The sequence below is a fragment of the Candidatus Methylospira mobilis genome (genome assembly GCF_009498235.1).
In the GTDB taxonomy this organism is placed as follows: domain Bacteria; phylum Pseudomonadota; class Gammaproteobacteria; order Methylococcales; family Methylococcaceae; genus Methylospira; species Methylospira mobilis.
In genome coordinates, this window is sequence record NZ_CP044205.1 from 346,028 (window position 1) to 403,698 (window position 57,671).

Here is a 57,671-nt window from a genome sequence, read left to right on the forward strand (position 1 = left end):
CCTTGAATGCGAAGGTGACCATAACTGAACCCGTTCTTCCCTATCTTTATAAGTATCAGAATGTAAGGTATTACCCGTATGATTTTGAAAATGCGGATTTTCTTATTATTACATACGAAAGAGAAGCAGGCCGGATTCATTATAGAGGATACTCCGGTTACTGGGGCGCTGAGCATAGCCGTACAGTTAACGACTGCCTGGAGCCCAGGATTAAAAAGGCGGGTTACAATGTAGATTCACCCATTATACTGAGCCCTACGCTTGCGCTTTTGAAAAGAAATTAAACGGCAGATATGGATGAAAATAACACGGGAAACAGGGGGGCTGGAATTGCTGTTGTGATACCTTGTTACAAGGTGCGCAAACACATTCTAGGCGTGATCGGAGAGATCGGCCCCGAAGTCAGCAGGATTTATGTTGTAGACGATTGCTGTCCTGAAGAATCGGGTACTTTTGTTGAAGTAAACTGCAAAGACGAACGCGTCCATGTTATCAGAATGCCGAAAAATCAAGGTGTAGGCGGCGCAGTGATGACGGGCTATAGCAGGGCAGTTGACGAAGGAGCGGATATTATCGTCAAACTGGATGGCGATGGTCAGATGGATCCTTCGCTCATTCCTGGTTTTGTTGCCCCCATTACGTCAGGTGAAGCCGATTACACGAAGGGCAACAGATTTTTTAATCTTGAAAAGATTCGCGCTATGCCTAAGGTGCGATTATTTGGGAATGCAGTATTGTCCTTTATGACAAAGTTTTCGTCAGGGTATTGGGATTTGTTCGATCCAACTAACGGCTATACGGCTATTCATGCCGATGTTGCTCGTTATCTTCCATATGATAAGATCAGCAGAAGGTATTTCTTCGAAACCGATATGTTGTTCAGACTTAATACACTGCGCGCAGTGGTGGTAGATATACCGATGGATGCACGATATGGAGATGAAATCAGCAGTCTGAAAATATCAAAGGTAGTCGGAGAATTTTTCGTTAAGCACGTCCGTAATTTTATTAAAAGGATTTTCTACAATTACTACCTGCGCGACATGTCGCTGGCATCCATAGAATTGCCATTGGGATTGTTGCTTTTTGCTTTTGGAATCGGTTTCGGAGGGTGGCATTGGATGTATGCTGCGCGCGAAGGTATTACTACGCCGGCTGGTACTGTCATGCTTTCCGCATTTCCCGCATTGATAGGGCTACAGTTGATTCTCGCGTTTTTGGCGTATGATATTTCCTCGCTTCCACGTAGACCGATACATCAGAAACTTCATAAGCGTAACGCTGTTCGACGTTAAGCTCCCCTCTTACGAACGCTGTCCCGGATTTTATGACTGTTGAAGGGAATACAGACGTCGGCAGTTTTCGCAACAACTGGTTTTATGCAATGCCAAATGTCGTTTGCGCGGGGTTGCCAAGGATAGGTATGTCAAGGCTGCAGAAATAGTTGTTATGCCCTGCCGATGATCCTGTCGGTATATCGGGATTACAGGGTCGTATAAATTGAACGTGATTCAGTTAAGAAACAAGCAGAATACTAATGATTGAGTTTACATCGAGAAAATCGGCATCGTCAATGCTTGTTTGTTTGTTTCTTTTGCTGAGCGGACTTTACTGTAGCTTGATGGTGGTTATCGGCTCTTTTGGTATGGATGCCGATAGCAGTCATTCCCTTATGCTCTGGTACGGAATAAATGAACATGGGATATCCTGGCTTCGAGATTGGAGATTTACTCAGGATAACTGGCTGCTTTCACTGTTTCCCTTCCATTTTATCGGATTCTGGATATTCGGGCCTGATGTTTCAGTTGTTGTAATTCTCGGCTGGCTTATATTTGTATTTAACGCGCTTATTTCCGGCGCTATTGCCTGGAGGCTGGGTTTAAACAAAGCTGCAATATTCATATTTCTATTGTTGCTGCATTTTGGTCCATATGCGCATATATACGGTTCTCTGGCGTACTCAACGACGCATAATATCACCAATCTCTATGGCCTTTCCTCCTTGCTGATATTTATTAGCTGGTGCATTAAGCCTGTAAATTATTTGCTTGTTTTATTGTCGTTCGTGCTTTTTGCCGGAGCAGTTTCGGATCCATGGATGATTCCAGCTTTTAATTTGCCGCTTCTACTGGTAAGCATATTGCTTTTTTTTCTTCCAGGATTCCAAAGAGATTGGAACCGCATAAAACCGTTCCTGGCGGCATCTCTTTCTCTTCTGTTGGTCAAAACAAAACTATTTGGAATTCTGGGTTTTCTGCCAAGTGTGGATTTTAGCCCAGGTGATAGGCATACCATAAACAACAATGTTCTATACCTGGTGAAGGACCTGGGAGGGTTGTTAAATCTTTTTCCCTTTTCCTATGGCAATGCTTTCCTGCCTGCCTTTCTTTCTCTGGCAATAGTCACGGGTTTTTTTGCGGCTTTTTTACATGGAAAAATGCGGCATCGGTTGCGTGTTGAGAAAAGCGTTATTGTATTTTTTTCATTTACGCTTGTTTCAATTTCAGGGATCTTATCCGCATTTATGGTTACTCGCGTTGAAGCAGGAGATTATTCAGCCAGATTTCTTATTAATTGTGCATATCTGCTTATTATCAGTGTTGGAATGCTGGCTGAGTACGGTTCGCGGCACTCCGGTGTTATCGCGAAATATGCGCTTGTTTTGATTGCCGGTTTGTTTGTTATATCCGGTTTGACCGGTAATGTAGCCTATTTGATAAAAACCGGTTTTAAACCCAGGGATGTCGGTGTTGCGGATACGCTGGCGCTATTAAAGAAACACGGTCTGTCCTATGGCTACGGCTCATATTGGGATTCTCATGCAAACGCAGTAACAGCCGCCGGTTTTTCGCAGATTCGCGTACGTCCGGTTACATTCGATATTACCAATGGAACGATTTCCGGAGGCAGGTCTCAGACTTCCAGACGGTGGTTCACAGACGAGGATATTCCTGAAAATCAGGAAAGGTTTTTTGTAATTGTAAATACCGGTGGCCAGGAATGTCCCGATGTCGACGTTTGTCTGCTTGGGTTAAGCAAACAATTTGGTAACCCAATGGAGATTATAAAACATGGACTTACTACCGTTCTGGTTTGGAACCACAGACTGTTTGATTATGTTCCCCCCAGCATGGAATTTAACAGGAAATACATTACCGGTAATGCGGGCTTGCATATGGGAAATTCCGGATGGTCCTCCCCGGAGACGCAGGGTACATGGTCTGATGGCGATAGAGCTCTGATGGTTTTGGCTCCGTTAAACCCGTCTAAAAATGATATTGAGTTATTGATTGAGGCGGGCGCATACCTGGAGGACAGACATCCATGCCAGGATGTTGATATTCTGGTGAACAGCGCTTATGCTGCCACCCTGAAATACGATCAAGGCAATAACAACGGGGTACGTTCGGTGGTCATACCCAGTACTTTGGCATTGAAGAGAGGGGGGGCGTTATGGGTTGAATTCTTATTCAAAAACCCTGTATCGCCGGCAGAGTTGGGGGTGTCTGCGGATAGCCGCCGCCTTGGCTTGCGTATAGTGTCCGTTGAATTAAGGGATGCGCCGCATTAATATGGCGTTGATGCAAAAATATATATTGCAATCGAACTTTCATCGTTCTGCTGCTTTATTGGATAATTGGGTAGTTTAAAGCCGAGTACATAACTCCATACATGAAACGCCAGTCTATTTCAGCGTGGTATAGGCGAGGAGCTTGCGCGGTAAGCGTGTTTTGCAGGCTATGTTCAGGCTAACAGGCCGGGCGCCATTCGCTTTGATGCGGAACAAACGATAAATTGTCAATTATTCAGGCATTGCCATAGGGTATTATGATCGGGTTGCCTGGTGGATGTCTTGTTATCGATCTGCGCGCTGTCGTTTTTTATATCGAGGGGTAAGCGGCTATCCACAACATTTTACAGCCAACGGCCAGCAACATCAGTGCGAATAGTTTTTTGAGACAGGCCACTGGTAAAATATGCGCAAGTTTTGCCCCCACCGGCGCGAAAAAAACACTGGTGATGACTATGCCGATAAATGCCGGTGCGAATATATAGCCCCAGCTTCCTGGCGGTAAATCGTGTTTCTGCATTCCAAGCGCGATATAAGACGCGGTGCCGGCAATTGCAATCGGAAAACCGCAGGCGCTGGAAATTGCGACCGCATTTCGAAGCGGATAATTGCATTTGTTGAGTAAGGGTACGCTCAAAGACCCGCCGCCGATGCCGACCAAGCTGGAAATTGAGCCTATCAAGGCGCCGGACAGAAACAGCAGCCATCGGGAAGGATTCCAGTGTCCGCGATCCTGTTCCGCGCCGGTTGAGAACATGCGCAATGCAATTATAATCAGAAACAGCGCAAAAAATGATTTGAACCAGACGGCGGGCAGGTGGTCGGCAATGAGTGAGCCGAGTACCGATCCCAGCAGCATGCCGGGAGCAAGCAATCCGACGATGCGCCAGCGTATCGCCCCGTGGCGATGGTGGGCATATACAGATGACAGCGATGTGATAATGATGGTGGCAAGAGAAGTGGCTACCGCCATGATCATGATTTGATCCGGCGGAAATCCACGCCGGCTGAAATCCCAGACCATCACCGGCACCAGCCAGGCGCCTCCTCCGATGCCGAACAGACCTGCGAATAGTCCTGCCAATGCGCCGTAGGCAGGATACATGACATAAGGAGCCAGCGGCTCGGCGAGTGAATGCAGGATTGCCCGGTAAGGCTCCAGTTGGGCGTAAAGCGCCGCCCAAAGCGTCGCCAGCGCGGAGTCCATGGCCGCCCAGTAGGTTTCCAGTGCAGAGTTGATTGCCGTCCGGTATGCTTCCAGCATGGAGTTGTCCGCTGATTTTGATTTATAGTTTATAACTTTAGCAGAGTTGGCAACAATAGCGTGAACAATGCGGGTGAATTATTGCAGGTGAAAAAATGAATGCCCAGACTTCTTTTCTAACCTATCTGGTGGGCGGAGCGGTTCGCGATGCTGTTTTGGGGCTGGCGGTTTCGGAGCGTGATTGGGTTGTTGTCGGAGCGACGCCTGATGACTTGCTGGCGCAGGGATACAGGCCGGTAGGGAGGGATTTCCCGGTGTTTCTTCATCCGGTTAGCGGCGATGAGTATGCGCTGGCGCGCACCGAGCGCAAAACAGCGCCCGGTTATCGCGGATTTACCGTGCACGCCGAACCCGAGGTCACGCTGGAACAGGATTTATTGCGCCGCGATTTAACCATTAATGCGATGGCGCAGGACGCCGATGGGAACATTATCGATCCCTATGGCGGCCGGCGCGATCTCGCTGATCGCGTATTGAGACATGTCTCTCCCGCGTTTAGCGAAGATCCGGTCAGAGTGTTGCGCGTTGCGCGTTTTGCGGCGCGTTTTGCGCATTTGGGCTTTGCAGTCGCCGAAGATACGCGCGATTTGATAAAGGAGATGGCTGCATCCGGTGAACTGAGCGCGCTGGTTGCCGAGCGCGTATGGGCCGAACTGGTAAAAGCCCTGAGCGAGAAAACCCCGTCTGTGTTTTTCAGCGTGCTGCGCGATTGCGGCGCGCTGGTCCATTTGTTCCCGGAGCTCGACCGCTTGTTCGGCATACCGCAGCCCGAAATTTATCATCCGGAAGTCGATACCGGTATCCATACGCTGATGGTGTTGCAGCAAGCTGCCAATCTGACGCCCGATACGCGCGTGCGTTTCGCTGCGCTCACGCATGATCTGGGCAAAGGTCTGACGCCCGAAGCTCAGTGGCCGGGTCACCGCGGACATGAACAGCGCGGCCTGGATGTTCTGGACTCATTATGCGAACGGCTCAAGGCGCCCGCCGAATATCGGAGTCTGGCGCGCCGCGTCATGATCGATCACGGCAACTGTCACCGCGCTCGCGAATTGCGCTCCGCCACGCTGGTTGATTTACTGCAGCGCCTGGATGTTTTCCGGCAGCCGGAAAATCTGGATAGGGTGTTGCTGGCATGCGAGGCCGACGCCAAGGGACGGGCCGGACATGAAGATACGCATTATCCTCAGGCCGACTGGTTGCGCATGGTCTATCGCTCGATATTGAGCGTATCGGCAAAAGATCTGGCCGAATGCGGGTATGCAGGCGAGAAACTGGGGCAGGAGTTGCGGCGTTTGCGTATACAGGCCGTAGATGAATTAAAACACCGATCCGGGGTGCCGATGGATAGCGCGTAGCGAGTTCATTGTCCGCTATCGGTGCGATTTGACGGCATCGCAATACTAGCGCTTCTTCCCATGTAAGGCCTTTTTTTCAATAGGAGAATAACCATGTCTGTTACCTGTACGCTTATTGCCATCGTCACCGGAGCTACATCAGGAATCGGCGAGGCGACGGCCCGCAAATTCGCAGCAGCCGGATTTGCTGTTGTTGGCAATGGCCGCAACGCGGCGAAACTTGCCGAACTGGAAAGGGAAATCGGTCCGGCATTTTGCGGCGTGGCGGGCGATGCGGCCGATCATGGCGTGCTGGACCGGCTTTTCGCTTCTGCTCGCGAGCGTTTCGGCAAAGAGGCCGATATAGTTGTCGCCAATGCCGGCCGGGGATTGGGCGGCTCGGTAAAGGACGCCGATTTGTCGCAATTCGATGATGTTCTCAGAATTAATGTGAGCGGCGCTCTCGCGCTGCTGCAAAAGGCGGCGCAACAGATGTCCGGTGCACAGAAAGACCGTTTTCCCGCCGCTGCTGCGGATATTGTTATAGTCGGATCGGTAGTCGGCCGGCACATATCGCCGTTCAGTGCGGTGTACGGGGCTACCAAATTTGCCGTCCATGCCCTGGCGGAAGGGTTGCGGCGCGAAGTCGGGCCGATGGGCGTTCGGGTTTCGCTGGTGGAGCCGGGTATCGTGGAGAGCGGATTCCAGGAGGCGGCGGGGTATAGCGAGGAACTGGTGCAGAAATTCGAGAAGCAATTCGGCCCGCTGTTGATAGGCGGCGATATAGCCAACGCCATTCATTATATCGTTTCCCAACCGCCTCACGTACATGTCAGCGACCTGGTCGTGCGCCCGACACGTCAGGATTATCCGTGATCCGGGATTCAATACCGGCGTTTTGGGAGGATGTGGCTATTCGGCTATCGGGACTGGTACTGGGGTTATCTCCGTCGCCCATTCCAGGCCGCGGAACACCGAGCAGCGCTTGAATACATCCAGGCTGGGCGCCAGCTGCTTCTGCTGGCAAAACTTGGCGACCAGTTTGGTCAGGCCCTTGATATCACGGCCGGTGGCGGTGGGGAATAGCCCTGCAAGCTGTTCGATCAGTTCCGCTTCCAGCGGCAATGCAAACTGTTCGGTCATGACTTGCCAGATTTTTCGGCGATCGGCCAGATTGGGCGCGTGATATTTGATCATCGCGATGCAGCGCGAAATAATCGCTTCGTCGATATCGTCGACGCGGTTGGTGGTTAAAAACAGCAGGCCGTTGAAATATTCCAGCACGCGCAAAAACACGCCGACCACGGCGTTGGCGGCCAGATTGTCGTTGCGGCGCTTGATGTATACATCGGCTTCGTCGATCAGCATTACCGCGCCCCAGCGCTGGGCGCGAATCAGCGTTTCCTTCAGCACTTTTTCCATTTCCGCGACGTTCAGGCCCAGTTGCCCGGAATGCACACGGTACAGCGGGCGCTTGATGATTTCGGAATAGACTTCGGCGGTCAGGGTTTTGCCGACGCCGGCCGGACCCGCGCACAGTACCGTGGTGCCGCCGGATTTGCCGGCGACGATGTCGTCCATCAGCATGTCCATTTCGGCGGTGAGTATGTCGATCAGATCGGTCTGCTCCGGCGGCAGAATCAGCTTTTGTTTTAATTCCGGCAGGTATTGGTAGGGCTGCATGTCGTCGACATGCGCCCAGACATGATGATGCAGTTCGAGATGGAACATCAGTATGTAGCCGTGTACCGGCAATTCGGTGAACGCCCCCTTGGGTATCTCCGCTTTCGAGGCTTCCATTGCGTTTTCAGCCTTGCTGTCGTAGCGCATGCTCTTGCCTGCCTTGCGCAGGTATTTGCCGAGGATGTCTCCGGACGCATCCAGCGCCAGCGCGCGCTCGCTGAGGATGTTCTCGTCATTGACCAGGCGGCAGGCTCCGCCCGCCGACGACAACACCACGGTGTTCTTGCGCGTCCAGTCGTTGCTGCGGTGGCTGGCGGTCGGGTCTTCGGCATATATCGCGGTGCCCCAGCCGGAAAACTGTTCGCCGTAGCGTCCGCGCCAGTCGAAATAGCGTCCGGCGGTTTCGTCGTAAGCGGCGATCAGCTCCGGCGTCTCTTTCAGATAGCCTTTCGCGGCAAAAATTTCGGCGATGGTTTTTCCTGCGATGTCCCTGGCGCGGATCATCAGCGTTTCATTCGCGATTTTGCCTCTGGAGTTGGCTTTCAGCTCGATGAGGATGCGTCCGGCCTCTTCCTCGCCCGGCGGGGTGTAATCCAGCCGGGTAATCAGGTAGGCGCTGGTGCGGCCTTTGGCGTCGGCATGAAACAGCCAGCCGCGCTGCACGCCGTCGATCAGATAGCGCGCGATGTCCGGCAGCAGCATCTCCAGCTGATCGGCCTCGTAGCGCTCGCCGCCGTCGTGCAGCGCGCTGTGCAGCGTCGCCAGCAGCGCGGCCTGACCGTGCATCGCGCCGTCGGCGCTCAAATAAAGATCGTGCAGATACCGCCACTCGTTCGCGGCCAGTTGCGGGTATAACACTTCAGCCTTGTTGCCGAAGCGCAGTTGTTCCTTCAGGAAAACCAGGTTCGGGAAGGCATCGATAAGCGGTTCGGCGTAGCGTCGTTCGATTTGCAGTTTCATACCGGTTTCATCGTGCTGAATAAAGCGGCAAAGACCCGGCCCGCGCCGGCGTTTTGACAATAGGGTTTATCGATCAGGAGTTTCATCGCCTTCTGCCGTCATAAATAACAACAAACAAGCAAAAAAAGCGCCATGCGCAGATCGTTGTGTTGCCGGGAAACGGCGCGGTCAACCCTGCCGTAAAAGCGACAATTTCCCTTGGTAATGCCGATTTGCGACAAAAGCGGCGTGTGCGGCGGCTTTGCCGCGCAGTCAGCGTTTTTCCTGTAGCGATAAGGCCGTTTTGTAGGCTATTTCCTTGCGCGCGCCGGTGATTTTGCAGCACAGCGCTACGGCGGATTTGAGCGAGCATTCTTCCAGCAGCAGCTCGAGCGTGTTCATCTGTTCATCGCTGAGAGTTTCTGTTGCGCGTATTTCTTCCGCGCCCTGTATCAACACCACGAACTCCCCGCGCTGCATGTAGGGGTCGGCTGCTATGACCGCGGCGGCATGCGCAACGCTGGTATTGACGATGGTTTCGTGCATTTTTGTCAGTTCGCGCGCGATGACCAGCGGCCGTTCCGGCGGGAAAATCCGGCCGATGTCCTCGATGAACTCCAGTATGCGGTGGCTGGATTCGTAGAAGCCCAGCGTTCTTTGCTCGCCGGTCAGGCTTTTCAGCATGCTCAGCCGCGCCTGACTGTTGCGTGGCGGGAAACCTTCGAAGCTGAAGCGATCGACCGGCAGGCCGGATGCGGACAGCGTGGCTATCAGCGCGCAGGGGCCGGGTATCGGACTGACGCGGATACCGTGGGTTCTGGCCAGCCTGACCAGCGGAAATCCGGGGTCGTTAATCAGCGGCGTGCCGGCATCGGAAATCAGGGCTGCCGATTGCGCCTGCAGCAGACGTTCCACCACGCGCTGCGCCGTTTGTTTCTCATTATGTTCATGCAGCGCGAGCAGCGGTTTGTCGATATTGTGATAATCGAGCAGCGGGCGGCTATGGCGCGTATCCTCCGCCGCGATGAAGTCGACCGTGCGCAGCACCTCTATCGCCCGCAGACTTAAATCACGCAGATTGCCGATAGGGGTGGCCACTATGTATAGTATGCCCTTCGGGGTGGAAGTATTGTTGCTATCCATCGAATAAAATCAGAACTATTTAAAAAGCGGTTGCGGCGGCCTGTTTAACCGGTATGTAGGAATCCGAATGCGCTCCATGTACACTCCGGTCCCTAAGGGCGGATATCTGGAGCGAATCGCGCCGGCTTCCTTGCCGCTATGCTTTTAACATACGTTCTTAGATAGAGTCCACGAAAATGCCAAACTTCAAGTATCTTACCGTAGCGCTTTTTGCGATTATCATCGCCGGTTGCGCCGGGCAGGCCGCCAGACAGTCGGATAATGCGCAGATCGCCGATGCCGAGGCGCGGCTGCGCGCCGGCGATTACCTGGGTGCCAGTCAGATTTACCAGAATCTGGAGGTGAATTCGGACGCGCCCGAGTACTATCGCATGATGGTCGCCTATGTGTCGTTGCGTTCTGGCAATACGCGTGAGGCTCAGGCATTGCTTGCGCAGGTGCTTCCCGACAAACTGGGTAGCGATGAACAGGCTTTCTATCAGGTATTGAGAAGCTGGGCGGATCTGAATCAGGGCAAAGCGAAGGATGCGATGGCGCGGCTCAACACTTTCAACGCCGATCAGCTGGCGCCGTCCAACCGGCGTATTTACTACAAGCTGCGCGCGTCGGCCTATAACCAGCTGGGCAATATGCTTGACAGCGCGCGCGAGCGTCTGAACTATGCCGCTCTGATACGAAATCCGGATGAGGCGCGCAAGAATAACGAGGCAATTTTCGAAACGCTGGATCGGGTGCCGGTCGCCACCTTGAAAGACCTGGTTCTTCAGGAAAAAACCGGAGATCTGGTCGGCTGGATGGATTTGGTGCTGTTGACGCATGCGCCGGAAAACCAGCGTTATAATTACTTGCAGACCTGGTTGCAGCGTTATCCGGGGCATCCGGCCACGGGGGAATTTATCGATAGTTTGAAAATCAAGCCCGGTTCCGGGGGAAAAACCCAGCCTGCTCAGCAGCCTCCGGCTGCGACGGGGGCCGTATCGCCGGCGCCCAACGGCAATGTAATCGGTGTGCTGCTGCCTTTGAGCGGTCCCTATGCTTCGCTGGCGCAAGCGGTAAAGGATGGAATAGAAGCCGCCCACAATGCGGATACCAGTTCTCCCAAGCCCCGATTGGAGTATGTCGACACGCAGAATGCCGATGTCGCCGCGCTCTACCGCAAGCTGGTGAGTTTAGGCGCGCGCGCGGTGATAGGGCCATTGACCAAGGAGGAGCTGGGCGTGCTGAGCAAGAGCGGCAACTTGAGCGTGACGGCTTTGGGTTTGAATCAGACCCAGGATGTCAACGCGGAAAAGATATACCAGTTCGGTCTGATTCCCGAGCAGGATCTTGAACAGTCCGCCGCGAGCGCGTGGGCCGACGGTTTCCAGAGCGCGCTGGTATTGGCGCCGTCTTCTGCGTTTGGCACGCGCATGAGCGGCTATTTTACCGACTACTGGAAAGGGCTGGGCGGCAAGGTTCTGACGGTGAAAACCTATAATCCCGGCGCGAGCGAATATACTCGCCCGGTTGGCGAGTTATTGTCCGCCGCCTCCCAGGCCGCGGGTCGCGCTTTTGTGTTTTTGATTGCCGATGCGCGCGATGCGCGTTTGATCAAACCGCAGATCGACGCCCAGCAGACAGCGCCTTTACCGGTTTTTGCTATGTCGCGCGTTTATGACGGGCATGCCGATGCCGCCATGCAAAATAAGGATCTTTCCGGCATCACGTTTTGCGATATTCCGTGGCTGCTGAACGACAAGGCGTCCGATCCGTTGTCGCTGACCTCGCTGCATACCCTGGCGGATAAAACTTCGGAAAGCGATCTGAGGTTGATTGCAATGGGTATAGACGCCTATAAGCTGTTGCCGCAGCTGGATATATTGAGAAGCGGCTCCCCGTACTCCGGATATACCGGACGTTTAAGCCTGCAGCCGGGCAACCGCATACGCCGCCAGCTCGATTGCGCCATGCTCGACGGCGGAACCTTGCGTTTGCGGGGGCCCGCGCCTAATGTACAGCCCGCCACGGGCGGCGGGACGATAGCGTCCCGATGAAGGGCGGCGCAGCGCGCCGGGATAATGCGCACCTGGTTTCCGGGCGGCAGGCCGAGGACTGTGCGCTGACGTTCCTGGAAAAAAATGGATTGCGGCTGCTGGACAGGAATTTTTTATGCCGGGGAGGCGAAATCGACCTGATCATGCTGGACGGCGTACAACTTGTATTCGTCGAGGTCAGGTTTCGCAGCAGCAGCCGTTTCGGCGGCGCGGCTGAGAGCGTCGACGGCCGCAAACAGGCGCGCATAGCGCGCGCGGCTTCGTGGTATATGTCATCCCGGCGTCTGGACTGTCCGGCGCGATTTGATGTGGTCGCGGTTTCGCCCGGTAACGAGGAATTAAAAGTGGATTGGATACCCGATGCTTTTCACGGAGGTGAATCGTGAACACGCGTGAACGTATACAGCAGCAGCTTGCTGTTAATCAGACGGTAATTGCGGCAGTTGCAGCCGATCTATCCGATGTGATCGAGCTGGCGGCGACGCGGCTGGCGGCTTGCCTGTTGAACGACAGCAAAATACTGTGCTGCGGCAACGGCGGCTCGGCGACGCAGGCGCAGCATTTCTCGTCGGAAATGCTGAATCGTTACGAGCGCGAACGTCCTGGACTCCCCGCTGTAGCGCTGACCACGGATACGGCTACGCTGACCTCGATTGCCAACGATTATCATTACCAGGAGGTCTTCGCCAGGCAGATAAGAGCGCTGGGGCAAGCGGGCGACATGCTGCTGATTTATAGCACCAGCGGCAATTCGGCCAGTATCCTGGCGGCGGTCCGTGCGGCGCACGACCGGCAAATGAATGTCGTCGCGCTGACCGGGCGGGATGGCGGCATATCGGCTACACTGCTGGGCGGGGCCGATGTCGAAGTGCGCGTAGCCAGCGACTCGACCGCGCGCATACAGGAAGCGCATCTGGTTATTACTCATTGCCTGTGCGATTTGATCGATCAACAGTTGTTCGGTAGCGATGTCATTGAATAACAAGATCGTATTGAGCGCCGAGCTGAAGCGTCTGCTGCCCGAAGGGCAGGTCATGAGCGATCCGGCCGATTGCTGGGTCTACGGCTACGATAACAGCCGCAAACATCATTTGCCCGAAGCCGTGGTGTTCGCGCATACCCATGAGGACGTGTTGAGCGTGGTGCGCTGGTGCAATAGCCGCCAGGTGGCTCTGACCGCGCGCGGCAGGGGGACCGGCACCACCGGCGCCACGGTGCCGGTGGCGGGCGGCGTGGTTTTGTCGCTGGAGCGTATGAACCGCGTGCTTGAAATTTCTGCGGACAACCGGTTTGCTCGAGTCGAGCCGGGTTTGACCAATCAGGCATTGCAGGATGCGCTGGCGCCGTTGGGGTTTTTCTGGCCGCCGGACCCTACCAGCGCGGCATTCTGCAGCGTCGGCGGCAATCTTGCCTATAATTCGGCGGGGCCGCGCGCCGTCAAGTACGGCACTCCGCGCGAAAACACCTTGGGGCTGCGCGCGGTAACCGGCGACGGGCGCGATATCCGCGTCGGCGTGTTTACCACCAAGGGCGTGGTCGGTTACGATTTGACGCGTTTGCTGATCGGCTCGGAAGGTACGTTGGCGGTCATTACCGAGGCGACGCTGAAACTGACGCCGCTGGCGCAGGAAAAGCGCACCCTGCGCGCCGTATACGCGACTGTCGACGCCGCTGCGCAGGCTATCTCGCGCATCATGGCGCAGCCGGTGACTCCGTGCGCGCTGGAGTTCATGGATTACAACGCGATCGAGATGATACGCCAGTATTCGACCAGCGATTTGCCGCAAAATGCCGGCGCATTGCTGATGATCGAAGTGGACGGCGCTTCCGCCGGTTTGAACGAAGCGGTGGAGCAGGTGGTTCAGGCCGCGCGTGTCGAGGGCTGTCAGGACGTGCGCGTTGCGCGCACGCGCGAGGAAGTCGATGCGCTATGGCAGACGCGCAAGGCGCTGTCGCCGGCCTTGCGCAAGGTCGCGCCCGGAAAAATCAACGAGGACGTCGTGGTTCCGGTCACCGAATTGCCGGCGCTGATTGTCGGCCTGAATCAATTATCAAAGCGCTTCGGTCTGCGTATCGTCAATTTCGGCCATTCCGGCAACGGCAATATCCATGTCAATATCCTGCTCGATCCGCAGCAGCCGGAGCAGGTAACGCGCGCGCACGAATGTCTGGCGGAGGTGTTTGCGCTGGTGCTCGCTCTGCGCGGCACCTTGTCCGGCGAGCACGGCATCGGGCTGGAAAAACGCAATTATATCGAGCAGGAGCTGGGCGCGGACGTGCTGGATTTGATGTCCGCGATCAAGCGTCAATTCGATCCGAACAATATCCTGAATCCGGGCAAGCTGCCGCGTGGCTATGCAAATAGCGAAGCGAGCACAGGCGCTCCTGTCCCTCCGGGCATGGGCATCCACACAAGTAAATAAGTCATTGTTTTTAATATAATTTAACTATGGGAGAGAGGCGGGAGTGAGGGTGTAAAGCGCTTGTTGCCTGCATCAAAGCTTTTGATAACTCAAACGCTTTTACCTTCACCCCAGCCCTCTCCCCCACAGGAGAGGGAACTTGTGTGGATACCCATGCCCTCCGGGAGAGGCTGGGTGAGGGAAACCGGGCGTGGCGCACGCGTTTGCATGATAGGGGGCGACGCTTGCGCCATGACCGGTTAGGCATTTCACTCACTATTGTACGAATCAATGTTTGCACTCAAAACCATCTCGCTTTTTCTTGTTACCGCAGTTGCGGAAATTATAGGTTGCTACCTTCCCTACCTCTGGCTCACGCAAGGAAAGAGCATATGTCTGCTGATCCCTGCGGGGTTCAGCCTCGCCGTTTTTGCCTGGCTTTTGTCGCTGCATCCAACAGCGGCGGGGCGTGTTTATGCCGCATATGGCGGCGTGTATATCTTTGTGGCCATTCTTTGGCTTTGGGCGGTTGACGGCATAAGGCCCACGGCTTGGGATCTGCTTGGCGCATCCGTGGCGCTTACCGGCATGGCTATCATCATGTTTGCGCCGAAAAATGCATAATAACGCCCTTGCTTTGGGCTTTTCGGTCCGGCGTCCATAATGATGAAATCAGGAGTCCCGCCGATAAAGTCGCAAGGCATAAAAACCAGGCTGGCGTCCTGGATACGGAGCATGGTTCCGCGCGATTTCAGCGGTACGTGGATAGAGCCGTTCATGGGTACCGGCGTTGTGGCTTTCAATGTCGCGCCGCGGCGCGCTATTTTATGCGACAGCAACCCCCATCTGGTTAATTTCTATGCCGGTATCGCGTCGGGTGAAATTACGCCCGAATCGGTCAAGGCCTATCTGGTTCGGGAAGGGGAGGCGCTGTTGTCCAGGGGCGAAGGTCACTATTACTTTGTCAGAGACCGGTTTAACGCGGAGCATGCTCCGCTCGATTTTTTATTCGTAAATCGCGCCGGCTTTAACGGCATGATCCGCTTCAATCGCAAGGGCGGTTTCAATATTCCGTTTTGCAGAAAGCCGCAACGCTTTGCGCAAGCCTACATAACGAAAATTACCAACCAGGTTGGCTGGGTTCGCCAGATTATCAGGGCAGGGGAGTACACTTTCAAATGCCAGGATTTTAGGCGGACCCTGGCGGAGGCGTCTTCGAGCGATATGGTCTACTGCGATCCGCCCTATATCGACCGGCATGTCGATTATTACAACGGATGGGGAGATGCCGACGAGCGGGCGCTGTTCGACAAGCTGTCCGGTTTTAACGGGAGATTTATTTTGTCGACCTGGCATCACAACGATTACCGGGAAAACGAGTATGTTCAAAGCCTCTGGTCCAAACATAACGTGCTGACGCGAGAACATTTTTATCATGTCGGCGGCAAGGAAAAAAACAGAAACCCTGTTGTTGAGGCCTTGGTTACCAATTTCGTCGCGGTTACGACGGAATATCTTGATGAAAATGCAGTGCTACGCCAGGAAATTCCGTTGCCGGCCCCGCCTGTTTTCTCAACCGCTTCCATATTAATGTGATTTACAGACATGACTGAGCCATTTGCAATCCCATCCGGTCTGTCCGGCGAAGTTGCGCGTTTTATCGCTGAAGATGTCGGCAGCGGCGATCTGACGGCGCTGATCATCCCTGAGCATCAGCAGGCCACGGCCGGCGTAATCACCCGTGAAGAGATGGTTTTATGCGGGCAGGCCTGGTTCGATGCGGTGTTTGCCTGTCTGGACCGGCACATCGTCGTCGATTGGCTGGCGCGCGACGGCGAGCAGCTAAAAGCAGGCGCTACCTTATGCCGGTTGAGCGGCAATGCCCGTGCGCTGCTGACCGGCGAGCGCGCCGCGCTGAATCTGCTGCAAACGCTGTCGGCTACGGCAACGCTGGCGCGGCGTTATGCGCAGGCAGTGGCGGGCTTGAACGTCAAAGTTCTGGATACGCGCAAAACCCTCCCCGGTCTCAGGCAGGCGCAAAAATACGCGGTGCGTTGCGGCGGCTGCCATAATCATCGCACCGGCTTGTATGACGGTATCCTGATCAAGGAAAACCACATTCTTGCCGCCGGCTCCATTGCCCGGGCGCTGGATCAAGCGCGCGCGCTGAACAGCGGCGCGCCGATAGAAATCGAAGTCGAAACGCTGGACGAACTGGATCAGGCGCTGGCCGCCAACGCCGAGCGCGTGCTGCTGGATAACTTCAGTCTGGAGCAACTTAATACGGCGGTAACGCGTAACGCCAGACGCGCGCAGCTGGAAGTTTCCGGCAATGTCGGACTGGAAAATATACGCGGCATCGCCGAAACCGGCGTGGATTTCATTTCTATCGGCGCATTGACCAAGAATGTGCAAGCCATTGATCTGTCGATGCGGATTAATCTGGATTCGTAACTATTTTTTCGTAACTATTTTATAGGAGCCGGCTTTAGCCCGCGAAAGCGGACCGCTTGCGAGCTAAAGCCAGCTCCCAAAGAGATAGGCAGCGGTAATTGAATGGTTATCTCAATCGTCCGCCCGATTATTCGGTATATCGATGCCATACTTGCGTATGCGGTAGCGCAAGGTCTCGCGCGTGGCGCCCAATGCGCGGGCCGTGGCGACGACATTATGTCCAGAGCGTTCCAGCGCCGTTTCTATGATATACCGGTCCATGTCTTCCAGGTTCATGCTGCCGTCCAGCGGGATGCTCAGCGATTCGAGTCCGTTCGCAGTGTCGGCGGTCTGTTTTATCCTGGTTTCGCCGCCGGCAACGCCGGGCAGTTGCAGCCATTGCGATGGAAAAACCTGGGTATCGGCAAACAGTACGCTGCGTTCCACCAGGTTGCGTAGTTCCCTGACGTTTCCGGGCCAGTTATAGGCGAGCAGCTTTTTCCAGACCTCGTCCGGGACAAAGCGAACCTGACGTCCCGATTTGGCGTTGAATTCGGCGATGAACAGCGGGACCAGGTCGTACAGGTCGTTGATCGAGTCCCGCATTGGGGGCAGCGACAAGCGGAATACGCTGAGCCGGTGATACAAATCGGCGCGGAAACTGCCGTCCTTGCTCATGGCTTCCAGGTCGCGGTTGCTGGCGGCGACGATTTGCACGTCGACGCTGATTTCCTTCTCGCTTCCCAGCCGGCGGATTTTACGGTCTTCTATGGCTTTGAGCAGTTTGGCCTGCAGATCAAGCGGCATTTCGCCGATTTCATCGAGAAAAATGGTGCCGCCGTCGGCTTGCTCCAGCAGTCCGCGATGGCGAGATCCCGCGCCGGTAAATGCGCCGGCTTCATGACCGAAAACCTCCGATTCCAGCAGTTCGCGCGGCAGAGCGGCGCAGTTCAGTTCTATGAAAGGCTGTTGCGCGCGGGAACCTGAGTAATGCAGGATACGCGTAACCAGACCCTTGCCTGTGCCGGTTTCGCCATCGACAATCAGGGCGCTGAACGGAACTCGCGTCAGTTTTTCCAGCATCGCGCGCACGCTCTGAGCCGCCGGGCTTTTGCCTACGTAGGCTTCCGGGCTGTAGCGTTTATGCCGTTTTTGCGTGTGTTCCAGCAACCGGCGTTGCGCATGGGCGCTACGCGCCGCGCTGGCGATGACCAGGTCGAGCCTATCCAGTTCGCACGGTTTCTCCAGAAAATCGTAAGCGCCTAATCGCAACGCGCGCACTGAATCGGGAACGCTGCCCATCCCGGTAAGCAGTATCCATTCCTGGCAGGTGTTGCTCTGCCGAATCTCTTCCAGCAAGTCCAGCGCATTGCCATCCGGCAAATGCATGTCGCTGAGTATCAGCAGCGGATCGAAATCCTTGCCGGAAAGTACTTCACGGGCATTGTGCAGGCTGGTTGCCCATTCCACCTCCCAGCCTTCCTTGCGATAGTGACGCTGTATTTCCGCGCCGAGCAGCATTTCATCTTCGATTACCAGGAGTGTATTCATGTCTGTTTATTGCGGTCAGCAAGGGTCAAACTCACGCGGGCGCCGCCTTTGCTACGATTCGCTATTTCGATCTGACCGTTCATGTCGTGTACGAAGCGTTGAACAACCGCCAGCCCCAGACCGGTGCCGCCTGCGCGCCCGGTGTTGAATGTGCGTATGCCGGTTTCCAGCATGCTGGCGGGAAAGCCGGTTCCATTATCTTCTACGGTAATGATTAATCCGTTTGCTGTTTTTTGCGCTTTTATGATAATAAAGCCCGCCTTCTCGCCCAATGATTGCGCCGAATTCAGCATCAGATTAAGCAGCGCCTGTCTGAGATTGGATTCCGGCGCCCAGCAGCTTATGTCCGGCGCGATATCCATTTGCAGGGAAATTTGTTCCGGTATCTGATAGCGTGTCAACGTTACCAGCTCTTTAACTACGCCGGCGAGATTGATTTCCCTGGCAGGCGGCGGTGTTTGCCTGCTTTGGTCGAGCAGGCTGTTGAGCAGGCGCGCCATGCGTTTCAATTCGGATCCGACCAGGTCGAGACGTTCCGCCTGATCCGGATCTTTTACTTCGCCGCGAAGGTTGGCGCAAGCCATTTGTATGCCGGCCAGCGGGTTGCGCAGTTCATGCGCCAGGGATGCAGCCAGTTCGCCTACCGCTGCGAGGCGTTCGGCTTGAGCAAGACTGTATTGCTGTTCCAGCAGCGCATGGGTAGCCGCGCGTACTTCTTCCTCAAGCGATTTTGCGTGGGAGCGTTTGGCTTCTTCCAGCATTTCCAGGTGGGAAATCATGACATTGTAGCTGTTGAAAACCGGCAGCAGCAGTGGATCGAGATGGCTGGTGTCGATGGGAACGAAATCTTCCTGCGCCAGATTCAGCAGCAGATGTTTAAGATCCTGCAACGGTGCAAGTATGCGGCTCCGCAGGAAAAACCAGGTAAGCATCAGGATCGAGACCAGTACCCCGGTTGCCAGTTCGAGTTCGGTCAGCGTATCGCGGCTGATACTTTCCAGTACGGTTTCGCGCTGTTCGGTTTCGCTGTCCTGCACCAGATGCATGATGCGCAGCGCCTCCAGCAGATCCTGCCGTCCCAGTTTTATCGGTTTGCTCTGGCTTTCGAACAGGGCCGCTTGTACGCGTTTCAGTCGCTCCGGCGTTTCCGGGGCCAGATGATTTTCGCTGCGTTGCAGTTCGTCGATTTTGGGGTTGATTTCGTATTGCCTGCTTTCTGGCAGGTCGAGGCCCGATAGCGAATCCATCAGTGCTTTTTGCAGGTTTAGCCCGACATTTTGTACCTGGTGGGAATAGCTGACATAGCCTTGAATCTGGTCGAAGCGTATCAGGTTACGCCAGATGGTGCCGCCGAGGATGGCTAAAACCGAGAGTACCAATACCAGCAGCAACAGGCCCCGCGCTTGCGCGGGGCGATCCAGTGTTGCCGTTATACTGGGTTTTGATTTGAGCATGGTCTCCGTTTTCAGTCCGTAGCCCGTCTTTTTAATGTTCTGGCCGCCAGGTGATGTTCGGACGTTGCGCTGTGGCGGTGTAATCCCTGGGTGGTACAGCTGCCGCCGCGACGTTCATAGTCTTCGGAATAGTCGTGAATGAACTCCATTACCGTGTGATCGACGCTGCTGGCCGATGAAAAGTCGAAGATCAGTTTTTTGCCGTCCGGGAGCCTTGCCAGTCCGCTTTTAAGAGCGAGATAGTTGGCGAAAAAGGCCGCGCCGTTGATATGAATGATATAGGTATCTTCATCGGTCTGTTCGATCCTGAAGTATAGCCGAAACGCATCGTGCCAGTTCAGACTGCGAACCACATGTATCAGTAATTCCGTGGCCATGCCTATAGCGACGCCGATCAGCAGGTCGGTTGCCAATACGCCGATAATGGTGGTGACGAATATCAGCAATTGTTCGTAGCCGATTGCCAGCGTTTTGATGAATGTGTGCGGCGATGCAAGCCGGTACCCGGTGAAAACCAGCAAAGCGGCAAGCGACGCCAGCGGGATTTCATGTATCAGGCCGGGAACCAGGCCGACAAACAATAGCAGGAACAAGCCGTGAAAAAAGTTGGCCCAGCTGGTTTTGGCATTATTGTCTATGTTTGCGGAACTGCGAACAATTTCGGCTATCATCGGCAATCCTCCCACCAGGCCGGATAGGGTATTGCCTATGCCGACCGCGGTCAGATCCTTGTTGAGGTCGGAATAGCGCTTGTAAGGATCTAGCTTGTCGACGGCTGCCGCGCTTAACAGGCTTTCCAGGCTGCCGACCAGGCAAATAGTGACGACTTGCACCCAGAATGCGGTTTCGCTTATTTTGGAAAAATCGGGGAAATAGAAACCGGCCATAAAATTGTCAGGGATGGCGACCAGAAATTTAGGTCCGAGGGCGATGTCGTTATAAACGATATGTTCATGATCGAGGTCGAAGTATTGTCCCAGGATAATGCCGAGGATGACGACGACAATGGGCGCGGGAATCATTTTCAGGTAACGGTTGCTGGTTATGTTCCACAGTACCAGAATAAGCAGTCCTGCTCCGCCTATTAAGGCAATATCAGGATTCAGGTGGATGATGCTGTTGGGGATAGCCGCGATGGTTCCTATCAGGCTGCCTGCGTCGGGTTTGACGCCCAGCATGACATGTATCTGCTTGCCCATGATGATGATGCCGATCGCCGCCAGCATGCCGTGGACGACGCCTGACGGAAAAAAGGCGCTCAGTCTTCCCGCCTTGAGCAAGCCCATCGCTGTCTGGATCAGGCTGGCGATGACTATGGCTGCCAGCGTGTACTTGTAGCCGGCCATGGCGTCGCCTTTGCCGAGTTCCTGCACGGAATCAAGGATGACGACGATAAGCCCCGCAGCCGGGCCGTTGATGGTGACATAGGAACCGCTGAGCCGGGAAACCACCAGACCGCCTATGATCGCGGTGATAATGCCGGCCATGGGAGGAAAGCCCGAGGCCATTGCTATCCCCAGGCACAGCGGCAGGGCAATCAGAAATACCAGAAAACCGGATATCAAATCGCTTTTCCAGTTTTGGATCAGGCCGGGTATGCCGGTCAGCGGTGGCGTGTTCAAAGCGGCGGGTTGAGGTGTGTGGCTCATGTTATTTTTTCCTGGTGTCGGTTTGGCGCTTGTAAAGAGAAAGCACTATTTGCGCCAGAGTTCATTCGGCAGATGCTGCAGGTATGGGTATACGGCAGCTGCGGCATTTTTGTCAGCTTTCAAGTTTAAACGATTGCATGCGTTTTTATAGCCGGCGCTATTACTGCAGGCGCGGCGCGATATCGAGTTCTCGCAATATGACGTTAACTGCCGGTCCAGTATCAAAGAGATCGGTATTGTCGTTTTTAATCCGGATGATTGCCTGCTCTGGTGGTTTTTGCGCATTCCGGTGGGTGAATTCAACCACGGGTCGTTTCCACCCGGGCGCGCCATGACCAGGCCGAAGGCATAAACAGCAGCGCAGCCCACGCTAACGGATCCAGCATGACATTCCACAGGTTGTCGCTTTCCAGTATACCGGCCCGGCGCATTGCCAGCCCCAGCAGCCAGGCCAGTATCAACGGTCGATGTTGCGCCCGCCAGGCAAGCGCCAAGCCCAGGCCCAGCCAGAAAAGTAAAGCGCGCGGCGCGTCGCCTGCCGCGTAAAAATCGGTGGAGATAAATCCCAGCGTCGAGGCGTACAGCAGCCCTCCGCCGATCCAGAACCACAAGGCCAATGGCAGAGTAACGGGGAGACGCCGGCGTAATCCCGCTAAGAGTCCCAGGCTTGCGAGGCTGGGCGCGCTCAGTATGCCCAGCAGCCATGGAGAGCCGAAAATGACGGCAATGCCCAAGCCTTGCAGCCAGTAGTTTTTGCGACGGCCTGCATGGACCATAAGCATTCCGGCCAATATCCAGAGCAATAAACCGGTCATTTCACCCCCTCATCCAGCCAGGCTGTGTTAAAACGCAGATGACGGATTTCCTTACGCTGCCAGGTGTAGACCAGGTCGGTGATGTTGTGCTGCGTAACCAGACAGGGATAAGAAAACTCGCCGCTGCTTTCATTTTCCAGTACGCGCAATGTTTTCCAGTGTCGCCCATCCGTGGAAACGGCAAGAGCAAGCTGACCTCGTCCTTGACTGGTCGGATTGAGCGCCAGCAAAAAGCGCCCATCCGCCAGCCGGGTCAGTGCGACGGAAGCATCCGGGTTGGGAACTTCCAGCGTTTCCGGCTGGCTCCAGCGCAGGCCGCCGTCGTGCGTTTCCTGATACAGCAATTGCCCGGCGGCGCTGTTGCGGAGCAAGGCAAAGGCTGAAACAGGGTTGATTGCCTCCAGCGCGGGCTGCAGGTTTTCTCCTGCCGTATTCATGCGGATTTTTCTGAGCAATCGGTTGCCCGCATCGAACTGAAGCAGTTCGCTGTTTTTTCGCGCCAACTCGTGATATACCGGCAGCAGGTATCCGCCGTCGGACAGAGGAGCTGCCTGCGTTCGCACCAGAGTGGAAATATTGAGAAAAGGGCTGGTGACCAGTTTTTTTGCCGGCTGCCAGTGAAATCCTCCATCCTGCGATTGCATGCGGTTCAGGCTGCTGAGCGACCAGCCGCCCAGAGACACGCTGACGTAATAGAGATTGATGGTTCCTTGCCGATCCACTACGGCGACCGGATTGCCCAGTTTTTTGATATAGCGCAATTCATCCCGAGCGGTTTGACCGGGCGTAGTCAGTTGTTCCGGCGAACTCCATTGGCCGGTTTGCGCGCTGTTACGCGCGTACCAGATAGCGACGTCGCCCGCGCCTTCCCGGCTGCCGGCAAACCAGAAGGCCAGCATTGTTCCGTCTCCCAGTCTGGCCAGTGTGGCGCTGTGCGCGGATGCCGCAGGCGCTGTCAGGCGGTGTGTTTGTATAAACGCGGCTGCGTCAGGCGCCGTTGGCTGAGCGGAGGTGGCGGCAGGCAACTCGAATTGCGGAGGTTCGGGTTGTGGTGTGGCGTTTACCGCAAGCAGCGCGATGCCCGCCAGTGCAAATAGCGCTGATTCCAGGGAAAAATCGGTAAGTTTCATTCCAGGGTTACGGTCGGTATTTTGGTGCGAACTTGAGCCAGATCAACGTGCCGATGGAGCAAATAGCGGATACTGCTGCTTGTCTTACCTGAAGCGGGACGAATTTTCATGGCGCGTGCGATTCAATGAATAAAAAGCAAAATATGCTGATCTGTGCCGTTAAAGTGTACACTATTACGTTTTATGCGCACGCGTCAGCAGACAAGAGCGTAGCGGGCGCCGCGATTTGGATGTGATGTTGCATGAGTAGTCGGAAAATACTGGTAACCGGCGCCACCGGGCATCTGGGGGCGAATCTGGTCAGGCGTTTGCTCGCCGATGGCGAAGATGTTCGCGTTATGATCAGAGGCTGCCACGATAAGCAGGCGGCTTTGGATGGGCTGGAAGTCGAGCAGGTCGAAGCCGACCTGGTGGATAGCGACGCGGTAGCCGCCGCTGTGCAAGGCTGTAAGCAGGTTTATCATTGCGCCGCGCTGGTATCGACCATAGACGGCGATGCGGCGCACAAGCGGCAGGTGTACGATACCAATGTGCGCGGCGCCATACATGTGCTGGATGCGGCGAGACGGCACAATGTCGAAAAGGTTGTGGTTTCGGGTTCCTTGAGCGCAACCGGTCACGATCCGGCGACGCCTAGCCATGAGAATATGCCGTTTTATCCTTTCGATCGCCAGTTGCCCTATGGTTTCAGCAAACACCTGGTCGAGCACGAATGTCTGCGTGCGCATGCCGACGGCCTGAACGTTGTGGTTGCGACATCGTGTGCGATTATCGGCCCCCATGATTACGTTCCTTCGCGCTTCGGCCGCGTGTTGATTGATTATGCCCATCGAAAGCTCGGCGCCTATATTCCGGGCGGCTTCGAGTTCGTATCCGGGCGCGATATCGCCGAAGGCCACGTGCTGGCGATGCGCAACGGGCGCTCCGGGCAAAAGTACATTTTCAGTAGCGCTTATTCCTCAGTTGATGATTTGCTGGGAATTTTTCGCGAAGTAACCGGACAGCCCTTGCCGCGTTTGCGTTTGCCGCCGGTTATAATGGCGGCGGTTGCGGAAATAACGGACAAAACCTGGTTTCGTTTTTTTCCTAATGCGCCGCGCCGCTTTACCCCGGCGGCCGTGCGCCTGCTGAGCATGCACCGGCGCGTCACTCTGGATAAGGCAAGACAGGAACTGGGTTACGAACCCACCGCTTTGGCCGACGCGGTTCGCGATGCTTACCAGGACTTTGTCGGCCGCGGCGTAATCACGCCGCGTTAAGCGCCGAGAGTGCGTTGCTAATTCCACAGGTTTCCAATGATGAGAGTCCGTTATCATGATTAATGCAGAACCCATTACCACCCGTCCGGCGCCCGGATTCGACGAGGCTAAAACAGTACGGCAAAAGGCGCGTGCAGCCGGAATGAACCCTGATTACTGGTACGCGGTGGAATACGAACACGTCTTAAAAAAAGGCTCGGTGAAAGAGGTGATCTTCTGGGGCAGTTCGATTGCGCTTTATCGCGGCGAAGACGGCCGGCTTAGCGCAATAGAAAACCGTTGTCCGCATCGCCATTTGAAGCTGAGCCACGGCGTGGTCGAGGGCTGCACGCTAAGGTGTATTTATCACGGCTGGGCATTCGACCCTAGCGGGACGCTGGTGGATTATTCTCATGACAGCTTCGGCAAGCCGATGATCAAGCGGCAGTTGAAGACATATCCGCTTCGTGTTCAGTATGGCCTGATCTGGATTTTCCCCGGAGACCCTGCCAAGGCCGATGAGCGTTCCATACCCGATATTCCGGAAGTTCAGGGAGACGAGCCCTGGGCCAACTTCACGGTTGATTTTACCTGGGATGCCCATCATTCCATGATTATCGACAATATTTCCGATTTTACCCATGCATTCCTGCACAGAAAGTATCGGCCGTTCAGCAACGCCATATTGAATCACTACGAGTCGGATGATAACCGGGTGTTTTTGACTTACGATACGCTGATGGCGGGCGGTAAAATTTCCGGGATGTTTGTAGACAGGGAGCGCGCTAATACCCGTTCCATTGAGTTGTGTTACGAATACCCGTATCAATGGTCCAGTACCGGAGGCAAAATTCGTACCTGGTGTTTTCTGGTTCCGGTCGGCGTCAGGAAAACGCGCGCGTTTTTCCTGTTTTATTTCGATGCGATCAAAATCCCGTTTTTGCCGATAAAATTGCCTCGCGCGCTGCAGGAGCTGGTGCTGAAACTGGCAATCCCATTGGTTTTCAAGCCCATTTTGCTGGAGGATTCTTTAGCGCTGGAAGCCGAGCAGGTGGGGTACGATCAGCATTGGGATGCTGCGCCTATCGAGATCAATCCGGTGGTGCCGTTGTTCCAGCGGCTTACTACGCGCAAATGGGAAGAGTTTCTTGCGCAGACGCCGTCGCAGCCTGTTGCAGCGAGTGAGGCGGAATAGGAGGGGTGGTGTGACCGGGGAGGATGGGCGCTCTAGCCCCCTCCTTTTGGGTTGCCGGGTTAAAACAGCTCTATGTCGGTGTGTACGGTTTTTTCTGCCACGAGTCCCTGTTCCTTTAGCGATTCATAGCGCTGAACCTGATTGCGGCCATGTTCTTTGGCAAAATAGAGCGCCTCGTCGGCATGCCCGATTACCTGACTGGGTGAGTCTGAAGGGGTTACCATGGTAAAGCCGATTGAAATCGTCACTGTCCCTACCTGCGGGAAGTCATAAGCCTCCATTTTCTTCCTGAACTGTTCGAGCCTTTCGTATGCGGTTTCTTCGTCTAGATTGCGCAGCAGCACGATAAATTCCTCTCCGCCGAAACGGTATAAACGATCATGGCGTCTAAACGAACTGCGCATGATGTTTGCCATCAGTATCAGTACTTCATCTCCATAAAGGTGGCCGAACTGGTCGTTAATACGCTTGAAATGGTCGATATCCACCACTGCAAGCCAATGTTGCTGCGAGTATTGCCGTGAGCGGCGCTCCAATTCCGTTGGTTGAGCCTCTTCGGATTTGGTGTGAAAATCGCTCATTTCCTCGAGTAGCGAGCTAAACCCCTGGTCAAAGGTTTTTCTGTTGTGCAGGTTGGTCAACGTGTCGCGCTGGCTGTCTTCCAGCAGGCTGAGGTAGTTGCGGAATACGGCCAGTATCCCTCTGAAAACATCTATTTCCGTGAGTTCGAAGCGGGTTGTCCTGGATAGCTCGAAAATGGATATGGGGGTATCGTTAACCATGATGGGAATACAGCACAGGTACAGGTTACCCACCTTGGCGTTGGTTATGCTGGTAGTGTTTTGTAAAATCTCGATAAACAAAGGATGCTCGGATAGCGGCTTGAATTTGACGACGGCTTCAAACTCGTTTATGTGCGGCTCGTCTTTTTTGTAAATTGCGGATAGGGAGATATAAAAGTTCGATTCGCTGCTCGAAATATCATAAAGCCTGATGCTGTCCACGCTGACGAAGGCAATCAGCGAATCCATGACGCTTTTTTGCAGTAGCGTAGAGTCGCGGTGACGAGTCAGGTTATCAAGGTGATGTAGCAGGCTGGGGGATGTCTGTTGTTTGTCCATCCGATATTCCTTGGCTGCTTAAAATATGGCCGAATGCCTTAAGCAAACTGCGTAGCGAGCTATTACTATGCTATAGCCTATCATTCTAATACGCCCGCATTGCGATAATCAATATATCGCGCTTGGTTTAAAGGGTAGGCGGTGCACAGCCGTTTGCCGGCTGCTTTTATTCAAAGAGTACGCTGCCGATTTGTCCGTCGCCAGGCGCGTCTGGGCTTGTCGACTATCAGGACTACCTCGGGAAATCCGGGCCGATATCATCCGCCGCTAATCAAGTCGAGATGGTGCGGTTTCTGCTCGCCGCCGATCAGATACGCGCAAATCTACCGAGCTTTGGCGCTACCGAAAAGAAAGTCACTCCGATCACCAGCCGAAAAAAGGCCAACGCATAACAGCATATTGATAACTGAAACGCTACGCTATACAATTATCCTATGATAAAAACATTCAGGCACAAAGGGCTTCAAGCCTTTTTTGAATCAGGCAGCAAAGCAGGCATACAGCCACATCATGCGCCGCGCCCGCTGCGACAACTGGCCCGCCTTGATCTGGCAACGTGCGCCGCTGATATGAATATCCCCGGCTGGGGCTTGCATCCGCTTATAAGCAATCTGGCCGGACACTATTCCGTTTCGGTTAATGGTAATTGGCGCATGACCTTTACCTTTGAAGGTGAGGATGCCGTACTGGTTGATTATCAGGACTATCACTAGGAGCAATGAAGATGACTCGAAATAACCCGCCACATCCCGGCGAAACGCTGAGAGAGGACGTGCTACCCGCTTTAGGCTTGACCATCACCGAAGCCGCTACCCAGCTCAACGTAACACGCGCCGCGCTGTCCCGCGTGCTAAATGGACGCGCAGCTATATCGCCGGAAATGGCGTTAAGGCTGGAAGGCTGGCTAGGCGTGGAGAACGGCGGACGGGCTGACTTATGGCTGGCGCAACAAGCCACCTATGATTTATGGAAGGCACGGCAAACTGGTGCGCCACAGGTACGGCGTGCTGTTATATCGCCCACCGTATTGACTATTTGACGTGCGCCGATCAGAAGCAGGCCAGCGCATGATAGAGCGACATTATGGGCGCTTGCTGTCTTCCTGCACCGCTGACCGGATACGCGCTTGCGAGCCGGAGTAACTCAAGGAAGAACACGGTGCGTTTGCCTTTTCCTCGTCCATCTCTGACGACCTTGTCGGGTCTTGCTTAAATAACCCCGTTTCAGAGCCAATGTGGTCGGCGAGCCATGGCACGTTTTTACATAGAGCCTTTTTACATAGAGCCTTTTTACATAGAGCCTTTTTTGTCCTCTACGAGCGAAGCGCATTGATAAACTCATCAACCGAGACACCGGCCTGTTTAAGCAGCCCGCTTAAAGTACCCGTTTTTATTTCACGATGGTTGGGTACTACACAGCCTTGCGATCCTTTGCGAAGGACAATATGACTGCCGCGTTGCCGTACCACGATGAAACCAAGAATTTGTAAGGCACGAACCGCTTCGGCACCTGAAATTACGGGCAGGCTAGGCATGTGTAGCAACCTGGAAGGTCGTGAGTAATGAGCGTCCAGTGAAATTCAGCGGAAACTCTTCCAGATAGAGTTCTGTAGCTTCCTGAAGATTTACAAGCGCCTCTTCAATACTTTCACCCTGGGTTGTGGTGCCTGTTTCAGGGTTCAGTGCGATGTATCCGCCTTCAATAGCGGGCGTTAATACTGCAGATAGTTCCATAAGTTTTCCTTTGGCTATGTGATCAGGGATAGATTCATACGAGGTTCTGGGGTTAATAGATTCCATAGTTTCGGCCAAAACTCCGGGGGTAAATAAGCCTCTAAACGCCGAATATATACACTGAAATCTGAAAATTCCTTGATGTCCTCCGGCAGAACAGCAGCAATTTGACCCAACATGGCGACAAAAGAATTGTGGCGCTGTGCAGGGGTATCGAAACGGTTGGCCCTGAAGGACAAATCCACCGCATCCGACCAGAGGGACGGTTCGCTACGTAATACATTGATAGCTTTAGTAATCAGAGGCTCGCGCAGGCTTAAGGCTTGTTCGCCTTTTAACCGGCCAAGTAGGTCGGCGATGCCAAGAAGCAAAACCTTATTGACTTGGCTAAATGAGTTTTTTTCAATAAATACTTCGATAGTGCTGAGCAGATGATCAACAATGTCAGTCGGCACAGGGTAGCGTGCAATAAGCGGGAAAAGGTTAACCAGGAAGTGGATGTCTTCTTTTTCAATCGCAGCGAGCCAAACATTGAGCGGTTGGGTATTTGACGATTGTAGTTCGTCGGATAACTTCGTACAAAGCTCTGTGGCAAGAGTACGGCCTTGGTTGCCGATAGCGCTATTCCTGATGTTAACCGGGTAGTCGGTTAGTGCAAAAAATTCAAACCCAAATAATTTCGAGTGATGGCGCAATTTACGCACATCTTGGAATGGTGTGACTATATCAAGCACGGTTTGTCGAATGCATTCTAAGGCATCGGCATTGCGTTTTAACACGCCTAGCGCTCCCCCAATCACGGTTCTCCAGCGCGAGGCTGCTGAAGGCAGGGCCACATCAGCATCTTCGTCTGGCGCTGAATCAAAAGGATTGATCCTTGCTTCCAGCGCGATTGCAACCTCTTTGAGGTTTTTGGATGCAAACGCCAAGTAGGTTGGATTTTGCGACGATTGTCGCTGGATACTGTCCAGCATTCTATCGGCGTAGACATAAGCCCATATAACACGTTGCTCGTAAGCATAATCTTTGAATTCGGCTGTAAGCTGGAAGTGGTTCCAAATCAGGTGCAGCAGTTCGATATAAATATCAAACAGTACATCCGTTTTAGGGTTAGCCTCTAAGATTAACAGGGTTTGGGTTAAGCTTTCCGCGCGCGTTTGAGCGTCTGCCTCTGGAAATCGAAGGCATATGGACAACAGGTTTTGCAGTACAATGGGATTAAATTTTGACTTTATCAGATCGTCTACCATGTCAGATAGCTGTTCAGTAGAAATCCTGTTTTCGGAGAGTGCTTGCTCTGCAAGCGTGCCAATATCCCAAGGCGGCCCGAAAGGTAAAGCAGCGAGACTGGCGAAACGCCTTTTTGTCTGATAGGTATCTTCAGTGTTCGCAAACAGCCATTCGTCCGCGTTGGAAGTCAGCATCTCTTCTGGAGTAATCGAGGTGAAAATATCGCAATAAATCGGCAGAATGGCTGATAAATCCCGTTTTGCCAACTCCGCTATTTCAAGCGAGAGTCCGGCAAAAGCAAAAAAGTAATCACCTGAGCGTTCACAACGATTCCGCAAATCGTCAACAGCCGTATGAAAATCGTCGCTTTCTAACGTTGACCGGTAGTAATCACAATCTACTACGTTTAATAGCCCTATCTGCATCATCTCATCCAGCCATTCGACGCGTATGTCTGGGATGGGGTGATCCAAACGGCTATAAGGACTCAGCACATTAACACCGTTTATCGCGCCATTTGCCGCTTGACCGGATATGGCGATGCAATCGCCGACTCCGTTTCCTGTCGTGAATTCCAGGGTAAACTTTCGATTTTCTCTGATTTTATGTAGAGGTTTATTCTTTCCGTGATTAATGCACTCAATGGTCAGTGCTTGCCATTCAGCTTCGGAGAAAAACAGGTTGAGGAATTGAAAATGAATACCTGTGATGAAATACTTTTTTAGTCGAGTCTCTAGCAACGGATGGGCAAGCAACTGATTCAGAACTTCATCAGGCAAAAATCGCAAAGGATTAGTAATAAGCTGAATCAAAGGCGCATCACTTTCTGACCGCGAAAGGGTTGCTAATTGTTCGTTGATTAATTCGGCAAAACGGGTTAGCGCCGCATCTCGTAAGGTCGTGTGATTACGCCAAGCGGGTTCTATGTATTGAAAAAGCCACTGATAGTACGGCTGGGTTGCTTGCGGCTTCTCCATGAAGTGCCATGGAAGGCTCATTCTGAAACAATGTTCGATTGCCAGATTCTGAATCAAGTCGGTTGAATCAGCCCACCATGTGACGGGTCGACCACGGTGAGGCAGAAACCGCTCGTAGATCCAGTCAGCCATAGCGATGCATCTTTTTTCATCCAACGTGTTGTCAGTCCAGATCGCTGCCATAGTTGTTTCGATGAAGCGATGCAATTGCAACCGATATTCGCTTTCCTCTGGCATCAAGTCAGTGCGGATTGGCGCTTTGCTAAGAATAGAATCAGATGCCAGGTTTGATAAAACCGTCTCACGCAGTTTTGTCAAGGGAACGTTTTCGATCAGATTGCCCGTATGTTGCTCTATTTTTAAGGATTTCAACTCAGCCGCGAGGTATGCTGTAGGCGGCAAGCGGTGATCAACCCCCGCATTAAGCAAACTACGAAAGCCTTCCAGGAATTTGCCATCATTGATTGCCTTCCTGGAGTGCAGTACGCTCAAGATGTCATGCACCCCAACGATAGACGCCTGCTCCGAGACCGTGGAATAGCTGCCCATCAAACGATCATCAATCCAGATGGGGGCATTCGTTCCTTCCATGCCTAGAAAAAGCTCTTCCAGTACGCGGGTTAACGGTAACGCATTTTGTCTTTCTTCAGGAAATAGTGAAAGAGTGAGGGGTTTTATTTTGCCATTTTTTAGCCGGCGGTTGAGTTCTGACCGTAGCGATTGTAACCAGTTTTCTATCTTTAGCCGGGAGCGATAGTTTTCTATTTCAGCACGAAGTTGTTCGTGTATGCCCTCTGCGCAATACAACTTGAATCGCCGGGCGGCGGCTTCCAAGCCGTTCAGTTGCATCAACAACTCCAAAAAAGGCCGATCAACCAACAGACCCACATCGTGTGTTAGGCGTTCGATTTTTTGGGTATCGACGGTGCATTGTGCAAATTGGCTAAACTGCGATTCATCAACGATCAACTCACCCCTATCCCGCATGACTGCGATGATATCGGCACAAGTGATTCTCAGGGCTTCCAGGGCGATTGGAATGCTTCCCGATTCGAAGGTTTCGGTGGCAAAACGATCAGTAACAATCAATAAATTGTTTTGTTCGGCAAGGTGCCATTCCATCCGATCAACCGCGTGCAATCCTGCATAATCGCCTGTTTCCAGATCAGGTTCCCGCAGAAACGTGATTTTTAATGTTTCCATATGCGCAAGCAGCTTTTCAGCCTGTTCGACGCGGTCGGGCTGTATTTGCTTCAGTTGATGGATTTCTTGTTGTATGACACCAAGCAGACTTGGAGGAATATGAATTACGTCAAAGGCATTGTCGAGGTATGGAAACAGCGTGAGTGCGTGCGCCATAAGGCAAGCCGAGTAATCCATACTTATCGAGCGGCCCTCCCAATCTTTTAGTAAAGGTTCCGCCGACCTCCCTCCATAAGTCATAGGAAATGGCGCATGCTGGCGGATGGAGCGATTACGGTTATCATGCCATCGCCAGTAGAACTCAGTCCCGAACGACCCTCGTTGACTGTCCAGCCAGAGGTGCATCGGCAACTGCCCATTAATAAACTGACGCCAAAATGTTGCGCTATGTTCTTGCCATTCCCGTAACAATGTTATCAGATCAGGCAGCCTGATTTCCTGAAAAAGGCCGCTATCGGGGAAGTCTCGGCGCAAGATTGCCATCTGCATGGATGCCCAATCACTATGACCCGCGTTGAATCCAATCTGCATGGCGCTGTGGCGCAATTTTGGATCATTGGGGTAGCTCTCAACGGTGCGCTTCGCCCATTCGAAGGCTTCTTCACGATCATGCGTCAACGAATAGTGCGCGATAAGCATGAATATTTGTGCGGTCACGAAGCCCAGTTCCACGCCTTGCTTTAATATTTCCACTGCTCGCTGGGAATCGCCCATTGATGTCTGCAATTGCGCGCGCTGAACCAGCAGTTGTTCGTCAGGATGCTGTTGCCATAGTCGTTCACTGGCACCCCAAGCCTGAGGATATTGGCCTTGGGCGATATAGGCCTCCATGGAACCGGCATAGTAATCGTAGCTTTGCCCATCGCGTTCGAATACCTGTTTATACCTATTGAGGACATCCAAGGTATCTGCCGGTTTTTTTAAAACCATCCATGCTTGAGCAAGCGTTTGCGCTATATGGGCTGGTGCTTCGTCGAACTTTTTCAAGCAACAGTCTGCTGTAACGGTCAGTTCCTGCCACATACCTACCTTGTGCTGGAGACTTACAAGATTGATATGATCGAGTAGATTACCTGGGTCAATTGTTAAACCTTCCGCAATCGGGAGCGCTTTAGCAATCTCGCCGCTTTGCACCCAAAAATTCGCCTTGATACGGCGATACTCGATAACATCGGCCAATGCGGCGACGCGTTCCGCTAATTCCGGCAACTGGCCCAATGATCCAAGACAGCGAATGGCTCGATCAAACCAATTGATTCTTTCATCAGGTAGCGTAAGACGGTGTTCAAATCGTAAAAGGTGTTTCCAGGCGGCGTCGATTTGGCCGACGTGCACCAGTAATTCTCCAAGCACCTCGATTGCCCATGACGGCGGGTATGGCTGTTCACAGGCGCTCGATAAGGCATCCAGTGAACGGTTCCAATCGTAATTTGTGTTCATCCACATCAGAAATACTATTGGGATGGGATCAACCGGGGTTTCAGCGAGAGCGTTTTTTGCTTTTTCAACTGCCTGGGTATGCTTTTCCGGTAGATTGAGGCATACCGCAAGATACGCATCTGTGATGTCCTGCTTTAATGTCTTCTTTGAACCATTACTTACACTTGTCAGCGCCTGCTCCAAATAACATAGGGCATCGTACATGCGCTTGTTTTGAATATCGTTAAGCGAAAACAAACCCGGTTTAAATAGCTGGAGTGTCACGGAGCCGGGGCGGTAAAGCCCGGCGGGTACTGCCTGCCAAAACGCTATGTAACCGGCTGTCAATTGAAAGAAAGGACTATCGTGTTGTCTACCGAGCGCAGGTTCGAATACTTGCCATGCTTCGTTGGCATTACCGGCAGCCAAAAGACAAAGGGCGTGAAAACGCCGAATCTCGTCAGTGACGGGGATTTCCATCCGGTGTATGAATTCATCCGCTTCAGCACATCGACCTGAATTTAAAAGATATTTGAGCAGATTTATTACAACAGATTCCGAATCGAGCGGTTGCAGGATAGCTATGGCTTCTTCGATTTTTTTGTCAGCAGCGGCTTCAAAGGCTCGGTAGCTGCGGTCATCCAGCGTGGAATCCAGCCGCAGTGCGGCCTGATAATATCGCTGGTGCTGCTTGGCGGGTTTACCGTCTTCCTGAGCCCAACGCGCGGCGTGATAGTAGTAGCGCGCTTGAATTGTTTGAGATAGTGGGCTGCCTGCAAGTTCTGCCAACGCTGTTTCCAGCATATTCCAGCCGGCCTCGAAATCTCCTGCTCCGCGCATTGCCTGTATGGATTCGAGCTTCTCTGCGTACACGCCTTCCAGTTGAGTACGTAACTGCTCGTATTCGTTGAGGGATACAGACGTAGAGGCGCTTGCCTGGCTGATTATTGTCCCAGCGTCCTGTGTTGAAAAAGATTCAATGTCATTACGGCGTTTTGGGGGGGAATATGGCAGGTTTTCAATCAGCGCTCTTGCATAGGCTGCAGCTACCAAGGCTGCATAGTATTGCCAGTTATTGTTCTTATGCTCATCGCAGTAATCGCAGATACCTCGAATTACGATATATTCGCGTCCGGCGTTCCACGTAGCATCGGCTGTCCCCGAGCCTTCCATTTCGATGGCTTGTATACCAAGCAAATCACGCAAGTTATCCCGATGAACAGCATCTTTGAGCAAGGTATTTCCCGAGCCAATTGCCGCCAAATGGATTTTTGGCATATTGGGACGCAGCTCCCGCTTGAGGTCGGTTGGGTGTGCAATAACCTTTGTTTTGTCTTGAGCATCATGCAGAACATCGCTATCCGATGGCGGACGGTGGAAGTCCGGTAGCGTCTCGCCTTTGGTAAGATGCGTTTCCCACGGATACTGGCCCAGTATGGCTTTTGTCTCCAAAGCTTTAGCTGCATTAATAAGGTCTGCGCTGGGTTTGGATGAAGTATCGCGAGTCTCTATGTTTTCAGATGTGCGCTTGATGTTGTCATATTGAATGATGCCTTTTTCGTTGGTAATTACCACATCACCGAGGCGAACATGGTTGTCAACGTTTTTCAGGTCTGGGATTCCTCCCGCAATGCCGACCATGAGGATGTATTCAACGGAATCGAAGCTGCGGACAATATGCGTCACTGCAGATGCCGCAACGTTATTGCCCATTTTTACAAGGGATGTAATCAATACCTGGTGCGGGTTGCCATTGGCGCGGCTCGGCAGTGTTCCGTACCAGTATTGATTGCCGTCATCATTGCTTGGCGCATTAATTTCGCTTGGTGAGTCCAGCATCATCAGACAAGCGGCCAGTTCCTTGGGCAAGGCGGTGCAAATGGTAAGGCGCGGCTCAGGTTTGGTATCGATTGTGGTGGCAGTTGCGTTCAAGGCTATATTTCACAGTCATTATTTTGCGGTGGCAAATCATATGCATGTTTTCCGGATTCTATCGTTTTATACCCGGTTTGTCAGAAATAAGACCTCTGTGCTATGAGGTAAGTCATTGTCGAAATGGTTCCAGCTTCACTGGTGACGCGTGCTAATGTCAACAGAACCTAAGCTGGAGTCAAGGGTGCGTGGAATAAATGCGGCCGCTTCAGCGCCGCGTTTATGACGCGAAAGCCCCTTGACGCCCGAGGTCTTCATTGCGCTATGGGCTGCAGCCAGGGAATGTCTTTTATTCACGGCTGCTGCTTTACGGCGAGTGCGGGGCTAGGGGGCAGCGCCCCAAGGATTTAATGGTATTTTTGGTCGTCATGCTTCCGCAGACTTACACCGGCGTTAACAACTGGAAAATCCCATATTTGCGCGCGCACGGGCTTGAGAGTTAAGCCCATGGATGGGGGGAAACAGCACTACTTGTCGAGTGTTTTTCTGGTGCGGCTTTTGGTCGCATCATCAATGTCGGGAGTAAACCGCTGCAAGCCGGGTAGTACCAGTCGTGTGACGATAAGACGATTTTTAGTGACGAGTCAGTGATGCAGCAGTGATGGCTCAAAGCCACGCAGTGACTGAAGTGCCGAAATTACGGGGAAATTTCATCGGCAATAATCCGGATGCAGCGCCGTGCTACAAAAAATAGCGCTGCTTAATGTACGCCGGCGTCAGTGCACAATAAGCAGGTCTAGGGAGTGCTGTTGGAGTTACCGGCTAGCTAAGCTGGATAAATGGTTATCCGGTCATGCTTGCTCTATGCAATTACCCCCAGATCATGCTGGTTTACTCCGGTATTTTATAAGGAGTTTATGAAAAAATACCTTGCGGGAGATTTGGCTTGTCGTAAGTCATTATTTTGTGTGGCGTCCCCAAGGGGGTTCGAACCCCTGTTACCGCCGTGAGAGGGCGGAGTCCTGGGCCGCTAGACGATGGGGACAGGACAGATTGATTATTATTGCACAGGCCGATGTGGCTTGGAAGCTAAAAATTCGCCTGGAAATGCAGGGGGCGGGGAACCTTCCTTTTCTGTCTGTGGTCATAACAAGTGTTCCTCCTCTTTAATTACACGAAGAGGTTTACTGTAGAACGCTCTACTGAACCCGCCGATTGAATAAACAACGGCGGGTTTTCTTTTTGACGAGAGATTTTACGCCGTCTCTGATGAGCGGCTGGCCTTCTTGCGTTCGTGCTCCAGCAACAGCTTTTTGCGTATGCGTATGGTTTTTGGCGTTACCTCGACCAGCTCGTCGTCGTCGATGAACTCCAGTGCCTGCTCCAGACTGAAGCGGATCGGCGGCGTCAGTATGATGTTTTCGTCGCTGCCGGAAGCGCGCATGTTGGTGAGCTGCTTGGCCTTGGTCGGGTTGACGACCAGATCGTTGTCGCGCGAATGGATGCCGACGACCATGCCTTCGTATACTTCCGTGCCGTGCTCGACGAACAATCTGCCGCGTTCCTGAAGGTTGAACAATCCGAAGGCAACCGCTTTGCCGGCGACATTGGAAATCAATACGCCATTATTGCGCTGTCCGATATCGCCCTTTTTCACGGGGCCATAATGATCGAAAACGTGGTACAGCAGTCCGGTTCCTGATGTCGAAGTCAGAAATTCGGTCTGGAAGCCGATCAGTCCGCGCGAGGGCATGATATAGTCGAGACGGACGCGTCCCTGACCATCCGGCACCATGTCGCGCAGATCGCCCTTGCGCTCGCCCAGCTTCTCCATGATCGAGCCCTGGTGTTCTTCTTCCACCTCGATAGTGACCGATTCGTAGGGCTCGCAAAGTTCGCCGTCGATTTCCTTGATGATGACTTCCGGACGCGAAACGCCCAGCTCGTAGCCTTCGCGGCGCATGTTTTCGATCAGGATGGACAAATGCAGCTCGCCGCGACCGGAAACCTTGAACTTGTCCGGGTCGGCGGTATCCTCGACTTTAAGCGCCACGTTGTGCAGCAGCTCGCGTTGCAGGCGCTCGCGAATCTGGCGCGAGGTGACGAATTTGCCTTCCTTGCCGGCAAATGGAGAGTTGTTGACCTGGAAGGTCATGCTGACCGTGGGTTCGTCGACCGTCAGGGGCGGCAGTGCTTCTATTTGATCCGGCGCGCAAAGCGTGTCGGAAATTTCCAGCGCGTCGATGCCGGTAAAGGCGATGATGTCGCCCGCATTCGCTTCCGGCACTTCTATGCGCTCCAGTCCCTTGAAGCCGAATACCTGCAGTACGCGGGCATTGCGCTGTTTGCCGTCGCGGCTCAACACCACGACCGGCGTATTGGTTTTGACGCTGCCGCGCTGTATGCGGCCTATGCCGATGACGCCGACATAGGAATTGTAGTCCAGGCTGATAACCTGCATCTGGAAAGGACCTTCGGCATCGACGCGCGGCGGATGAACCTTGTCGATAATGGTTTGAAACAGCGGGTCCATGTTGCCTTCGCGAATTTCCGGGTCGTTTCCGGCATAGCCGTTGAGAGCCGAGGCGTAAACGACCGGAAAATCGAGCTGTTCTTCGGTGGCGCCGAGGCGGTCGAACAGGTCGAAGGTTTGATCCAGCACCCAATGCGCGCGCGCGCCCGGGCGGTCGATTTTGTTGATGACCACGATGGGTTTCAGACCCAGCGCAAAGGCTTTCTGGGTTACGAAGCGCGTTTGCGGCATCGGGCCGTCCACGGCGTCCACCAGCAGCAGCACGCAATCCACCATCGACAATACGCGCTCGACTTCGCCGCCGAAATCGGCATGGCCCGGCGTATCGACGATGTTGATATGATAGCCGTTCCAGTCCAGCGCCGTGTTTTTCGCGAGTATGGTAATGCCTCTCTCTTTTTCCAGGGCGTTGGAGTCCATTACGCGTTCTTCGACTTTTTCGTGAGACGCAAAAGTGCCCGATTGTTGCAGCAGTTTATCGACGAGGGTGGTTTTGCCATGATCGACGTGCGCAATAATGGCAATGTTTCTGAGTTTTTCTATCATATAAGGTGAGTTTGAATGCCGTCCGGGCGGAATAAAATGAGGGGATATGGCTACTGATCGAATATTATATCGTGAAAATATGACAGCTTGTGATAAAGCGGCGCTATAGTCTGTTTCGCCGGGGTCCGAGTCCTCGGTGGAATCGCTGGAGTATTTGAGCGCGCGCGTCATGTGCGGTAGACTTAACATTATACCTTAAACTGTGAATATCATTCCTCTGTCCATACTGAATCTATTTAAAAAGCTCTTCGGATTACGCCGCGCCCTGTTTTTTGAAGCCAGGGCGGAAGTTGCGGCATCCGGTCCGCTGCCCAGGGTTTACGCGCGATCCGAGCACAATATTTCGCGCAGCATGATCAGTGAAAATGCACTGAAAGTGTTGTACCGGTTGCGCCAGTCGGGTTATCAGGCCTACCTGGTCGGAGGGTGCGTGCGCGACCTGTTGCTGGGACGCGAGCCCAAGGATTTTGACGTGGTAACCGACGCGCATCCGGACGAAGTGCGCGCGGTCTTCCGTAATTGCCGCTTGATCGGGCGGCGCTTCCGGTTGGCGCACGTCCATTTCGGCAGTGAAATCATTGAAGTGGCTACCTTTCGCGCGCTCACTCATGGCGATGAAGATGATCGTCTCACCGGCGGCGGCGGGCGCATATTGCGCGATAATGTGTATGGCACCATAGAAGAGGACGCCTGGCGGCGCGATTTTGCCGTCAACGCGCTGTACTACAACATTAAGGACTTTTCAGTAGTCGACTATGTCGGCGGCATGGACGATCATCGGGCCGGCGTGCTGCGCCTGATCGGCGATCCCGAGACGCGCTACCGCGAAGATCCCGTGCGCATGCTGCGAGCCATACGCTTTGCGGTGAAACTGGGTTTCACCCTGCATCGGTCGTGTTCCGAACTTATCCCCGGCCTGGCGTATTTGCTGGAAGAAATTCCGCCTGCGCGTTTGCATGAAGAGATAATCAAGCTGTTTTTAGGCGCTTATGCGGTGCAGACATTCGAGCAGCTTCGCCATTACCATTTGTTCGGCGCGTTGTTTCCGGCTACGGAAAGATGTCTGGCGCAGGAGTCGGAAGGTTTCCCTTTGGTATTCCTGATCAAGGCATTGGAAAGTACGGACCGGCGTTTACAGGAAGGCAAATCGGTCACCCCGTATTTTCTGTTTGCAGCGTTGTTGTGGGAGCCCGTCAGAGTGAAGGCCGGACGCTTGATCGCTTCCGGAGTCGATGAATTGCCTGCGTTCCAGAGCGCCTCCGCCGAAGTTGTCACGCGCCAGATACAACGCACAGCGATACCGCGCGCAATCAGTCAGCCCATGCGAGAAATCTGGTTGCTGCAGCCGCGCTTCGAGCGCATGAAGGGCTCGCGACCTTTTCGTTTGTTGACACATCCGTGGTTTCGCGCCGCATACGATTTTCTGGTATTACGCGCCGAAGCCGGTGAGGCCGATGCGGCGGTCGCCACATGGTGGACGCTTTTTCAGACAGCGGGAGAGCAGCAGAAGGACATGGCCAGAGACGGCTTGAATTACCGGCAGGCCGGCAAGGGTGTGCGTACGCGCCGGAGACGGACGGGCCGAAGCGGCAAGCAGGTAAAGAGTACGCAGGATGAATAGCTTCCGGGAAGAAGTAACCGCTTACCTCGGCCTGGGCAGCAATCTGGCTGATCCGGCAAGTCAGCTACGGCGGGCGCGTGCGGAAATCGCTGGTTTGACCGGCGTGAGCGAGCGCGCTTTTTCTTCTTTTTATCACAGTGCGCCGATGGGGCCGGCAGATCAGCCTGATTATGTTAATGCCGTCATGGCGGTGGACGTGACGCTTGACGCGCATGAGTTATTGCGGGCGCTGCAGGCTATCGAGCTGATGCATGGGCGCGATCGTAGCGGCCGGCGTTGGGGCGCGCGCACGCTGGATATCGATATCCTGCTGTACGGTCAGGAGCAACTGCATTACGAGGATTTGACCGTGCCCCATCCGGGCATGACCGAGCGCGAATTCGTTTTGTACCCGCTGGCTGAAATTGCGCCGGCGGGACTCGAAATACCGGGGGGCGGGCGCCTGGACGATTGGCTGGCCCGCTGCCCGAAGCGCGGCCTGGAGGTATTGTCCGTTGACTGATCCCGTAGTTGCTGTGACGCTGCCCGACTTGTTTCGCATGAAGCAGGAGCAACGCAAAATCGCCGCCTTGACCGCTTACGACGCGAGTTTTGCCGGTATACTGGACCAGGCGGGCGTCGACGTGATTCTGGTCGGCGATTCGCTGGGTATGGTGATACAGGGCTATGCGCATACCTTGGGCGTAACGCTGCAGGATATCGTTTATCACACGCAATGCGTCGCGCGCAGCGTGCGCAGAGCTTTGATCGTAGCCGACATGCCGTTTATGAGTTATCACTCGCCGCAACAGGCGGCCGAAAACGCTGCGCGTCTTGTTCAGCAAGGCGGAGCGCATATGGTCAAGCTGGAAGGCGGCCGCCGGCGCGCCGAAATCGTCGGTTTTTTATCGGCGCAAAACATCTCCGTCTGCGCGCATCTGGGGCTGCTGCCGCAGTCGTTTCATCAGCTGGGCGGTTTCAGCGTTCAAGCGCGCGATGAGCATGCCGCGCACATTCTGCTTGAGGATGCGTTGATTCTGCAGGAGGCCGGCGCGCGTGCGCTGGTGCTCGAATGCATACCCGCGCAGCTGGCCGCCGAAGTCACTGCACGGCTTGCCATTCCGGTAATAGGCATAGGCGCCGGAGCGGATTGCGATGGGCAGGTATTGGTGACGCATGATCTGCTGGGGATGGCTCAGGGACGTTCGCCTCGATTCGTTAAAAACTTTTTAGCGGAAGCCGGCTCGGTTTCAGGCGCAATCGACGCCTATGTGCGCGCAGTGCGAGAGGGACGTTTTCCCGGCAGAGAGCATGTTTTCTAGCGGTTTGCCGGTGGTAACCACCGGCGCCGTCCTGCGCGGCATGGTGAGCGAATGGCGGCAAACCGGGCTGCGCATCGGATTCGTGCCGACGATGGGAAATCTCCATGCCGGCCACTTCCGCCTGGTGCAACGGGCTCGGCAGCTCGCAGACAGGGTGGTGGTCAGTATCTTCGTTAATCCGTCGCAGTTCGGCCCCGGCGAGGATTATGCTTCCTACCCGCGCACTTTCGAGGCGGATCGCGCCGGACTTGGCGATCATGGCGCTGACTTATTGTTTTACCCTGCCGTTGCGGAGATATATCCGCGTCCATTCCCTTCAATGACGCAAGTCGAAGTACCTGGTCTATCGGACATATTGTGCGGCGCTGTGCGGCCCGGTCATTTCAGGGGCGTTACCACGGTCGTGTGCAAGCTGCTTAATCTGGTGCAGCCGGACGTGGCTCTTTTTGGTCAAAAAGACTATCAGCAACTGGGATTGATTCGACAGATGGTGGATGACCTGTCCATGCAGGTCGCAATAGAAGGCGTACCCACTGTGCGCGAGGCTGATGGGCTGGCTCTGAGCTCGCGTAATCAATATTTAAGCTTGGAAGAGCGTAGCGTTGCGCCGCTGCTGTTTGAATGTCTGCAGCAGGCGGCCAAAGCGCTGATCGCAGGCGAGCGGGATTGGCCGTCGATAGAAAGCGAACAGTGCGCGCGTTTATGCGCAAGCGGTTTTCGCCCTGATTATTTTTCCATACGCAGTGCCCATACGCTGGAAGAACCAGATATAAGCACAGTAAATTACATAATCCTTGTCGCCGCCCGGCTCGGCAAGGCCAGGTTGATCGATAATCTGGCTGTTACCGTTTCCTGATGTGTGTCCGGTAGTAACAGAATGATTTTACTGCCTGTTTGTAGCTTGGGTAGTGTTCTCCAGTCCAGCCGGCAACCCTGCTGCCGGAAACTTTCCGGTTTATGTCCGATCAACCGCTGCCGCTTCACGTAATCAATCCTGAAATATTTTAAAAAAAGAACGTAATAGGGTTGACAGCCGGAGGGGGGTGTGACAAAGTGTCGCGCACTTGGCTCTGTCGGTGAAAAGCGCAGCAAGACGCAAAAACCGTCGCATCCAGGTAACCCAAGAACGTGGCCCGGGAGCTATCCCGGGAATAAACTCAACAAAGAGGTATTTGAAATGGCTGCAACGACAATTGATGGCGTAGCTGCAAACGACAAGCCGATTCTTGATATCAAGTGGCTGGCATTTGCATTTACAATCTACACCGTGTTTTACATGTGGGTACGCTGGTACGAAGGGGTCTATGGCTGGTCAGCCGGTCTGGACTCATTTGCACCGGAATTCGAAACCTACTGGATGAACTTCCTGTACATCGAAATCGTGGCTGAAATCAGCACCGCATCGCTGCTGTGGGGCTACATCTGGAAAACCCGCGACCGCAACCTGGCTGCGATCACCCCGCGCGAAGAACTGCGCCGCAACATGACCCACGTGGTATGGGTATTTGCGTACGCATGGGCCATCTACTGGGGCGCCAGCTACTTCACCGAGCAGGACGGCACCTGGCATCAGACGATCGTGCGCGACACCGACTTCACCCCGTCGCACATCATCGAGTTCTACCTGAGCTACCCGATCTACATCATCACCGGCTTTGCATCGTTCCTGTACGCCAAGACCCGTCTGCCGTACTTTGCGACGGACCTGTCCCTGCCGTACCTGGTCACCGTAGTCGGTCCGTTCATGATCCTGCCGAACGTAGGTCTGAACGAATGGGGTCACACCTTCTGGTTCATGGAAGAGTTGTTCGTAGCGCCGCTGCACTACGGCTTCGTATTCTTCGGCTGGATGGCGCTGTCGATAATGGGCGTACTGACCCAGATATTCAACAGCTTCAACAACCTGATCGGCAAACAGCTGTGCGAAGCAGTTGATCAGGGTTTGATTTCAAAATAAGAAGGCGGGCCGGAAGCGGGGATGGCTGAACTGAAAAACAGCGAAAAGCGCCGATGGCAAACCCTCGAAAACCAAGAGCGTAGGGCGGACCGCGCGACAAGCGCGAGCGAGGGGCGCGGTCCCGCACTACACAACCAAACGTGTAAAATTGGAGGTAACTCATGAGCACACTACAAACTGCGGTTCGGTCACATGCCGAAGCAGTGTCAGTCTCACGTACAGTCGACTACCTGGGCCTGTTCATATTCTTCTTTGTAATTTGCGGTTCCTACCACATTCACGCCATGTTGACCATGGGTGACTGGGACTTCTGGATCGACTGGAAAGATCGCCGTCTATGGGTAACCGTAGTACCGATCGTACTGGTCACTTTCCCTGCGGCGGTACAATCGTGGATGTGGGAGCGCCTGCGTCTGCCATGGGGCGCCACCGTATGCGTACTGGCGCTGCTGTTCGGCGAATGGGTCAACCGCTACTTCAACTTCTGGGGTTGGACCTACTTCCCGATCACCATGTGCTTCCCGTCGCAGATCGTACCGGGCGCCATCCTGCTCGACTCCGTACTGTTGCTGAGCGGCAGCTACCTGTTCACCGCAGTCGTAGGGGCAATGGGCTGGGGCTTGATCTTCTATCCGGGCAACTGGCCGATCATCGCACCGTACCACGTACCTGTTGAATACAACGGCATGCTGCTGTCCGTAGCCGACCTGATCGGATACAACTACGTACGTACCGGCACACCCGAGTACATCCGCATGGTGGAAAAAGGCACCCTGCGTACTTTCGGTAAAGACGTAGCGCCGGTATCAGCGTTCTTCTCAGCGTTCATGTCCATCCTGATCTACTTCATCTGGCACTTTGTAGGTCGCTGGTTTGCAACCGTCAGATTCATCAAGTCGACCTAGTCGTTTGACGAAGACTTGAAGACATGAGATGCGAGAGCACAAGGGCGACCTGAACGCTCTCAAGTCGGGAAAGACAAAACATTAGCGTCGGCGCGAAGCGCGCAAGCGCGTAGCAGCCGAAACACGAACATTCTCGAAAGAGGAGGAACATATGAAACAAATCAGAACCCGGATCGCCAACTGGTCCCTGCTGGGCCTGTTGCTGGCGGTTGCAGCCACCAGCCTGTACGCGCCGAGCGCCTCTGCCCACGGAGAAAAATCCCAGGCAGCGTTCATGCGTATGCGCACCATCCACTGGTTTGACCTGAAATGGTCAAAAGAAAAAGTGGCGGTCAACGAAGACGTGGAAATCACTGGTAAATTCCACGTATTCGAAGGCTGGCCTGAAACCGTAGCCGAACCCGATGTCGCGTTCCTGAACATCGGTATCCCCGGCCCGGTCTTCATCCGCAAGGAGTCGTACATCGGCGGTCAGCTGGTGCCGCGTTCCGTACGTCTTGAAATTGGCAAGACCTACGAATTCCGCGTCGTACTGAGAGCGCGTCGTCCTGGCGACTGGCACGTCCACACCATGATGAGCGTCCAGGGCGGCGGTCCGATCATCGGGCCGGGTAAATGGATCTCCATCGAAGGCGGTTCCTTCTCCGACTTCAAGAATCCTGTAACCACGCTGACCGGTCAGACCGTAGACCTCGAAGTTTACCAGGAAAGCAACATTGCATTCTGGCACATCTTCTGGGCGGTATTTGGCCTGGCATGGATCCTGTACTGGGTACGTCGTCCGGTATTCCTGCCGCGTCTTCTGCTGGTTGACGCAGGGCGTGCAGACGAAATCGTCACTCCGCTGGATCGTAAAGTAGGCGCAGCATTCGCCGCGGCGACCATACTGATCGTCGTCGTAGCGATGAGCAGCGCGAACGGCAAATACCCGATCACCATCCCGTTGCAGGCTGGTACGATGCGCGGTATCAAACCGATCGATCTGCCGAAGCCGACGGTATCCGTCAAGGTTGAAGATGCAACCTACCGCGTACCTGGCCGTGCAATGCGCATGAAGCTGACCATCACCAACAGCGGCAACAGCCCGATCCGTCTGGGCGAGTTCTACACCGCATCGGTACGCTTCCTGGATTCCGACGTCTACAGAGACACCACCGGCTATCCTGAAGACCTGCTGGCGGAAGACGGCCTGACCGTAAGCGACAATTCACCGATCGCTCCGGGCGAAAGCCGCACTGTAGAAGTACAGGCGTCCGACGCAGCATGGGAAGTATATCGTCTGGCTGACATCATCTACGATCCGGACAGCCGTTTCGCCGGCTTGCTGTTCTTCTTCGATGCATCGGGCACCCGTCAGATCGTACAGATCGACGCGCCTCTGATCCCATCGTTCATTTAATCGGAAGCGGGCCGCCGGCGACGGCGGCCTGAAGCTGAGAGATTGAAAGAGGAATCGAACCCTCTCCGAGTTGATCGGAGAGGGTTTTTTATGGGCTGAACATAACGTGATCTATGCGCTTTAACGCATAGTGTGTCAGAAAAATAATTGTTACTATACAGGTTGAGGTGGTGGGAGCGCGGATCGTGCTTGAGTAATCTTTCTGTCTGAGCCTTGAATACTTATCTTGTAATCGAACCCAAAACGCCGCGTAATAGCTGTTTGCCTAACTCACGTCCAACCGTACCCGCCGCACCGCGCATCGCACTTTTAGCGGCGGCTTCGAGGACGCCTTCGCGCTTACCTCCTTTGCCAGTAAGCATATCCTGCAAGCTGTCGAGCAAATCATTCCCTAATGCATGCGCGGGTGCTGTATGATGAGGATGCGCTGTCAGTGGCGGTACGCCGTTAACCCGTGAACCAGAGCCGCCGGCTGAAGCCGCGGGGGCAGGAATTGCGCCAGGCGCAGTTGTGGTGATGTTTGCAGCAGACTTACCCTTCAACACTTCATACGCGGATTCTCTATCTACCCCTTCGGCGTAGATGGCTTTGAGCGGGGAGGTGTCGATAAGCGTCTTGCGTTCTTCCGGCTGGAGCGGTCCCATGCGGGAAGCTGGCGGGAAAATAATGGCGCGCTCAACGATGCCCGGACGTCCTTTCTCGTCGAGAAAAGATACCAGTGCTTCACCTACGCCCAGCTCGCCGATGATGGTTGCCGCATCGAATTTTGGGTTGGCGCGCATTGTTTCGGCAGCAACCTGAACCGCTTTCTGATCGCGCGGAGTGAAGGCGCGCAATGCATGCTGGACACGGTTGCCCAGTTGTCCGAGTATCCTGTCGGGCACATCCAGCGGATTTTGCGTTACAAAATATATACCCACCCCCTTGGACCGGATCAAACGCACTACCTGTTCAACTTTGTCTATCAAAGCATCCCGGGCATTGTTGAATAATAGGTGAGCTTCGTCGAAAAAAAATACGAGCTTGGGTTGATCCAAGTCACCGGCTTCAGGCAGACGCTCGAAGAGTTCGGAAAGCAGCCAAAGTAAAAAAGTGGAATATAGCATAGGCGAAAGAAAAAGCTTATCTGCCGCCAATACGTTGATAACGGCACGCCCGTTGCTGTCCACCCGCATGAGGTCGGCGATATCGAGCATCGGTTCGCCAAAGAAAATATTGCCGCCCTGTTCATCCAGCGTCAGCAGGCCGCGCTGTATCGCGCCAATCGAAGCGGCGGCGATATTTCCATATTCGCTCGAGTAGGCGGCCGCGTTTTCTCCCACATGCTGAACCATGGCACGCAAGTCCTTGAGATCTATCAACAGCAATCCGTTGTCATCGGCAACTTTAAAAACCAGTTGCAGTACGCCGGTTTGTGTATCGTTAAGGTTTGTCAATGCCGATTTAAAATTGATACAGTTTTTGAAGAAATGCCGATTTAAATCTGATACACCTCCCCTAATTCATTATCGCGCTGGCACTATCGTTGTCGGCTCACCTTTAGCCTTGACCATACCGGCTGCCCGTTGATGTTTTAACCGGTAACTGTCGCCGGCAATCGGCACGATATGGGCGTGATGAAGCAAGCGATCCAGCAGAGCGGCAGTCAGCGTTGCGTCCTGAGCAAAGGTCGCGTCCCACTGTCCGAACGGCAAGTTGCTGGTTACAATCAGGCTGCTTTTTTCATAGCGCGCCGCGATGACCTGAAAGAACAGGTTGGCCTGTTCCCGATTCATCGGCAGGTAGCCGATTTCGTCAATAATCAACAGGCGGTAAGCGTTGATCGCCCGATGCATGACGGCCTTCAACTGATTCTGGGTATGCGCAGCCACCAGCGTCAGCAATAAATCGGCTGCCGTGGTAAAGCGGGTCTTAACGCCAGCCTGCGCCGCTTTGTATCCCAAGGCAATCGCCAAATGGGTTTTACCGACACCGGACGGGCCGATAAGCACGACATTCTCGTTACGCTCGACAAAACCCAGCCCTGCCAGTTCGTCAATCTGGCTGCGTTTGACTCCGGGGGCAAAGGCATAGTCGAACGCCTCCAGAGTTTTGATCGCCGGGAAACCGGCAAGGCGTGTAAATAGACTCTGTTTTCTTACCGTTCGCCCCGCTGCTTCCATTTTGAGCATGTCTTCCAGAAAGTCGCTATATGCGCTTTCCTGTTGCGCGGCCTGCTGAGCGGCAGCCGGGTAACCCTGCGCTATGAACGGCAGATTCAGCGATTCACACAGGGTTTGTATTCTTTCGTGTTGCAGGTTCATGCCGCCACCTCCCTTTCACTCTGGATAGCCTCCAGAAGCCCGTCATAGACCGCGAGCGGGTGTTGTAATGGCGTTTCCTGCGCTATCCGTTCGATAACAACGACCGGACGATCTGCCGCCGTTACCACCGCCTCAGATTGCGGGCGCGCCGCGCGGATATCTCCGCGCCAGGGAGCGGGCAGTTCTTGCAGGCGTTCCTCTCCCAGGCGCTCCGAGGGACGCACTTGCGTGGTGCCATGTATGCGTTCATTGGCTACGTCTTTTAGCCAGCGTCGCACTTCAGCATTGGCAGTGACCACGTCCAGCGTCAGCCCGGACTGCTTGAGCTGTGCCACCAGCGGAACATAAAAAGAGCGGCGCAGATAGCCGTTGAAACGCTCGACTTTACCCTTGGTCCTGGCGCGATAAGGGCGACACAGTTTTATAACGAAACCGCAATGCCGCGCATAATCGAGAAATCCAGCGTGGAAACGATGCTCACCTTCACCCGATGCGTCGCGCTCCAACACCACCGTCTTCATGTTGTCGTAAAGAGCCCGTTGCGGAATACCGCCAAAAGAGTCGAACGCATGGTTATGGCACGCGATCAGCGTCTCCACTTTCATGTCCGTGACGAACTCGACAAAGCTGGCTCGGCTGTAGCCCAGCGTTGCGCAGAAGGCGTAGAGCGGGTTACTGCCTTTACGAAATTCGACCCAATCGACCTGCATCTGCTCGCCCGGCACCGTCTCAAAGCGCACCACCGGCTCTGCCGCGCATGTGGGCTTGAGGCTATGCAGGTAGGCACGTAGCTGACTTTGTCCGCCGCTATAACCCAATGCGGCTATCTCTCGATACAACACCGTCGCCGGTATCCAGGCCGGTTGCGCCGCAGCCTGCCGTTCCTGTAAATACGCTTCAAATGGCGAAAGCTTGGTAGGGCGCTGCTTTTTGCGTTCGTATCGGGGCAGGCTATCGCTTGCAAGATGACGGCGTACCGTGTTGACCGCGCATCCGGTCTCTTCGGCAATCTTGCGTAAACTCAAGCCGTGTTTTCTCAATAATTCAATTTCCACATACACCTCGTCAGTGATCACGGCTGCGTTCCAAATGCAGCCGATCTTCTCAATTCGGTGTATCAGTTTTCAATCGGCACGCTGTATCAATTTACATCCGGCAGTGACAAGGTTCAACAAGCGCGCGAGCAACAGTGGCCCCATCTGCGAGATGGTTGCATTAACAGGTATGCCTTTTTCGCTAAATACATCCCATAAGGTTACGCTGCTGGCATACGGAGTGAAACCGGTGAGGCCGAGTTCCTGCACCCTCTCTTCAAGTTTCGGAGTCAAAGTACCGGCAGCGCCTATACCGGAAAGGTCGCCTTTGACATCGGCCATGAATACAGGAACGCCGATATAGGAAAGACGTTCCGCAATAGACTGTAGGGTAACCGTTTTTCCGGTTCCTGTTGCACCGGTAATCAAGCCGTGACGATTGAGCATTTGCGGCAACAACGCCGGGTAATTGTCGTCGGATTTGCCAATATAAAGTAGTACAGGTGAGCTGGGCATGGTGTATGGACCTTTAGCAAAAAAATAGGGATGATTGTATAGTGTCTCCGAAAATGGTACTGGCGGGAAGCCGGTGCCATGGAACCTGAAGGTAAACTTATGAATAAACCTGTTACCCCATTGCTGGCCGCGGATACATTGATTCAATTGATTGATCGTCCGGGCAAACCGATAGTGCTGATCGAGCGAGCCAATATTCCGTACGGATGGGCCATACCCGGCGGTTTTGTGGATGTAGGAGAAACTCTGGAGCGGGCGGCGGCGCGTGAAGCCAGAGAGGAAACCGGTCTGGAAGTGAGGCTGACAGTCTTGCTGGGCATTTATTCCAACCCGGTGCGAGATACGCGCGGACATACCGTAACTGCAGTATATGTGGCTGAAGCAGTGGGTACCCCGAAAGCAGATGACGATGCCAAAAATGCCGGTATCTTCGCCCTGGAAGCGTTACCTGCTCCACTGGCTTTCGACCATGCGCAGGTATTGGAAGATTTTCGCATTTATCTTGAGTGCGGGCGAGTGACGCCGCTACGCTAAGCTTTGGGGTGTCGTTTATTTCAACCACTCGATTACATGGTCTTCCGGGTCATCGGTCTCAGATTCAGGAATAGCAAACCCGCGTACGGAAATGCCTGCATTATGAACCGATGCCGGGTTGCCTGTGAGCAAAGGATGCCAGAAAGGCAGCGACTTACCTTCAGCGTGCAGACGATACGAGCACGTAACCGGCAGCCAATGTAACTGAGTGAAGCTTCGGCGCATGTCAAGGCATTCGGGAACAAGCGCGCGCCTTTCAGGGTAATTACTGCAGCGGCAGCTATCGATATCGAGCAACCGGCAGGCGACGCGAGTAAACAGGATTTCGTCGGTATCCTCGTCTTCCAGTTTATGCAGGCAGCACCTGCCGCAGCCGTCGCACAGCGATTCCCATTCAGACTCGCTCAAATCTGCGAGCGCTTTGTATTCCCAAAAACAGTGCATTGCGGCTCACACCAGACCGATTACTGCGGCTAAAATAAACAGACCTAGCAGGAAAAGCAGGGCTTTCAGCGTGAAATCGGCAACAGCGCGCAACATCCGGTCGCGGGTTGCAACGAAACGGGCGATGGCGTCCAGTTCGGTTTTATCGAGTTCAACTGGCGGTTGTACGTGAGTCTGGAGTGCGGCTATGCTTTCGGCCGCTCGGTTTTGACTTAAGTTATCCAGTTGTTCGCAAGCTAGTCCGCAACGGAAGAGAAAATCGGGAAGCCCGGCGCTGTCATCCCCCGCAGTGAGTATTAATTGCGTAGCGCACTTGTCGATATCCTGTAGCAAAGTCAGAAGTTCATCGGGCAAAAGTGAACGGATACTGGCGATTCTGGCAGCCAGATCGTCGCCGTGGGCGGCAAAATGCTTATCCAATAAATAGTCGAGTCTGCCCAGATAATGCTGTATGGTTTCCTTAGCGTCCATCTCTATTCTCGCAGTATTCACCAAGTTAAACTATTAAGCATATATTATTCGGGGCATGGAGGCACTAGTTATTCCAAACCATTTATCATGACCGGGTCCATCACTACTGCGAACCTTTGGCGCAACATCAAAGCCTTCGTATGTTGTTTTTTTTGCTGACCGCCACAAGCCTCCCTTATGTTGACAGGAGAATAAAGAGTTGAAACCTTCGGTGAGTGCATTTGGATTAATGACCGAAGCGGCCGGGATGAGGCAAGCAAGTTGAGACATGCTACAAGTCTTCCCGGGAAGGTCTCTACGCCTATCCCTTGGCGTGAAGTCCTCCGCCTGACTCATCTCACTTCCTTTCCCGCAGTATGTTGAATAGTTATCATATTTTATCAATGCGTATTGGTGTCGGGTAGAGGTATATATGCAGGAAACAATCAGGCATCAAGATTCTGGCGAAGAGTTCTACACGCCGGAGCGTTGTTATATTACCGAGTTGTCGAACCTACCCGGCGATCCGGATGCGTCTATCGCCCGCGCACGTGTACTGCCGGGAGTAACTACCCGCTGGCATCGGCTGAAGGGAGTAATAGAGCGATACTATATCGTTGCAGGGTACGGGGTAGTAGAGGTGGGCGAGCTACCGCCAAAGGAAGTCCATCCGGGGGATGTCGTGCTGATACCTTCGATGTGCCGGCAAAGGATTACCAACTCCGGAGCCGAGGATCTGGTGTTTCTGGCTATCTGTACGCCGCGTTTTCTAAATGAAGTTTATGAAGATATAGACGTTTAATTTCGCGCAACGAACTGCGGGACAGGTAAATGGCGCTACTCCATTACTTGTCCCGCTTGTATCGACGAGGTCTTTGTCTTCAAATCGTTCGGATATGGAGCGTGATCGCTGATTTATTCGTCGAGCAACTCCGGCTTGATTTGTTCCAGCCATTCGTCAATGCGTTCCTCGGTCAGGGTGCTTTGGTTGTCGTGATCAATGGCAAGACCGACAAAAGCGTCGTCAACGACCGCCTTCGACTTTTCGAAGGTGTAGCCGTCAGTCGGCCAGGAACCGATGACCGTTGCTCCACCTTCCTTGACGACTTCGTATATGAAGTACATTGCATCGACAAATTCATGGCCATAGCCTTCCTGGTCGCCCAAGCCGAAAAGCGCTACAACCTTCCCGGAGAAATCCTTGCCTTTTAGTTGCGGCAAAAACTCGAGCCAGCTTTCCGCCTGCCCGCCGGACTCTACTCCCGGTAATTCGCCGTCGCCCAGCGTGGGCGTACCCAATAGCAAAGCATCGTACTTAAGCAAGTCGTCGACGCTTGCCTTGTTGATATTGACCGGCGCATCGGCCGCGTCACCCAGTTTTTTATGCAAGGTTTTTGCAACTCGACGTGTATTGCCGGTATCGCTTCCGAAAAAAATTCCCACTCTAGCCATGACAGTTCTCCTAATAAAACGGGGGTCAAGTAATTACATCAAATACGAAGCAGTTAGACCGCGCCATGCGTTGCGCGTTTTGCCGATGTGGTTTTTGCACTTAGCTCATCGAATGTCAGCTTTCCGTAGCGCGGTTTGTATTCCTTAACTGCATCGTATAAAGCGATAACCTTATCGGCGGCGCTCAGCCCTTTGAAATCGCCTTTTTCCATACCCATCTCCTCTATCAATTCATTCCAGACCATACCTTCGGTCAGTGGTATCAGGACATAATTCACGCCCAGGTATTCCACCTGAGCCGCTTGGGCGATGTTGGCGACGTACAGAATGGACAGCACTCCAGGCGCGAAGTCGGCGCCGTATTTGTCGACGAAAACAGGAAGTAGATCCAGCTCGTCGATAAACCCGCAGATAAACTTCAGCTTATCGTTTTCAATCAGTAGCGCCGCTTCCTTCATGGTGGCGTGCGGTGGTTTTTTTCTGCCCATTTCATCGGCGATGTCTCCTTCCTTGAGGACCCAATCTCCCCGGTAGGCATAGATGTCGCTCGAACTGGCTTTTTCCTTGAGATTGGCGTTGTACAAAAGCTCCTGGGCTTGATAGTTATCTAAAAGCATAGCTGTATTTCTCCGTAATAAATGTGGATATTACCTGGATAAGCAAGTACCAAGCCAGTCAGTGTTCTGCGTCAGGGGTATTCGCGATAAGGCTTTTATCCGTGTTTTTTCAATTTGTTATTGATGGTGAAAATGATGATGAAAGTTTGGTGTAAAGGTACTGAATGTAGCAAACACGACAAAGTCGCTATATGTTTGGTGCAAGCCAAACGGAACCTCGGCATCGGGAATGAAAATGTTTGGGAAGTGACAATTTATATCGAAATGTACAGGTTTTCACATGAGTAAATTAATAAAAATTTTATAAAACATATACTTGTAATATGGCACGCAGGATGCTTGGTATAAATATGAAAAAGTTCGGTGCAATGAGTTGCTTAAGAGTTATATGTATTGAACTGCATAATTAACGTTAACCACTTTCGTAGGGAGTCATCATGGAACTACCCGTATTACAAGATCACCAGCCAGCCGCCAAAGGCGGGTGCAGCGCATCATCCTGCGGTTCCAGCGATGATCAGGTCAATCTTCTTCCGGATACCATCCGCGAAAAGATCCAGAATCATCCCTGTTATTCGGAAGACGCGCATCATTATTTTGCGCGTATGCATGTGGCGGTCGCGCCGGCCTGCAATATCCAGTGCCACTACTGCAACCGTAAATACGATTGTTCGAACGAATCGCGCCCCGGCGTGGTATCCGAACTGTTGACCCCGGAACAGGCCGTCAAGAAAACCATGGCGGTCGCCGCTTCGATACCGCAGATGACTGTATTGGGCATAGCCGGTCCTGGCGATCCGCTTGCCAATCCGGAGCGCACTTTTGCGACTTTCCGCATGCTAACCGAGCAGGCGCCCGATATCAAGCTGTGCGTTTCAACCAACGGTCTTGCGCTGCCGGAATCCGTGGACGAACTGGCGAAAGCCAATATCGATCACGTCACCATTACCATCAACACGGTGGATGCGGAAATCGGCGCGCAGATTTATCCGTGGATATTCTGGAAAAACCGCCGTATCAAGGGTAAAAAAGGTGCGCAAATTCTGATAGATCAACAGCAGAAAGGGCTGGAAATGCTGATATCGCGCGGTATTCTGGTCAAGGTCAATTCGGTGATGATACCGGGGATCAACGACCAGCATCTGGCGGAAGTCAGTCGCGTTGTGAAATCGAAAGGCGCATTCCTGCACAATGTGATGCCGTTGATCTCCGAAGTGGAACACGGCACTTTCTATGGCGTAATGGGGCAGCGCGGTCCCTCTCCTGACGAACTGATGGATTTGCAGGAAGCCTGTTCCGGCGACATGAATATGATGCGCCATTGCCGCCAGTGCCGGGCCGATGCAGTCGGGCTGTTGGGCGAAGATCGGGGATCGGAGTTCACGCTGGACAAAATCGATGCGATGGAAATCGATTATCAGTCGGCGATGGAAATGCGTAAAAACGTCCAGGAAGGCATCCTGGCCGACATGGAGTCGAAGCGCGCTTCCAAACAGCAAAAGGCTGCGCCGGCCGTTCCAGACGACACTCGTCCGGTATTGATGGCGGTGGCGACAACAGGACAGAATCTGATTAATCAGCATTTCGGTCACGCCAAGGAATTCCAGATTTATCAGGCTTCTCCTCAGGGCGTAAGATTCATGAGCCATCGCAAGACCGAGCAGTACTGTTCAGGCGACAGCACTTGCGGCGAAGCCGAGTCGTCGCTGGCGCTGACCATACGTTCGCTGGAAGGCTGCGAAGCGGTGTTGTGTTCGAAAATCGGCTACGAACCTTGGGAAATGCTGGAAGAGGCGGGTATTACGCCAAACGGCGAGCATGCGATGGAAAATATCGAAGAAGCCGTGATGGCTGTGTACCTGGAAATGTTGAAAGCGGGAAAGCTGGATGATTCCGTGGCCAGGGAGCGGAGAGCGGAAGCCTGATGCAGCAGGTCTCCAGCGGTTCTGCTCCGCTGGAGACTCTCACAAATTTTAAAGGGGCAACACTATGGCATTAAAAATTATTGAGTCGTGCGTTAACTGTTTTGCCTGTGAGCCTCTTTGCCCGAGCAAGGCGATATATGAGGCAAAACCACATTTTCTGATCGACGCAAAAAAATGTACCGAATGCGAAGGCGATCACGCTGAGCAGCAATGTGCAGCGATTTGCCCGATAGAAGGCGCAATACTTAACGCGATGGGTGAAGCCGTTAATCCTCCAGGTTCTCTGACGGGAATACCACCGGAAAAAATGGCGCAGGCGCAAGCCGAGCTAAGGGCTCATTGACGCCATGGCCATAGTAGAGTTTTTCGAGAAACCCGGCTGCCAGAGCAATACCCGGCAGAAAGCCTTGCTGCGCGATGCGGGTAATGAAGTAGCGGAGCATAATCTGTTGACCGAACCGTGGACCCCTGCATTGTTGCGGCCCTATTTTGGTAAGGAGCCCGTCAGTAGCTGGTTCAACCCTAGCGCTCCGGCAATCAAACAGGGCGAGATACAGCCTGAGCGCTTAAGCGAACAGGAAGCGCTGGCGAAGATGTGCGCCAGCCCGCTGTTAATCAAGCGCCCGTTGCTGCGGGTCGGAGATCGTTGCTGTTCGGGGTTTGAAAGCGCCGCGTTGTCATTTCTTGGTTTGGACATTACGCCGGAGGGTCACACGAACCGTTGCGCCAGGGACAGCGCGCATCCGGCGCCAAGCTGCCCATCCCCTTTGGTTCAGGGGTGTGAGCCGGCGAATATTGAGCAATGAACGGCTGCGCGCATGAAAACGCTGCAAGCGCTCCGGTTGCGCTATCGGAGCGAATTCATTGGGTGGGGGCTTTCGACCCGCAATTGCGCACATTCGACATTATTCTGAAGACAGCAAACGGCACTACCTACAATGCTTATGCGGTACGTGGATCGGCGGGTGTTGCCATTGTGGATACCGTCAAGGAGGAGTTCGCCGGCGATTTTTTTACGCGTCTGGAGCAAATAGCCGAATATCACGAAATAACCGCCATTGTTCTGAATCACCTGGAACCCGACCATACCGGTGCGCTGCCGGAACTGATGCGGCGCGCGCCGCAGGCCAGGCTGTATGTTTCCTTCATGGCCCAGGTCATGATCAAGGCGCTCCTGAAACAGGACGCGCTGGAATATATAGCGGTGAATACCGGCGACAGCGTCAGTTTGGGCGACAGAACCCTGTCGTTTCTGCACACACCTTATCTGCATTGGCCGGATACGCAATGTACCTATGTCAAGGAAGAACGGGCGCTATTATCGGGAGACGTATTTGGCTGTCATTTTTGCGATACGCGGCTGTTTAATGACCGGGTTGGGGATTTCCGTTTTTCATTTGAATATTACTACGCGCATATCATGCGTCCGTTTAGAAAACAGGTGATAGATGCGCTCCAATTGATAGAAAAGCTGGACTTATCGATTATAGCGCCGGCGCATGGCCCGATTCTGCGCGATCAGCCGCAAAACTATGTGGCGCGCTATCGCGAGCTGGCGTCGCCGCGTCTGAAGCGCGACGTGTCTGCGGATGAGAAAACGCTGCTGATATTCTATATTAGCGCATATGGGAATACCGCACGCATGGCCGAAGCTATCTATGAAGCCGCGCATCAGGTCAATGGCGTGCGCGCATCGCTTTACGACCTGGCGGGCGGGGAAACAAATAGCTTCGCGGACATGCTGGAAGAAGCCGATGGCTTGGTTCTGGGATCTCCGACCATCAATGGCGACGCAGTAAAGCCGGTATGGGATCTGCTGTCGTCTCTGGCCGTTATCAACGTAACCGGCAAGCTGGGCGCAGCCTTCGGTTCATTCGGCTGGAGCGGCGAGGCGGTGCGCCTGATCGAAGACAGATTGCGCGGACTCAAACTCAGGGTTCCGATGCAGGGGTTGCGCGTCAAGTTAATTCCGACCCTCGAAGAAATCGAAGCCTGCCGCGAATTCGGGCGTAGTCTGGGAGAAGAGTTGATGAGCAACAGGCCCGCCCGTATTCTCGATTTTACCGAGGAACTTAAATCGTCTTACTCAACCTAGGAGGAAAACCATGGCAAAAGCCACTGTAACATTTGAAGACATCAACGTCACCGTCACCGTACCGGCCGGCACTCGTATTATCGAGATTTCGGAAAAAGTCGGCGCCGGCATCACCTTCGGTTGCCGCGAAGGGGATTGCGGGACCTGCCTGATGAAGGTGACCGAAGGATGGAATAATCTCAGTGAACCGTCCGTACTGGAAGACAAGATATTGCGCGAGAACTTTGCCGGTAAGCATAACCGTCTGGCCTGCCAGGCGCAGGTGCTTGGCGGTGAAGTCAAGATTCGCCCAGCATAAAAACAAGCGTGAAACAGAATATCTGCTTTCCGATAACCCAATACGATAGCGAGGATAGAAACGATGGCGCTTATTACTTTCAGCAGCCCGGAATACAAGGATAAAACCGTTTACGCCGTAGCAGGCAGTCATACGCAAACACTGTTAAAACTGGCCATAGAGAACAAGATTCCGATCCAGTTCAACTGTCAGGACGGAGAGTGCGGCACCTGCATGGTCAAAGTGAGCAGCATTGATGATAAAAATCAACGTATGGGCAGCCATCTGACCGCCAAGGAAATTGCCGTTTTAAAGTCGCAAGGAAAATTGACCCAGAAAGAAATTGACGAAATCGCGTTAACCGACCTGC

53 protein-coding genes and 1 tRNA gene (2 of these 54 running past the window's edge) are annotated in these 57,671 nt (G+C 53.7%); 31 read left to right on the plus strand and 23 right to left on the minus strand.

The window, feature by feature from the left end:
* The 3 genes from F6R98_RS01300 to F6R98_RS01310 form a co-directional block, all read left to right on the plus strand.
* Positions 1–284, plus strand: partial view of a hypothetical protein gene (locus tag F6R98_RS01300; protein WP_153247405.1) — the 3' portion only. The gene continues 1,348 nt to the left of window position 1, outside the view; the window shows 284 of its 1,632 coding nt (coding positions 1,349–1,632); the start codon falls outside the window, past its left edge; the stop codon is at positions 282–284.
* A 9-nt stretch (positions 285–293) separates the two neighbouring features.
* Positions 294–1,295 carry a glycosyltransferase family 2 protein gene (locus tag F6R98_RS01305; RefSeq protein WP_153247406.1) on the plus strand — a complete coding sequence of 334 codons (1,002 nt, stop codon included), beginning with the start codon at positions 294–296 and terminating at the stop codon, positions 1,293–1,295.
* A 242-nt stretch (positions 1,296–1,537) separates the two neighbouring features.
* Complete coding sequence (locus F6R98_RS01310; protein WP_153247407.1) at positions 1,538–3,571, plus strand: hypothetical protein; 2,034 nt, start codon at positions 1,538–1,540, stop codon at positions 3,569–3,571.
* Positions 3,572–3,881: 310 nt separating this feature from the next.
* Here F6R98_RS01310 and F6R98_RS01315 read toward each other — a convergent pair whose 3' ends face one another.
* Entirely contained in the window at positions 3,882–4,835 is a 954-nt protein-coding gene (locus tag F6R98_RS01315; protein ID WP_228125026.1) for a sulfite exporter TauE/SafE family protein, read from the minus strand.
* Positions 4,836–4,930: 95 nt separating this feature from the next.
* On the opposite strand from F6R98_RS01315, the gene F6R98_RS01320 reads away from it, so the two are divergent.
* Positions 4,931–6,193 carry a multifunctional CCA addition/repair protein gene (locus F6R98_RS01320; RefSeq protein ID WP_153247408.1) on the plus strand — a complete coding sequence of 421 codons (1,263 nt, stop codon included), beginning with the start codon at positions 4,931–4,933 and terminating at the stop codon, positions 6,191–6,193.
* 93 nt (positions 6,194–6,286) lie between these two features.
* On the plus strand, positions 6,287–7,048 hold the full coding sequence (locus tag F6R98_RS01325; protein WP_153247409.1) for an SDR family oxidoreductase: 762 nt from the start codon (positions 6,287–6,289) through the stop codon (positions 7,046–7,048).
* Between the two features lie 36 nt (positions 7,049–7,084).
* On the opposite strand, the gene F6R98_RS01330 is transcribed toward F6R98_RS01325, so the two are convergent.
* Both F6R98_RS01330 and rsmI read right to left on the minus strand, forming a co-directional pair.
* The gene (locus tag F6R98_RS01330) at positions 7,085–8,815 is read right to left on the minus strand and encodes an AAA family ATPase (protein WP_153247410.1); all 1,731 of its coding nucleotides are present in this window, start codon (positions 8,813–8,815) and stop codon (positions 7,085–7,087) included.
* A gap of 252 nt (positions 8,816–9,067) precedes the next feature.
* Positions 9,068–9,937: a 16S rRNA (cytidine(1402)-2'-O)-methyltransferase gene (gene rsmI, locus F6R98_RS01335; protein ID WP_153247411.1), complete on the minus strand. Its 870-nt coding sequence runs from the start codon at positions 9,935–9,937 to the stop codon at positions 9,068–9,070.
* 176 nt (positions 9,938–10,113) lie between these two features.
* On the opposite strand from rsmI, the gene F6R98_RS01340 reads away from it, so the two are divergent.
* The 7 genes from F6R98_RS01340 (at position 10,114) to nadC (ending at position 16,826) form a co-directional block, all read left to right on the plus strand.
* On the plus strand, positions 10,114–11,970 hold the full coding sequence (locus F6R98_RS01340) for a penicillin-binding protein activator (protein ID WP_153247412.1): 1,857 nt from the start codon (positions 10,114–10,116) through the stop codon (positions 11,968–11,970).
* Positions 11,967–12,356, plus strand: coding sequence for a YraN family protein (locus tag F6R98_RS01345; protein WP_153247413.1), 390 nt, complete (start codon positions 11,967–11,969; stop codon positions 12,354–12,356). The genes F6R98_RS01340 and F6R98_RS01345 overlap by 4 nt, the downstream gene beginning before the upstream one ends.
* Entirely contained in the window at positions 12,353–12,952 is a 600-nt protein-coding gene (locus F6R98_RS01350; RefSeq protein WP_153247414.1) for a phosphoheptose isomerase, read from the plus strand. The genes F6R98_RS01345 and F6R98_RS01350 overlap by 4 nt, the downstream gene beginning before the upstream one ends.
* Positions 12,939–14,393 carry an FAD-binding oxidoreductase gene (locus F6R98_RS01355; protein WP_153247415.1) on the plus strand — a complete coding sequence of 485 codons (1,455 nt, stop codon included), beginning with the start codon at positions 12,939–12,941 and terminating at the stop codon, positions 14,391–14,393. The genes F6R98_RS01350 and F6R98_RS01355 overlap by 14 nt, the downstream gene beginning before the upstream one ends.
* Positions 14,394–14,663: 270 nt before the next feature.
* Positions 14,664–14,996 carry a YnfA family protein gene (locus F6R98_RS01360; RefSeq protein WP_153247416.1) on the plus strand — a complete coding sequence of 111 codons (333 nt, stop codon included), beginning with the start codon at positions 14,664–14,666 and terminating at the stop codon, positions 14,994–14,996.
* 39 nt (positions 14,997–15,035) lie between these two features.
* Positions 15,036–15,968: a Dam family site-specific DNA-(adenine-N6)-methyltransferase gene (locus F6R98_RS01365; protein ID WP_228125027.1), complete on the plus strand. Its 933-nt coding sequence runs from the start codon at positions 15,036–15,038 to the stop codon at positions 15,966–15,968.
* 9 nt (positions 15,969–15,977) lie between these two features.
* Positions 15,978–16,826 carry a carboxylating nicotinate-nucleotide diphosphorylase gene (nadC, locus tag F6R98_RS01370; RefSeq protein WP_153247417.1) on the plus strand — a complete coding sequence of 283 codons (849 nt, stop codon included), beginning with the start codon at positions 15,978–15,980 and terminating at the stop codon, positions 16,824–16,826.
* Positions 16,827–16,937: 111 nt separating this feature from the next.
* On the opposite strand, the gene F6R98_RS01375 is transcribed toward nadC, so the two are convergent.
* From F6R98_RS01375 to F6R98_RS01400, 6 genes are all read right to left on the minus strand, one after another.
* Positions 16,938–18,356 carry a sigma-54-dependent transcriptional regulator gene (locus F6R98_RS01375; protein ID WP_153247418.1) on the minus strand — a complete coding sequence of 473 codons (1,419 nt, stop codon included), beginning with the start codon at positions 18,354–18,356 and terminating at the stop codon, positions 16,938–16,940.
* Entirely contained in the window at positions 18,353–19,810 is a 1,458-nt protein-coding gene (locus tag F6R98_RS01380; RefSeq protein ID WP_194270086.1) for a sensor histidine kinase, read from the minus strand. The genes F6R98_RS01375 and F6R98_RS01380 overlap by 4 nt, the downstream gene beginning before the upstream one ends.
* Before the next feature lie 11 nt (positions 19,811–19,821).
* Entirely contained in the window at positions 19,822–21,459 is a 1,638-nt protein-coding gene (locus F6R98_RS01385; protein WP_153247419.1) for a SulP family inorganic anion transporter, read from the minus strand.
* Between the two features lie 160 nt (positions 21,460–21,619).
* Positions 21,620–21,766 carry a hypothetical protein gene (locus F6R98_RS01390; RefSeq protein WP_153247420.1) on the minus strand — a complete coding sequence of 49 codons (147 nt, stop codon included), beginning with the start codon at positions 21,764–21,766 and terminating at the stop codon, positions 21,620–21,622.
* A complete protein-coding gene (locus tag F6R98_RS01395; protein ID WP_153247421.1) occupies positions 21,759–22,274 on the minus strand; it encodes a hypothetical protein in 516 nt (171 codons plus the stop codon). Before F6R98_RS01395 ends, F6R98_RS01390 begins: the two co-directional genes overlap by 8 nt.
* A complete protein-coding gene (locus F6R98_RS01400) occupies positions 22,271–23,404 on the minus strand; it encodes a sialidase family protein (RefSeq protein ID WP_153247422.1) in 1,134 nt (377 codons plus the stop codon). The genes F6R98_RS01395 and F6R98_RS01400 overlap by 4 nt, the downstream gene beginning before the upstream one ends.
* Positions 23,405–23,646: 242 nt before the next feature.
* Here F6R98_RS01400 and F6R98_RS01405 point away from each other — a divergent pair, with 242 nt between their 5' ends.
* Positions 23,647–24,663 carry an NAD-dependent epimerase/dehydratase family protein gene (locus F6R98_RS01405; RefSeq protein WP_153247423.1) on the plus strand — a complete coding sequence of 339 codons (1,017 nt, stop codon included), beginning with the start codon at positions 23,647–23,649 and terminating at the stop codon, positions 24,661–24,663.
* 55 nt (positions 24,664–24,718) lie between these two features.
* Positions 24,719–25,837 carry a Rieske 2Fe-2S domain-containing protein gene (locus F6R98_RS01410; RefSeq protein WP_153247424.1) on the plus strand — a complete coding sequence of 373 codons (1,119 nt, stop codon included), beginning with the start codon at positions 24,719–24,721 and terminating at the stop codon, positions 25,835–25,837.
* Between the two features lie 59 nt (positions 25,838–25,896).
* Here F6R98_RS01410 and F6R98_RS01415 read toward each other — a convergent pair whose 3' ends face one another.
* Positions 25,897–26,958, minus strand: a complete 1,062-nt coding sequence (locus F6R98_RS01415; RefSeq protein ID WP_153247425.1) for a GGDEF domain-containing protein — start codon at positions 26,956–26,958, stop codon at positions 25,897–25,899.
* Positions 26,959–27,392: 434 nt separating this feature from the next.
* Here F6R98_RS01415 and F6R98_RS01420 point away from each other — a divergent pair, with 434 nt between their 5' ends.
* Together F6R98_RS01420 and F6R98_RS01425 are read left to right on the plus strand one after the other, a co-directional pair.
* Positions 27,393–27,671: a type II toxin-antitoxin system RelE/ParE family toxin gene (locus tag F6R98_RS01420; protein ID WP_153247426.1), complete on the plus strand. Its 279-nt coding sequence runs from the start codon at positions 27,393–27,395 to the stop codon at positions 27,669–27,671.
* A gap of 11 nt (positions 27,672–27,682) precedes the next feature.
* Positions 27,683–27,997, plus strand: a complete 315-nt coding sequence (locus F6R98_RS01425; RefSeq protein ID WP_153247427.1) for a HigA family addiction module antitoxin — start codon at positions 27,683–27,685, stop codon at positions 27,995–27,997.
* Positions 27,998–28,270: 273 nt separating this feature from the next.
* Here F6R98_RS01425 and F6R98_RS01430 read toward each other — a convergent pair whose 3' ends face one another.
* From F6R98_RS01430 to typA, 5 genes are all read right to left on the minus strand, one after another.
* Positions 28,271–28,492: a type II toxin-antitoxin system HicA family toxin gene (locus tag F6R98_RS01430; RefSeq protein ID WP_153247428.1), complete on the minus strand. Its 222-nt coding sequence runs from the start codon at positions 28,490–28,492 to the stop codon at positions 28,271–28,273.
* A complete protein-coding gene (locus F6R98_RS01435) occupies positions 28,485–28,691 on the minus strand; it encodes a type II toxin-antitoxin system HicB family antitoxin (RefSeq protein WP_153247429.1) in 207 nt (68 codons plus the stop codon). The genes F6R98_RS01430 and F6R98_RS01435 overlap by 8 nt, the downstream gene beginning before the upstream one ends.
* A 14-nt stretch (positions 28,692–28,705) precedes the next feature.
* The gene (locus tag F6R98_RS01440) at positions 28,706–35,452 is read right to left on the minus strand and encodes a phosphorylase family protein (protein ID WP_153247430.1); all 6,747 of its coding nucleotides are present in this window, start codon (positions 35,450–35,452) and stop codon (positions 28,706–28,708) included.
* A gap of 909 nt (positions 35,453–36,361) precedes the next feature.
* Positions 36,362–36,437 (minus strand) — tRNA-Glu (locus F6R98_RS01445).
* Positions 36,438–36,647: 210 nt separating this feature from the next.
* Positions 36,648–38,471 (minus strand): translational GTPase TypA, encoded by a 1,824-nt coding sequence (gene typA / locus F6R98_RS01450; protein ID WP_153247431.1) that lies wholly within the window; start codon positions 38,469–38,471, stop codon positions 36,648–36,650.
* Positions 38,472–38,673: 202 nt separating this feature from the next.
* Between typA and pcnB the strand changes: the two genes are divergently transcribed.
* From pcnB to amoB, 7 genes are all read left to right on the plus strand, one after another.
* Positions 38,674–40,092, plus strand: a complete 1,419-nt coding sequence (gene pcnB / locus F6R98_RS01455) for a polynucleotide adenylyltransferase PcnB (protein WP_228125028.1) — start codon at positions 38,674–38,676, stop codon at positions 40,090–40,092.
* Entirely contained in the window at positions 40,085–40,594 is a 510-nt protein-coding gene (folK, locus tag F6R98_RS01460) for a 2-amino-4-hydroxy-6-hydroxymethyldihydropteridine diphosphokinase (protein WP_153247432.1), read from the plus strand. Before pcnB ends, folK begins: the two co-directional genes overlap by 8 nt.
* Positions 40,587–41,393 (plus strand): 3-methyl-2-oxobutanoate hydroxymethyltransferase, encoded by an 807-nt coding sequence (panB, locus tag F6R98_RS01465; protein ID WP_153247433.1) that lies wholly within the window; start codon positions 40,587–40,589, stop codon positions 41,391–41,393. Before folK ends, panB begins: the two co-directional genes overlap by 8 nt.
* 4 nt (positions 41,394–41,397) lie before the next feature.
* Positions 41,398–42,249, plus strand: a complete 852-nt coding sequence (gene panC / locus F6R98_RS01470; RefSeq protein ID WP_194270228.1) for a pantoate--beta-alanine ligase — start codon at positions 41,398–41,400, stop codon at positions 42,247–42,249.
* Positions 42,250–42,570: 321 nt separating this feature from the next.
* Positions 42,571–43,350: a bacterial ammonia monooxygenase, subunit AmoC gene (gene amoC, locus F6R98_RS01475; protein ID WP_153247435.1), complete on the plus strand. Its 780-nt coding sequence runs from the start codon at positions 42,571–42,573 to the stop codon at positions 43,348–43,350.
* A gap of 161 nt (positions 43,351–43,511) precedes the next feature.
* The gene (gene amoA, locus F6R98_RS01480) at positions 43,512–44,255 is read left to right on the plus strand and encodes a bacterial ammonia monooxygenase, subunit AmoA (protein WP_153247436.1); all 744 of its coding nucleotides are present in this window, start codon (positions 43,512–43,514) and stop codon (positions 44,253–44,255) included.
* 151 nt (positions 44,256–44,406) lie between these two features.
* On the plus strand, positions 44,407–45,654 hold the full coding sequence (gene amoB, locus F6R98_RS01485; RefSeq protein ID WP_153247437.1) for a bacterial ammonia monooxygenase, subunit AmoB: 1,248 nt from the start codon (positions 44,407–44,409) through the stop codon (positions 45,652–45,654).
* Between the two features lie 221 nt (positions 45,655–45,875).
* Here the strand turns inward: amoB and F6R98_RS01490 are convergent, their stop codons facing one another.
* The 4 genes from F6R98_RS01490 to F6R98_RS01505 form a co-directional block, all read right to left on the minus strand.
* Positions 45,876–47,090 (minus strand): helicase HerA-like domain-containing protein, encoded by a 1,215-nt coding sequence (locus F6R98_RS01490; protein ID WP_228125029.1) that lies wholly within the window; start codon positions 47,088–47,090, stop codon positions 45,876–45,878.
* A gap of 69 nt (positions 47,091–47,159) precedes the next feature.
* Positions 47,160–47,957, minus strand: a complete 798-nt coding sequence (istB, locus tag F6R98_RS01495; RefSeq protein WP_153247439.1) for an IS21-like element helper ATPase IstB — start codon at positions 47,955–47,957, stop codon at positions 47,160–47,162.
* Complete coding sequence (istA, locus tag F6R98_RS01500) at positions 47,954–49,033, minus strand: IS21 family transposase (protein WP_194270021.1); 1,080 nt, start codon at positions 49,031–49,033, stop codon at positions 47,954–47,956. The genes istB and istA overlap by 4 nt, the downstream gene beginning before the upstream one ends.
* Positions 49,034–49,081: 48 nt before the next feature.
* On the minus strand, positions 49,082–49,507 hold the full coding sequence (locus F6R98_RS01505; RefSeq protein ID WP_228125030.1) for a helicase HerA-like domain-containing protein: 426 nt from the start codon (positions 49,505–49,507) through the stop codon (positions 49,082–49,084).
* Positions 49,508–49,606: 99 nt separating this feature from the next.
* Here F6R98_RS01505 and F6R98_RS01510 point away from each other — a divergent pair, with 99 nt between their 5' ends.
* Positions 49,607–50,041 carry an NUDIX domain-containing protein gene (locus F6R98_RS01510; protein WP_153247440.1) on the plus strand — a complete coding sequence of 145 codons (435 nt, stop codon included), beginning with the start codon at positions 49,607–49,609 and terminating at the stop codon, positions 50,039–50,041.
* Positions 50,042–50,056: 15 nt separating this feature from the next.
* Here the strand turns inward: F6R98_RS01510 and F6R98_RS01515 are convergent, their stop codons facing one another.
* Both F6R98_RS01515 and F6R98_RS01520 read right to left on the minus strand, forming a co-directional pair.
* Positions 50,057–50,485, minus strand: coding sequence for a YcgN family cysteine cluster protein (locus tag F6R98_RS01515; RefSeq protein WP_153247441.1), 429 nt, complete (start codon positions 50,483–50,485; stop codon positions 50,057–50,059).
* 6 nt (positions 50,486–50,491) lie between these two features.
* On the minus strand, positions 50,492–50,956 hold the full coding sequence (locus F6R98_RS01520) for a hypothetical protein (protein ID WP_153247442.1): 465 nt from the start codon (positions 50,954–50,956) through the stop codon (positions 50,492–50,494).
* Between the two features lie 412 nt (positions 50,957–51,368).
* On the opposite strand from F6R98_RS01520, the gene F6R98_RS01525 reads away from it, so the two are divergent.
* Complete coding sequence (locus tag F6R98_RS01525) at positions 51,369–51,737, plus strand: cupin domain-containing protein (RefSeq protein WP_153247443.1); 369 nt, start codon at positions 51,369–51,371, stop codon at positions 51,735–51,737.
* 113 nt (positions 51,738–51,850) lie between these two features.
* Here F6R98_RS01525 and F6R98_RS01530 read toward each other — a convergent pair whose 3' ends face one another.
* Together F6R98_RS01530 and F6R98_RS01535 are read right to left on the minus strand one after the other, a co-directional pair.
* Positions 51,851–52,387: a flavodoxin gene (locus tag F6R98_RS01530; protein ID WP_153247444.1), complete on the minus strand. Its 537-nt coding sequence runs from the start codon at positions 52,385–52,387 to the stop codon at positions 51,851–51,853.
* 53 nt (positions 52,388–52,440) lie between these two features.
* Complete coding sequence (locus F6R98_RS01535) at positions 52,441–53,004, minus strand: hypothetical protein (protein WP_153247445.1); 564 nt, start codon at positions 53,002–53,004, stop codon at positions 52,441–52,443.
* A 437-nt stretch (positions 53,005–53,441) separates the two neighbouring features.
* Here F6R98_RS01535 and nifB point away from each other — a divergent pair, with 437 nt between their 5' ends.
* The 6 genes from nifB to F6R98_RS01565 form a co-directional block, all read left to right on the plus strand.
* Complete coding sequence (nifB, locus tag F6R98_RS01540) at positions 53,442–54,929, plus strand: nitrogenase cofactor biosynthesis protein NifB (RefSeq protein WP_153247446.1); 1,488 nt, start codon at positions 53,442–53,444, stop codon at positions 54,927–54,929.
* 64 nt (positions 54,930–54,993) lie between these two features.
* Positions 54,994–55,272 carry a 4Fe-4S dicluster domain-containing protein gene (locus F6R98_RS01545; RefSeq protein ID WP_153247447.1) on the plus strand — a complete coding sequence of 93 codons (279 nt, stop codon included), beginning with the start codon at positions 54,994–54,996 and terminating at the stop codon, positions 55,270–55,272.
* Between the two features lie 4 nt (positions 55,273–55,276).
* Positions 55,277–55,735 (plus strand): ArsC/Spx/MgsR family protein, encoded by a 459-nt coding sequence (locus F6R98_RS01550; protein ID WP_153247448.1) that lies wholly within the window; start codon positions 55,277–55,279, stop codon positions 55,733–55,735.
* The gene (locus F6R98_RS01555) at positions 55,732–57,024 is read left to right on the plus strand and encodes an FprA family A-type flavoprotein (protein WP_153247449.1); all 1,293 of its coding nucleotides are present in this window, start codon (positions 55,732–55,734) and stop codon (positions 57,022–57,024) included. The genes F6R98_RS01550 and F6R98_RS01555 overlap by 4 nt, the downstream gene beginning before the upstream one ends.
* Before the next feature lie 10 nt (positions 57,025–57,034).
* Positions 57,035–57,322 (plus strand): 2Fe-2S iron-sulfur cluster-binding protein, encoded by a 288-nt coding sequence (locus F6R98_RS01560; protein WP_153247450.1) that lies wholly within the window; start codon positions 57,035–57,037, stop codon positions 57,320–57,322.
* Positions 57,323–57,385: 63 nt separating this feature from the next.
* Positions 57,386–57,671, plus strand: the 5' portion of a protein-coding gene (locus F6R98_RS01565; protein ID WP_153247451.1) for a 2Fe-2S iron-sulfur cluster-binding protein. Its footprint extends 65 nt past the window's final position; the window shows 286 of its 351 coding nt (coding positions 1–286); it begins with the start codon at positions 57,386–57,388; the stop codon falls past the right edge of the window.

Coding starts and splice junctions, on each gene's coding strand:
- F6R98_RS01515 (WP_153247441.1), bottom strand. CDS start 50,485: ATGCACTGTTTTTGGGAATACAAAGCGCTCGCAGATTTGAGCGAGTCT.
- F6R98_RS01400 (WP_153247422.1), bottom strand. CDS start 23,404: ATGAAACTTACCGATTTTTCCCTGGAATCAGCGCTATTTGCACTGGCG.
- rsmI (WP_153247411.1), bottom strand. CDS start 9,937: ATGGATAGCAACAATACTTCCACCCCGAAGGGCATACTATACATAGTG.
- F6R98_RS01345 (WP_153247413.1), top strand. CDS start 11,967: ATGAAGGGCGGCGCAGCGCGCCGGGATAATGCGCACCTGGTTTCCGGG.
- F6R98_RS01560 (WP_153247450.1), top strand. CDS start 57,035: ATGGCAAAAGCCACTGTAACATTTGAAGACATCAACGTCACCGTCACC.
- F6R98_RS01315 (WP_228125026.1), bottom strand. CDS start 4,835: ATGCTGGAAGCATACCGGACGGCAATCAACTCTGCACTGGAAACCTAC.
- F6R98_RS01410 (WP_153247424.1), top strand. CDS start 24,719: ATGATTAATGCAGAACCCATTACCACCCGTCCGGCGCCCGGATTCGAC.
- F6R98_RS01405 (WP_153247423.1), top strand. CDS start 23,647: ATGAGTAGTCGGAAAATACTGGTAACCGGCGCCACCGGGCATCTGGGG.
- F6R98_RS01415 (WP_153247425.1), bottom strand. CDS start 26,958: ATGGACAAACAACAGACATCCCCCAGCCTGCTACATCACCTTGATAAC.
- amoA (WP_153247436.1), top strand. CDS start 43,512: ATGAGCACACTACAAACTGCGGTTCGGTCACATGCCGAAGCAGTGTCA.
- istB (WP_153247439.1), bottom strand. CDS start 47,957: ATGAACCTGCAACACGAAAGAATACAAACCCTGTGTGAATCGCTGAAT.
- F6R98_RS01365 (WP_228125027.1), top strand. CDS start 15,036: ATGATGAAATCAGGAGTCCCGCCGATAAAGTCGCAAGGCATAAAAACC.
- F6R98_RS01395 (WP_153247421.1), bottom strand. CDS start 22,274: ATGACCGGTTTATTGCTCTGGATATTGGCCGGAATGCTTATGGTCCAT.
- F6R98_RS01505 (WP_228125030.1), bottom strand. CDS start 49,507: ATGCCCAGCTCACCTGTACTACTTTATATTGGCAAATCCGACGACAAT.
- F6R98_RS01550 (WP_153247448.1), top strand. CDS start 55,277: ATGGCCATAGTAGAGTTTTTCGAGAAACCCGGCTGCCAGAGCAATACC.
- F6R98_RS01510 (WP_153247440.1), top strand. CDS start 49,607: ATGAATAAACCTGTTACCCCATTGCTGGCCGCGGATACATTGATTCAA.
- F6R98_RS01545 (WP_153247447.1), top strand. CDS start 54,994: ATGGCATTAAAAATTATTGAGTCGTGCGTTAACTGTTTTGCCTGTGAG.
- F6R98_RS01535 (WP_153247445.1), bottom strand. CDS start 53,004: ATGCTTTTAGATAACTATCAAGCCCAGGAGCTTTTGTACAACGCCAAT.
- amoB (WP_153247437.1), top strand. CDS start 44,407: ATGAAACAAATCAGAACCCGGATCGCCAACTGGTCCCTGCTGGGCCTG.
- amoC (WP_153247435.1), top strand. CDS start 42,571: ATGGCTGCAACGACAATTGATGGCGTAGCTGCAAACGACAAGCCGATT.
- typA (WP_153247431.1), bottom strand. CDS start 38,471: ATGATAGAAAAACTCAGAAACATTGCCATTATTGCGCACGTCGATCAT.
- folK (WP_153247432.1), top strand. CDS start 40,085: ATGAATAGCTTCCGGGAAGAAGTAACCGCTTACCTCGGCCTGGGCAGC.
- F6R98_RS01385 (WP_153247419.1), bottom strand. CDS start 21,459: ATGAGCCACACACCTCAACCCGCCGCTTTGAACACGCCACCGCTGACC.
- F6R98_RS01340 (WP_153247412.1), top strand. CDS start 10,114: ATGCCAAACTTCAAGTATCTTACCGTAGCGCTTTTTGCGATTATCATC.
- F6R98_RS01305 (WP_153247406.1), top strand. CDS start 294: ATGGATGAAAATAACACGGGAAACAGGGGGGCTGGAATTGCTGTTGTG.
- nifB (WP_153247446.1), top strand. CDS start 53,442: ATGGAACTACCCGTATTACAAGATCACCAGCCAGCCGCCAAAGGCGGG.
- F6R98_RS01320 (WP_153247408.1), top strand. CDS start 4,931: ATGAATGCCCAGACTTCTTTTCTAACCTATCTGGTGGGCGGAGCGGTT.
- F6R98_RS01360 (WP_153247416.1), top strand. CDS start 14,664: ATGTTTGCACTCAAAACCATCTCGCTTTTTCTTGTTACCGCAGTTGCG.
- F6R98_RS01310 (WP_153247407.1), top strand. CDS start 1,538: ATGATTGAGTTTACATCGAGAAAATCGGCATCGTCAATGCTTGTTTGT.
- F6R98_RS01520 (WP_153247442.1), bottom strand. CDS start 50,956: ATGGACGCTAAGGAAACCATACAGCATTATCTGGGCAGACTCGACTAT.
- F6R98_RS01530 (WP_153247444.1), bottom strand. CDS start 52,387: ATGGCTAGAGTGGGAATTTTTTTCGGAAGCGATACCGGCAATACACGT.
- F6R98_RS01375 (WP_153247418.1), bottom strand. CDS start 18,356: ATGAATACACTCCTGGTAATCGAAGATGAAATGCTGCTCGGCGCGGAA.
- F6R98_RS01380 (WP_194270086.1), bottom strand. CDS start 19,810: ATGCTCAAATCAAAACCCAGTATAACGGCAACACTGGATCGCCCCGCG.
- F6R98_RS01435 (WP_153247429.1), bottom strand. CDS start 28,691: ATGGAACTATCTGCAGTATTAACGCCCGCTATTGAAGGCGGATACATC.
- F6R98_RS01425 (WP_153247427.1), top strand. CDS start 27,683: ATGACTCGAAATAACCCGCCACATCCCGGCGAAACGCTGAGAGAGGAC.
- F6R98_RS01555 (WP_153247449.1), top strand. CDS start 55,732: ATGAACGGCTGCGCGCATGAAAACGCTGCAAGCGCTCCGGTTGCGCTA.
- F6R98_RS01355 (WP_153247415.1), top strand. CDS start 12,939: ATGTCATTGAATAACAAGATCGTATTGAGCGCCGAGCTGAAGCGTCTG.
- F6R98_RS01330 (WP_153247410.1), bottom strand. CDS start 8,815: ATGAAACTGCAAATCGAACGACGCTACGCCGAACCGCTTATCGATGCC.
- F6R98_RS01525 (WP_153247443.1), top strand. CDS start 51,369: ATGCAGGAAACAATCAGGCATCAAGATTCTGGCGAAGAGTTCTACACG.
- nadC (WP_153247417.1), top strand. CDS start 15,978: ATGACTGAGCCATTTGCAATCCCATCCGGTCTGTCCGGCGAAGTTGCG.
- F6R98_RS01325 (WP_153247409.1), top strand. CDS start 6,287: ATGTCTGTTACCTGTACGCTTATTGCCATCGTCACCGGAGCTACATCA.
- F6R98_RS01430 (WP_153247428.1), bottom strand. CDS start 28,492: ATGCCTAGCCTGCCCGTAATTTCAGGTGCCGAAGCGGTTCGTGCCTTA.
- F6R98_RS01420 (WP_153247426.1), top strand. CDS start 27,393: ATGATAAAAACATTCAGGCACAAAGGGCTTCAAGCCTTTTTTGAATCA.